Annotated in this window: 55 protein-coding genes (1 of these 55 only partly in view); 31 read left to right on the forward strand and 24 right to left on the reverse strand. The window is 68.1% G+C overall.

The window, feature by feature from the left end:
- The 3 genes in view from ACO07Z_RS13730 to ACO07Z_RS13740 are tightly spaced (at most 3 nt apart) and all read left to right on the forward strand, a layout consistent with a single transcriptional unit that may run on beyond the window.
- Positions 1-415, forward strand: the 3' portion of a protein-coding gene (locus ACO07Z_RS13730) for an adenine nucleotide alpha hydrolase (protein ID WP_421699219.1). The gene continues 392 nt to the left of window position 1, outside the view; 415 of the gene's 807 nt are visible here — the last part of the coding sequence; its start codon lies beyond the left edge, outside the window; it ends in the stop codon at positions 413-415.
- A gap of 3 nt (positions 416-418) precedes the next feature.
- Positions 419-1,078 carry a nickel pincer cofactor biosynthesis protein LarB gene (gene larB, locus ACO07Z_RS13735; RefSeq protein ID WP_421699220.1) on the forward strand — a complete coding sequence of 220 codons (660 nt, stop codon included), beginning with the start codon at positions 419-421 and terminating at the stop codon, positions 1,076-1,078.
- Complete coding sequence (locus tag ACO07Z_RS13740) at positions 1,078-2,109, forward strand: SDR family oxidoreductase (RefSeq protein WP_421699221.1); 1,032 nt, start codon at positions 1,078-1,080, stop codon at positions 2,107-2,109. The genes larB and ACO07Z_RS13740 overlap by 1 nt, the downstream gene beginning before the upstream one ends.
- 3 nt (positions 2,110-2,112) lie before the next feature.
- On the opposite strand, the gene aguA is transcribed toward ACO07Z_RS13740, so the two are convergent.
- The 5 genes from aguA to acnA all read right to left on the reverse strand — a co-directional run bounded on the left by aguA (position 2,113) and on the right by acnA (position 8,670).
- Complete coding sequence (gene aguA, locus ACO07Z_RS13745) at positions 2,113-3,204, reverse strand: agmatine deiminase (protein ID WP_421699222.1); 1,092 nt, start codon at positions 3,202-3,204, stop codon at positions 2,113-2,115.
- A gap of 4 nt (positions 3,205-3,208) precedes the next feature.
- Complete coding sequence (gene aguB / locus ACO07Z_RS13750; protein WP_421699223.1) at positions 3,209-4,099, reverse strand: N-carbamoylputrescine amidase; 891 nt, start codon at positions 4,097-4,099, stop codon at positions 3,209-3,211.
- 29 nt (positions 4,100-4,128) lie between these two features.
- Entirely contained in the window at positions 4,129-4,470 is a 342-nt protein-coding gene (locus ACO07Z_RS13755; RefSeq protein ID WP_244450180.1) for a DUF2794 domain-containing protein, read from the reverse strand.
- Positions 4,471-4,890: 420 nt separating this feature from the next.
- On the reverse strand, positions 4,891-5,709 hold the full coding sequence (locus ACO07Z_RS13760; RefSeq protein WP_421699224.1) for a DUF1223 domain-containing protein: 819 nt from the start codon (positions 5,707-5,709) through the stop codon (positions 4,891-4,893).
- Between the two features lie 276 nt (positions 5,710-5,985).
- Entirely contained in the window at positions 5,986-8,670 is a 2,685-nt protein-coding gene (acnA, locus tag ACO07Z_RS13765) for an aconitate hydratase AcnA (protein ID WP_421699225.1), read from the reverse strand.
- Positions 8,671-8,890: 220 nt separating this feature from the next.
- Here acnA and ccmA point away from each other — a divergent pair, with 220 nt between their 5' ends.
- From ccmA to tenA, 8 genes are all read left to right on the forward strand, one after another.
- Positions 8,891-9,529 (forward strand): heme ABC exporter ATP-binding protein CcmA, encoded by a 639-nt coding sequence (gene ccmA, locus ACO07Z_RS13770; RefSeq protein ID WP_421699226.1) that lies wholly within the window; start codon positions 8,891-8,893, stop codon positions 9,527-9,529.
- Positions 9,526-10,197 carry a heme exporter protein CcmB gene (ccmB, locus tag ACO07Z_RS13775; protein ID WP_421699227.1) on the forward strand — a complete coding sequence of 224 codons (672 nt, stop codon included), beginning with the start codon at positions 9,526-9,528 and terminating at the stop codon, positions 10,195-10,197. The genes ccmA and ccmB overlap by 4 nt, the downstream gene beginning before the upstream one ends.
- 375 nt (positions 10,198-10,572) lie before the next feature.
- On the forward strand, positions 10,573-11,127 hold the full coding sequence (locus ACO07Z_RS13780) for a F0F1 ATP synthase subunit delta (protein ID WP_244450185.1): 555 nt from the start codon (positions 10,573-10,575) through the stop codon (positions 11,125-11,127).
- Positions 11,127-12,659, forward strand: coding sequence for a F0F1 ATP synthase subunit alpha (atpA, locus tag ACO07Z_RS13785; protein ID WP_244450186.1), 1,533 nt, complete (start codon positions 11,127-11,129; stop codon positions 12,657-12,659). The genes ACO07Z_RS13780 and atpA overlap by 1 nt, the downstream gene beginning before the upstream one ends.
- A gap of 24 nt (positions 12,660-12,683) precedes the next feature.
- Entirely contained in the window at positions 12,684-13,565 is an 882-nt protein-coding gene (locus tag ACO07Z_RS13790) for a F0F1 ATP synthase subunit gamma (protein ID WP_421699228.1), read from the forward strand.
- Positions 13,566-13,590: 25 nt separating this feature from the next.
- Positions 13,591-15,024, forward strand: coding sequence for a F0F1 ATP synthase subunit beta (atpD, locus tag ACO07Z_RS13795; protein WP_421699229.1), 1,434 nt, complete (start codon positions 13,591-13,593; stop codon positions 15,022-15,024).
- A gap of 68 nt (positions 15,025-15,092) precedes the next feature.
- Complete coding sequence (locus tag ACO07Z_RS13800) at positions 15,093-15,509, forward strand: F0F1 ATP synthase subunit epsilon (RefSeq protein ID WP_421699230.1); 417 nt, start codon at positions 15,093-15,095, stop codon at positions 15,507-15,509.
- A 92-nt stretch (positions 15,510-15,601) separates the two neighbouring features.
- Positions 15,602-16,291 (forward strand): thiaminase II, encoded by a 690-nt coding sequence (tenA, locus tag ACO07Z_RS13805; RefSeq protein WP_421699231.1) that lies wholly within the window; start codon positions 15,602-15,604, stop codon positions 16,289-16,291.
- Between the two features lie 62 nt (positions 16,292-16,353).
- Here tenA and infA read toward each other — a convergent pair whose 3' ends face one another.
- Both infA and ACO07Z_RS13815 read right to left on the reverse strand, forming a co-directional pair.
- A complete protein-coding gene (gene infA / locus ACO07Z_RS13810; protein WP_013168254.1) occupies positions 16,354-16,635 on the reverse strand; it encodes a translation initiation factor IF-1 in 282 nt (93 codons plus the stop codon).
- Between the two features lie 153 nt (positions 16,636-16,788).
- A complete protein-coding gene (locus ACO07Z_RS13815; RefSeq protein ID WP_421699232.1) occupies positions 16,789-18,249 on the reverse strand; it encodes a DEAD/DEAH box helicase in 1,461 nt (486 codons plus the stop codon).
- A gap of 292 nt (positions 18,250-18,541) precedes the next feature.
- Between ACO07Z_RS13815 and ACO07Z_RS13820 the strand changes: the two genes are divergently transcribed.
- Both ACO07Z_RS13820 and ACO07Z_RS13825 read left to right on the forward strand, forming a co-directional pair.
- Entirely contained in the window at positions 18,542-19,270 is a 729-nt protein-coding gene (locus ACO07Z_RS13820) for a class I SAM-dependent methyltransferase (RefSeq protein ID WP_421699233.1), read from the forward strand.
- A gap of 60 nt (positions 19,271-19,330) precedes the next feature.
- Positions 19,331-20,197 carry a DUF6236 family protein gene (locus ACO07Z_RS13825; protein WP_421699234.1) on the forward strand — a complete coding sequence of 289 codons (867 nt, stop codon included), beginning with the start codon at positions 19,331-19,333 and terminating at the stop codon, positions 20,195-20,197.
- 9 nt (positions 20,198-20,206) lie between these two features.
- Here ACO07Z_RS13825 and metW read toward each other — a convergent pair whose 3' ends face one another.
- Together metW and metX are read right to left on the reverse strand one after the other, a co-directional pair.
- Positions 20,207-20,860 carry a methionine biosynthesis protein MetW gene (gene metW, locus ACO07Z_RS13830; RefSeq protein ID WP_421699235.1) on the reverse strand — a complete coding sequence of 218 codons (654 nt, stop codon included), beginning with the start codon at positions 20,858-20,860 and terminating at the stop codon, positions 20,207-20,209.
- A complete protein-coding gene (metX, locus tag ACO07Z_RS13835) occupies positions 20,860-22,047 on the reverse strand; it encodes a homoserine O-acetyltransferase MetX (protein ID WP_421699236.1) in 1,188 nt (395 codons plus the stop codon). The genes metW and metX overlap by 1 nt, the downstream gene beginning before the upstream one ends.
- A gap of 133 nt (positions 22,048-22,180) precedes the next feature.
- Between metX and ACO07Z_RS13840 the strand changes: the two genes are divergently transcribed.
- From ACO07Z_RS13840 to ACO07Z_RS13850, 3 genes are all read left to right on the forward strand, one after another.
- Complete coding sequence (locus tag ACO07Z_RS13840; protein WP_421699237.1) at positions 22,181-23,113, forward strand: chorismate mutase; 933 nt, start codon at positions 22,181-22,183, stop codon at positions 23,111-23,113.
- 71 nt (positions 23,114-23,184) lie between these two features.
- Positions 23,185-24,309, forward strand: coding sequence for a histidinol-phosphate transaminase (hisC, locus tag ACO07Z_RS13845; RefSeq protein WP_421699238.1), 1,125 nt, complete (start codon positions 23,185-23,187; stop codon positions 24,307-24,309).
- Positions 24,299-25,234 (forward strand): prephenate/arogenate dehydrogenase family protein, encoded by a 936-nt coding sequence (locus ACO07Z_RS13850; RefSeq protein WP_421699239.1) that lies wholly within the window; start codon positions 24,299-24,301, stop codon positions 25,232-25,234. The genes hisC and ACO07Z_RS13850 overlap by 11 nt, the downstream gene beginning before the upstream one ends.
- Positions 25,235-25,254: 20 nt before the next feature.
- On the opposite strand, the gene ACO07Z_RS13855 is transcribed toward ACO07Z_RS13850, so the two are convergent.
- The 3 genes from ACO07Z_RS13855 to ACO07Z_RS13865 all read right to left on the reverse strand — a co-directional run bounded on the left by ACO07Z_RS13855 (position 25,255) and on the right by ACO07Z_RS13865 (position 27,979).
- The gene (locus tag ACO07Z_RS13855) at positions 25,255-25,629 is read right to left on the reverse strand and encodes a VOC family protein (protein ID WP_421699240.1); all 375 of its coding nucleotides are present in this window, start codon (positions 25,627-25,629) and stop codon (positions 25,255-25,257) included.
- Between the two features lie 55 nt (positions 25,630-25,684).
- A complete protein-coding gene (locus ACO07Z_RS13860; protein WP_421699241.1) occupies positions 25,685-26,392 on the reverse strand; it encodes a helix-turn-helix transcriptional regulator in 708 nt (235 codons plus the stop codon).
- Positions 26,393-26,488: 96 nt separating this feature from the next.
- Positions 26,489-27,979 carry a CoA-acylating methylmalonate-semialdehyde dehydrogenase gene (locus ACO07Z_RS13865; protein WP_421699242.1) on the reverse strand — a complete coding sequence of 497 codons (1,491 nt, stop codon included), beginning with the start codon at positions 27,977-27,979 and terminating at the stop codon, positions 26,489-26,491.
- A 116-nt stretch (positions 27,980-28,095) separates the two neighbouring features.
- Between ACO07Z_RS13865 and ACO07Z_RS13870 the strand changes: the two genes are divergently transcribed.
- A complete protein-coding gene (locus ACO07Z_RS13870; protein WP_421699243.1) occupies positions 28,096-29,025 on the forward strand; it encodes a LysR family transcriptional regulator in 930 nt (309 codons plus the stop codon).
- 15 nt (positions 29,026-29,040) lie between these two features.
- Here the strand turns inward: ACO07Z_RS13870 and ACO07Z_RS13875 are convergent, their stop codons facing one another.
- Positions 29,041-29,472, reverse strand: a complete 432-nt coding sequence (locus ACO07Z_RS13875) for a MerR family transcriptional regulator (RefSeq protein ID WP_421700817.1) — start codon at positions 29,470-29,472, stop codon at positions 29,041-29,043.
- Between the two features lie 83 nt (positions 29,473-29,555).
- Here ACO07Z_RS13875 and ACO07Z_RS13880 point away from each other — a divergent pair, with 83 nt between their 5' ends.
- Entirely contained in the window at positions 29,556-31,808 is a 2,253-nt protein-coding gene (locus ACO07Z_RS13880) for a heavy metal translocating P-type ATPase (protein ID WP_421699244.1), read from the forward strand.
- A 104-nt stretch (positions 31,809-31,912) separates the two neighbouring features.
- On the opposite strand, the gene argH is transcribed toward ACO07Z_RS13880, so the two are convergent.
- Positions 31,913-33,298, reverse strand: coding sequence for an argininosuccinate lyase (gene argH / locus ACO07Z_RS13885; protein WP_421699245.1), 1,386 nt, complete (start codon positions 33,296-33,298; stop codon positions 31,913-31,915).
- 26 nt (positions 33,299-33,324) lie between these two features.
- On the opposite strand from argH, the gene tlpA reads away from it, so the two are divergent.
- Together tlpA and ACO07Z_RS13895 are read left to right on the forward strand one after the other, a co-directional pair.
- Positions 33,325-34,113: a thiol:disulfide interchange protein TlpA gene (tlpA, locus tag ACO07Z_RS13890; protein ID WP_421699246.1), complete on the forward strand. Its 789-nt coding sequence runs from the start codon at positions 33,325-33,327 to the stop codon at positions 34,111-34,113.
- Positions 34,114-34,185: 72 nt separating this feature from the next.
- Positions 34,186-35,148, forward strand: a complete 963-nt coding sequence (locus ACO07Z_RS13895) for a DMT family transporter (RefSeq protein WP_421699247.1) — start codon at positions 34,186-34,188, stop codon at positions 35,146-35,148.
- Between the two features lie 110 nt (positions 35,149-35,258).
- On the opposite strand, the gene ACO07Z_RS13900 is transcribed toward ACO07Z_RS13895, so the two are convergent.
- From ACO07Z_RS13900 to ACO07Z_RS13945, 10 genes are all read right to left on the reverse strand, one after another.
- Positions 35,259-36,140, reverse strand: a complete 882-nt coding sequence (locus tag ACO07Z_RS13900) for a 3-hydroxybutyryl-CoA dehydrogenase (protein WP_421699248.1) — start codon at positions 36,138-36,140, stop codon at positions 35,259-35,261.
- Between the two features lie 46 nt (positions 36,141-36,186).
- On the reverse strand, positions 36,187-37,131 hold the full coding sequence (locus ACO07Z_RS13905) for an electron transfer flavoprotein subunit alpha/FixB family protein (protein WP_421699249.1): 945 nt from the start codon (positions 37,129-37,131) through the stop codon (positions 36,187-36,189).
- Between the two features lie 2 nt (positions 37,132-37,133).
- Entirely contained in the window at positions 37,134-37,883 is a 750-nt protein-coding gene (locus tag ACO07Z_RS13910; protein WP_421699250.1) for an electron transfer flavoprotein subunit beta/FixA family protein, read from the reverse strand.
- A 206-nt stretch (positions 37,884-38,089) separates the two neighbouring features.
- Entirely contained in the window at positions 38,090-38,809 is a 720-nt protein-coding gene (locus tag ACO07Z_RS13915) for a rhomboid family intramembrane serine protease (RefSeq protein WP_421700818.1), read from the reverse strand.
- A gap of 87 nt (positions 38,810-38,896) precedes the next feature.
- On the reverse strand, positions 38,897-39,586 hold the full coding sequence (locus tag ACO07Z_RS13920; protein WP_421699251.1) for a glutathione S-transferase family protein: 690 nt from the start codon (positions 39,584-39,586) through the stop codon (positions 38,897-38,899).
- Positions 39,559-40,164 (reverse strand): cob(I)yrinic acid a,c-diamide adenosyltransferase, encoded by a 606-nt coding sequence (locus ACO07Z_RS13925; protein ID WP_421699252.1) that lies wholly within the window; start codon positions 40,162-40,164, stop codon positions 39,559-39,561. Before ACO07Z_RS13925 ends, ACO07Z_RS13920 begins: the two co-directional genes overlap by 28 nt.
- Positions 40,165-40,174: 10 nt before the next feature.
- A complete protein-coding gene (locus ACO07Z_RS13930) occupies positions 40,175-40,378 on the reverse strand; it encodes a twin transmembrane helix small protein (protein WP_244450214.1) in 204 nt (67 codons plus the stop codon).
- Positions 40,379-40,412: 34 nt separating this feature from the next.
- Entirely contained in the window at positions 40,413-40,889 is a 477-nt protein-coding gene (locus tag ACO07Z_RS13935) for a TspO/MBR family protein (protein ID WP_421699253.1), read from the reverse strand.
- Between the two features lie 231 nt (positions 40,890-41,120).
- On the reverse strand, positions 41,121-41,579 hold the full coding sequence (locus ACO07Z_RS13940; protein WP_421699254.1) for a host attachment protein: 459 nt from the start codon (positions 41,577-41,579) through the stop codon (positions 41,121-41,123).
- Between the two features lie 336 nt (positions 41,580-41,915).
- A complete protein-coding gene (locus ACO07Z_RS13945) occupies positions 41,916-42,749 on the reverse strand; it encodes a YihY/virulence factor BrkB family protein (protein WP_244450217.1) in 834 nt (277 codons plus the stop codon).
- Between the two features lie 302 nt (positions 42,750-43,051).
- Between ACO07Z_RS13945 and ACO07Z_RS13950 the strand changes: the two genes are divergently transcribed.
- The 11 genes from ACO07Z_RS13950 (at position 43,052) to ACO07Z_RS14000 (ending at position 55,493) form a co-directional block, all read left to right on the forward strand.
- Positions 43,052-44,293 carry a glutamate-5-semialdehyde dehydrogenase gene (locus tag ACO07Z_RS13950; RefSeq protein WP_421700819.1) on the forward strand — a complete coding sequence of 414 codons (1,242 nt, stop codon included), beginning with the start codon at positions 43,052-43,054 and terminating at the stop codon, positions 44,291-44,293.
- Entirely contained in the window at positions 44,290-44,901 is a 612-nt protein-coding gene (locus tag ACO07Z_RS13955; protein WP_421699255.1) for a nicotinate-nucleotide adenylyltransferase, read from the forward strand. The genes ACO07Z_RS13950 and ACO07Z_RS13955 overlap by 4 nt, the downstream gene beginning before the upstream one ends.
- Before the next feature lie 101 nt (positions 44,902-45,002).
- Positions 45,003-46,478: an MFS transporter gene (locus tag ACO07Z_RS13960; protein ID WP_421699256.1), complete on the forward strand. Its 1,476-nt coding sequence runs from the start codon at positions 45,003-45,005 to the stop codon at positions 46,476-46,478.
- Positions 46,479-46,631: 153 nt separating this feature from the next.
- A complete protein-coding gene (locus ACO07Z_RS13965) occupies positions 46,632-47,282 on the forward strand; it encodes a hypothetical protein (RefSeq protein ID WP_421699257.1) in 651 nt (216 codons plus the stop codon).
- 284 nt (positions 47,283-47,566) lie between these two features.
- A complete protein-coding gene (nhaA, locus tag ACO07Z_RS13970; RefSeq protein ID WP_421699258.1) occupies positions 47,567-48,940 on the forward strand; it encodes a Na+/H+ antiporter NhaA in 1,374 nt (457 codons plus the stop codon).
- A 134-nt stretch (positions 48,941-49,074) separates the two neighbouring features.
- Positions 49,075-51,066, forward strand: coding sequence for a hypothetical protein (locus ACO07Z_RS13975; RefSeq protein ID WP_421699259.1), 1,992 nt, complete (start codon positions 49,075-49,077; stop codon positions 51,064-51,066).
- A gap of 100 nt (positions 51,067-51,166) precedes the next feature.
- Positions 51,167-51,580, forward strand: a complete 414-nt coding sequence (gene rsfS / locus ACO07Z_RS13980) for a ribosome silencing factor (protein WP_421699260.1) — start codon at positions 51,167-51,169, stop codon at positions 51,578-51,580.
- A 7-nt stretch (positions 51,581-51,587) separates the two neighbouring features.
- Complete coding sequence (rlmH, locus tag ACO07Z_RS13985) at positions 51,588-52,070, forward strand: 23S rRNA (pseudouridine(1915)-N(3))-methyltransferase RlmH (RefSeq protein ID WP_421699261.1); 483 nt, start codon at positions 51,588-51,590, stop codon at positions 52,068-52,070.
- A 108-nt stretch (positions 52,071-52,178) separates the two neighbouring features.
- Positions 52,179-53,555 (forward strand): murein hydrolase activator EnvC family protein, encoded by a 1,377-nt coding sequence (locus ACO07Z_RS13990; RefSeq protein WP_421699262.1) that lies wholly within the window; start codon positions 52,179-52,181, stop codon positions 53,553-53,555.
- Complete coding sequence (locus ACO07Z_RS13995) at positions 53,552-54,901, forward strand: S41 family peptidase (protein ID WP_421699263.1); 1,350 nt, start codon at positions 53,552-53,554, stop codon at positions 54,899-54,901. Before ACO07Z_RS13990 ends, ACO07Z_RS13995 begins: the two co-directional genes overlap by 4 nt.
- Positions 54,902-55,091: 190 nt before the next feature.
- Positions 55,092-55,493 carry a hypothetical protein gene (locus ACO07Z_RS14000; protein ID WP_421699264.1) on the forward strand — a complete coding sequence of 134 codons (402 nt, stop codon included), beginning with the start codon at positions 55,092-55,094 and terminating at the stop codon, positions 55,491-55,493.
- Positions 55,494-55,572 lie beyond the last annotated feature (79 nt).

A 55,572-nucleotide genomic window follows, 5' to 3' on the forward strand; every position in this document is an offset into this window, starting at 1 on the left:
CCTGATCGCCGCCGCCGAGCGGCGCGTGGTGCATCCCTTCATCGAGGCGGCAATGACGAAGGCGGATGTCCGGGCGCTGGCCCGCGTGCTCGGCCTCGGGGCGGTGGCGGAACTGCCGGCGCAGCCCTGCCTCGCCAGCCGGGTCGAGACCGGGATCGCTATTGATGCGGGCGACCTCGCCTTTGTCGAGCTGGCGGAGCGCCGGCTCGCCGCGCTCACCGGTGGCGGCACGCTGCGCTGCCGGATCATCCATCAGGGCGTCGCCGTGGAACTGGGCGAGGGAGCGACGGGCCGGGAGCGCGCTGTCGACGCGCTGATGACGGAGCTTTGCGCCGGGGCCGGCCGGGCCTATGCCGGAAGCCGGCCCTATCGCCGCGGTGCCATGTTCGTCGGCGCGCCGGCCATGGAAGCCTGAGCCATGGATTTCACCTTTGACTGGGGCCGCGCCGCGCGCACGGGTCTTCCCGAGGCGGTGCTGTGCAGCGCCAAGTCGCCGGCACAAATCGCGGAAATCCTCGCCGCCGCCCGGGCGCGCGGCGCGCGGCTGCTGTTGACGCGGCTGGAGCCGGCGGCCTTCGCCGCGCTGGACGAGTTGGCCCGCGCGGGGCTGGATTACGACCCGCTGTCCCGCACCGCCGTGCTGGGCGGGGAGGTCGCGCTGTCCGGGCCGGGCGTCGCCGTGGTGGCGGCCGGCACGTCGGACCTCCCCGTTGCGCGTGAGGCGGTGCGCACCCTCGCCTTCAACGGGCACGGCTCAAGCCTCGTCGCCGATGTCGGCGTCGCCGGGCTGTGGCGGCTGATGGAGCGGATCGAGGAGATCCGTGCCTGCCGGGTGGTGATTGCGGTGGCGGGGATGGAGGGGGCGCTGTTCTCCGTGCTCGGCGGGCTGGTGGCGGCGCCTGTCATCGCGGTGCCGACCTCCGTCGGTTATGGCGTTGCCGAGGGCGGCAAGGCGGCGCTGACCTCGGCACTGGCAAGCTGTGCGCCCGGCGTGGTGGCGGTGAACATCGACAACGGTTTCGGCGCGGCCTGCGCCGCGGTGAAGATGCTCGGCGCCGCTGCAAGGGGGGAGGGCTGATGGCGCGGGTGCTCGTCACCGGCGGATCCGGCTTCATCGCCGCCCATGTCATCCTCGCTTTGCTGCGCGAGGGGCACGAGGTGCGGGCGACGCTGCGCGGCATGGGGCGAGAGGCCGAGGCCCGCGCGCAGCTTGCCGTGGGCGGGGTGACGCCGGATGCGCCGCTCAGCTTCCACGCCGCCGATCTGCTTGCCGATGACGGTTGGTCCGCCGCGATGAAAGGCTGCGATTATGCGCTGCACGTGGCCTCCCCCGTGCCGGCGGGGATGGCGGCAGGAGATGGAGCGGCACTGATCCGTGTGGCCCGCGAGGGCACGCTGCGGGTCCTGAGCGCGGCACGGGCGGCCGGGGTGCGGCGTGTGGTGGTCACCTCCTCCTTCGCGGCGGTGGGCTATGGCCGCGCGCCGCGCGCCGATTTCTATGACGAGCGCGACTGGACCGACCCGGATGGCGTTGGGGTCGATGCCTATACGCGATCCAAGACGCTGGCCGAACGGGCGGCATGGGATTTCATCGCCGGCGACGGCGCGGGCATGGAGCTTGCGACCGTCAATCCCGTAGTGGTGCTTGGTCCGGCGCTGGGGCCGGATATGTCGGCCTCGCTCGATCTCGTCTGCGCGTTGCTCGACGGGGCGGTGCCCGCCTTGCCGCGCATCTTTCTCGGGCTGGTCGATGTGCGCGATGTCGCCGACCTGCATGTGAAGGCGATGACCGCGCCGGACGCGGCGGGCGAGCGCTTTCTGGCGACGACGGGCGCGGCAGTGTCGCTCGCCGGTATCGCGCGCACGCTGCGCGACGGGCTCGGCCCGGCGGCACGGCGGGTGCCGCGCTTTGAGCTGCCCGATCTCGCCGTGCGCCTCGCCGCGCTGGTGCTGCCGACGGCGCGGCTCGCCGTCCCCCGGCTCGGCATCCGCCGCAGCGCCACCTCCGCCAAGGCGCGGGAGACGCTCGGCTGGTCGCCGCGCCCGGCGGAAGAGGCGATCCTCGCCACGGCCGAGAGCCTGATCCGGCTGGGGCTGGTGAAGCCGTAAGCGTCAGCCCGGCGCGCCCAGCGGCTGCTGCTGGGTGATGCAGTGGATATTGCCGCCGCCAAGAATGATCTCATGCGTCGGCACCCCCACCACTTCGCGCTCGGGGAACAGCCGGGCGAGGATGGCGTGTGCTTCCTCGTCACGCGCGGGGTCGAGGAGCGGCATCAGCACGAAGCCGTTGCCGAGATAGAAATTGGCGTAGGAGGCGCCCAGCCGTTCGCCGGGCCGGCGCGACATGGTGCCGGGCTCGGTGCCGAGGTCGAGCGCTTCCTCGCCCGTGCGGAACAGCGGGCCGGGCAGCGGCAGGGTGACGATCTCCAGCGCCCGACCGCGCGCATCGGTCATCGTCGACAGGCGCTCGCGCGCATCCTTGGAGATGGCGTATTGCGGGTCGAGCGGGTCGTCGCAGCCGGTCAGCGCCACCACGCCGGGGCGCACGAAGCAGGCGAGGTTGTCGATATGGCCCGAGGTCTCGTCATCGACGAGGCCGGCGCCGAGCCAGAGCACGTTGGAGACGCCGAGATAATCCTTGAGATGCTGCTCGATCTCCTCGCGCGTGAGGTCCGGATTGCGGTTCGGGTTGAGCAGGCATTCCTCTGTCGTGAGCACCGTGCCTTCGCCGTCGACATGGATCGAGCCGCCTTCGAGAATGAGCGGGGCGGCGTAGCGCGGCGCGCGCTCGATCTCCAGCATCTTGGCGGCGATCAGTTCGTCCTGGTCGCAGGGCGTATAGAGCCCGCCCCAGGCGTTGAAACCCCAATCCACCCCGCGCAGCCGGCCGCGCGCATCGGTAAGGAAAGTGGCCCCGCTGTCGCGGCACCAGGAATCGTCCGAGGTCGCTTCCACCACCCGCACCGAAGACGGCAGGGCGGCGCGGGCGTGGCGCCACTGGCGCGGGCTCGCCAGCATCGTGACCGGTTCGAAACGGGCGATGGCGCTGGCGACCGCGACGAAGGCGGCCTGCGCCGGCTCGGCATCGGCGCGCCAATTGTCCGGCCGCTCCGGCCAGATCATCCAAGTGCCGGCATGCGGCTCCCATTCCGCCGGCATGCGGAAGCCGTCGGCGGCGGGAAGCGTGGTGAGGGTCTCGCTCATGCTCTCACCCGATCGCCCGCGTCGGCGCCCGCCCGTCGAGGGTGAGCACCGGGGCGTAAAGCTCCGGCCGGCGGTCGCGGAACACGCCCCAGCTGTGGCGCTGACGGGCGATGCCGTCGAGGTCGAAGGTGGCGGTGAGCACGGTCTCTTCCTCCCGCCCGGCTTCCGCGACCTTCTCGCCGGTCGGCCCGGCGATGAAGGAGGAGCCGTAGAAGGTGATGGAGGTTCCGTTGCGGCCCTCTTCGCGGCCGATACGGTTGGAGGCGATGACCGGCATCAGATTGGCGCCGGCATGGCCCTGCATCACGCGCTGCCAGTGGCCGGCCGAATCGAGGCTCGCATCATGCGGCTCGGAGCCGATGGCGGTGGGGTAAAGCAGCACTTCGGCGCCGAGGAGGGCCATGGTGCGCGCGCATTCCGGGAACCATTGGTCCCAGCAGATGCCGACGCCGATGCGGCCGACCGCGGTGTTCCAGACCCGGAAGCCGGTGTCGCCGGGCGAGAAATAGAACTTCTCGGTGTAGCCCGGCCCGTCGGGGATATGGCTTTTGCGGTAGAGGCCGAGCACCTCGCCATCGGCGTCGACCATAGCGACGCTATTGAAGGCCGCCGGCCCGGCACGCTCGAAGAAGGAGACCGGCAGCACGACGCCCAGCTCCTTCGCCAGACGGGCGAAATGCGCCACCAGCCGATTGCCCTCGAAGGGCCTGGCGAGGTCGAGGAATTCGTGCAGCTGGTCCTGGCAGAAATAGGGGGTCTCGAACAGCTCCTGCAGCAGGATGAGCTTCGCGCCCCGCGCGGCGGCCTCGCGCACCAGGGCTTCGGCGCGGGCAATATTGCCGTCGATATCCCAGTCGCAGCGCATTTGGGTGGCGGCGACAGTCAGGCTGCGCATTTAGATCTCCGAATCGATGTGAAGGCCGGTCAGTTGACGGCGCGCAGCGGCTTTTCCAGCACCGCGATGACGCGCGCAAGCTCATGCCCGCGCTTGAGGATGAGGCCGGTTTGCGACACCACCGTGTAGGCGCCCTGTTTGCGGGCGAGGCGCGGGTCTTTCTCGATGCGGTAGATCGGCACCTCGGTGGCGCGGCGGAAAATGGAGAACACCGCCTTGTCGCGGGTGAAATCGATGGCGTAGTCGCGCCATTCGCCCAGGGCGACCATGCGGCCATAGAGATCGAGGATGCGGTCGAGTTCGCGCCGGTCGAAGGTGACGCGGTCAACGCGCGCACCGGCCGGCAAGGCTATGGGCTCGATGTCCGCCACGCGGCGCCTCCGGCCTGTGCGGCCCGGCGTGAGCGGGCCTGTGGGCTGAACCGTGTCATGTCGCCGTCATGATCCACCGCCCGGCGCGCGGCTTCAAGCCCCTGTACGCATACCGGCGGTGCGGCGCGGGCGATGAGAGGGGCGGGAACGAAAAAAGGGCCGGCGACATGGCCGGCCCTGAAGAGCAATTCGGGGATTGAACCTAGGTAGCGTCAGGCCGGCCCACAAACACCGCGGGGGGCTGGGGGGCTGGGAAACCGATGCGCTCGCGAACCGGCCCAACGCTATGATGCGAAGATGGAGGGGCCTCGGGGCATCGCAACGGCCGAATTCGGGCGGCGATGTGTTTTCAGTTAACGAGGCCGTGATTCGGATGTCCGAATATCATCGGACACACGCGTATCATCGGATGTCCACACGTCAGTCGAGCGGCTGAAGTGCCGCCCCGACGACGGTGCCGGGCTCGGTGGACGAGCCCGTCTGGACGAACACCGCCACCGCGTCGATACCCTCGCCGGGGGCACGGTGGACCGGAACCTCGAAACGGGCGGGCATCCCTTCCCAGCTGCCGAGCCGCACCCAGCCGCGCACCACATTGTGGTAGACGACGCGGGCGCCCTCATTCTCACCCCGGCCGATCTCGACCTCCATGCGGCTCGCCACCGGGCAGAGCCACACCTCGGCCTTGGCCGCACCGGGCAGGGCGCCGATCTGAACCGTGACGTTGCCCGCGACGGATTCGACCGACACCGGCACGACGGGGGCGGGGCTGGCGGCGAGCACGCGCTCCAACGCCGCCCGGTCCGAGCCGATGGTCATGGCGCGTCCGTTCACCACCGCCTGGGGAGTGAACATCTTGCCGTCGCCGCGCATATGCGCATAGGCCTTCTGGCGCAGCGAATGCCCATGCTTGGCGAGCGTGTCCTTCCAGCCGAGATAGTCCCAGTAATCCACCGCCAGGGTGAGGGCGAGCACGTCGGAGCGGGCGGCGAGTTCGCCCATCAGCTTGTCGGCCGGCGGGCAGGAGGAGCAGCCCTGGCTGGTGAACAGCTCGATCATCGCCTTGGGCGCGGTGATCGGCTTCACCGGCTCGACCTTGACGGGCATGTCCTCGGCATGGGCGCCGGCAGGCGCGAAAAGCAGGCTCATCAGGGCGAGGGTGACGCCCGAAAATAGCGCACGGGTGAAGAGAGAGGCGCGGACGGGCGGGCCGAAAGCGGAAGCGGCGGTCAGGGACATGTCGGGCGCTTGTCCTTGGGCGCGGGGACTCAGGGCACGCAGCGGGCAGCCCGCCTAAAGGCCGCCCTCGCAGGGTTCGACGCGGGCCCGTGCCGGGATCGCCAGCGGGCCTGCGTCCAAGGCAATAGGACGACGCGGGGCGCGCCACCAGTCACATTCGGGTGTCGCCGTTGACGCCGGCGTGACGCGGCGAGGTGTGGCGGGCGGAGAATCCGGACATGAAAAGGCCGGCGCAGGAGGTATCCCGTGCCGGCCCGTTGTCAAGACGCCGTCGGTTCAGGCGGCGAGATTGCGCAGCACGAAGGGCAGGATGCCGCCATTGCGGAAGTAGTCCAGCTCGTCCAGCGTATCGATGCGGCAGGTGAGCGGGACGTTCTTGATCGTGCCGTCGGCGAACAGGATTTCGGCGATCAGCGTCTGGCGCGGCTTGAGGTCGCCCTCAATGCCCTTCAGTGTGACGATCTCGTCGCCCTTGATACCGAGCGACTGCCAGGATTCGTCGTTCTGGAACACCAGCGGCACCACGCCCATGCCGACGAGGTTCGAGCGGTGGATGCGCTCGAAGCTCTGGGCGATGACGGCGCGGACGCCGAGCAGCGCCGTGCCCTTGGCCGCCCAGTCGCGCGAGGAGCCGGTGCCATATTCCTTGCCGGCGAAGACCACGGTGGGCACGCCTTCCTGCTTATAGAGCATGGCTGCGTCGTAGATCGGCATCTCGGTGCCATCCGGCCAGTGGCGGGTGAACCCGCCTTCCTTGCCGGCCAGCATCTGGTTCTTGATGCGGATATTGGCGAAGGTGCCGCGCATCATCACATGATGGTTGCCGCGCCGCGTGCCGTACTGGTTGAAGTCGGCCGGGCGGACCTGATGGTCGCGCAGATAGGCGCCGGCCGGGCTCGCTTCCTTGATCGAACCGGCCGGGGAAATGTGGTCGGTGGTGATGGAATCGAGGAACAGCCCGATCACCCGCGCCTTGATGATGTCGGTGACCGGCTCCGGCTCCATCCGCATGCCCTCGAAATAGGGCGGGTTCTGCACATAGGTGGAGCGGTCGTCCCAGGCATAGGTCTCGCCGGCGGGAATGGCGATCTTCTGCCAGTTCTCGTCGCCCTTGAAGACGTCCGAGTACTTTTCCTGGAACATCTTCTTGGTGACGTTCTCGCGGATGAAGGTCGCGATTTCCTGGTTCGAGGGCCAGATGTCCTTGAGATAGACCGGCTGGCCGTCCGAACCCGTGCCGAGGGGCTCGGTGGCGAGGTCGATCTGCAGCGAGCCGGCAATGGCGTAGGCGACGACGAGCGGCGGGGAGGCGAGGTAGTTCGCCTTCACGTCCGGGTTCACGCGGCCTTCGAAATTGCGGTTACCGGAAATGACGGCGCCGGCGATCAGGTCGTTCTTGTTGATCGCCTCGGAGATCGCCTCCGGCAGCGGGCCGGAATTGCCGATGCAGGTGGTGCAGCCGAAGCCGACCAGATTGAAGCCGAGCGCGTCGAGGTCGTCCTGCAGGCCGGCGGAGGCGAGATAGCCTTCCACGACCTGCGAGCCGGGCGCGAGCGAGGTCTTGACCCAGGGCTTGGACTTCAGGCCCTTCGCCACCGCGTTGCGGGCGAGCAGGCCGGCGGCGATCAGCACGCTGGGGTTCGAGGTGTTGGTGCAGGAGGTGATGGCGGCGATGGTCACGTCACCATGGCCGAGATCATAGTCGGTGCCTTCCACCGGCACGCGCTTGGCCGTCTCGCCCGCCTTCTTGAACTCGCCTTCCAGCGCCGCGAGGAAGCCCTGCTTGGTGCCGGAGAGCAGCACCCGGTCCTGCGGGCGCTTCGGGCCGGCGAGCGACGGCAGCACGGTGGAGATGTCGAGTTCCAGCACATCGGTGAAGACCGGATCGGCCGTGCCGGCCGTGCGCCACATGCCCTGCGCCTTGGAATAGGCCTCGACCAGCGCGATGCGCTCGTCGGTGCGCCCGGTCTCGTCGAGATAGGCGATGGTTTCCGAATCGACGGGGAAGAAGCCGCAGGTCGCGCCATATTCCGGCGCCATATTGCCGATGGTGGCGCGGTCGGCGAGGGAGAGGTGGTCGAGGCCCGGGCCGAAGAATTCGACGAACTTGCCGACCACGCCTTTCTTGCGCAGCATCTGGGTGACGGTGAGCACGAGATCGGTGGCGGTGATGCCCTCTTTCATCTCGCCGGTGAGCTTGAAGCCGATCACCTCGGGAATCAGCATGGAGACCGGCTGGCCAAGCATGGCCGCCTCCGCCTCGATGCCACCCACGCCCCAGCCCAGCACGCCGAGGCCGTTGACCATGGTGGTGTGGCTGTCGGTGCCGACGCAGGTGTCGGGATAGGCGACGGTGACGCCGTCCTCATCCTTCGTCCACACGGTCTGAGCGAGATATTCGAGGTTCACCTGGTGGCAGATGCCGGTGCCGGGCGGCACCACGCGGAAATTGTCGAAGGCCGATTGGCCCCATTTCAGGAAGCGGTAGCGCTCCTGGTTCTGCTTGTATTCCTCTTCGACATTCTTGCCGAAGGCGGCGTTGTTGCCGAAGAAATTGACGATCACCGAATGGTCGATGACAAGGTCGACCGGCACCAGCGGGTTGATGCGCTTGGGGTCACCGCCCAGATGCACCATGGCGTCGCGCATGGCGGCGAGGTCGACCACGGCGGGAACGCCGGTGAAGTCCTGCATCAGCACGCGGGCGGGGCGATAGGCGATCTCGTTCTCGACCTTGCCGCGATTGACCAGCCAGTCCTTGATGAAGACGATGTCCTTCTTCGAGACGGAGCGCCCGTCCTCGAAGCGCAGCAGGTTCTCCAGCAGCACCTTCATCGAGAAGGGCAGGGCCGAGACGCCGTCGAGGCCGTTCTTCTCCGCCTCCGGCAGGCTGTAATAGACGTAGGTCTTGGAACCGACGGTGAGAGTTTTCCGGCATTTGAAGCTGTCGAGCGACGTCACGGCTGGCAGATCCCCGCTAACAAAGTGACAGGATGCGCCGGGCCTTGGAAGGAAGTGGGCTCGCGGGCTATAGCTCAGCTCGCGCGGGCTTTGGCAGGGCGCCGGGCGCATCGTTCAGTTTTCTATATAGAGCCATTTCAAACTTCGATCCTAGAGGGCATGACGCGATGCATTGGAAATTTGTGCGGCGCGTCGGCAGCTTCCGGGCGCGGGACCTCTGATGCGGCTGGTGGTCGCCGATCTCGCCTGCCGACGCGGCGTGCGCCTGCTGTTTCAGGGGCTCGGCTTCACCCTTGAGGCGGGACGGGCGCTCATCGTCACCGGGCCGAACGGGACCGGCAAATCCTCGCTTCTGCGCCTTCTCGCCGGGCTGGCGCGGCCGGAGGCGGGCACGCTGCGCCTCGATGGCGCCCCGGAGCCGGAGGATTTCGCCGAGGAGACGCATTATCTCGGCCATCTCGACGCGCATAAGCCCTCGCTTTCCGCGCAGGAGAATCTCGCCTTCTGGCGCGCCATGCTCGGCCGTCCCGCGCTTTCCGTCGGCGAGGCGCTGGAGGCGGTCGGGCTCGGCGGTCTGGAGCTTCTGCCGGTGGCGGTGCTCTCGGCCGGGCAGAAGCGACGCCTGGCGCTGGCACGTCTGCTCGTGGCGCAGCGCCCGCTCTGGCTGCTCGACGAGCCGACGACGGCGCTGGACGTGTCCGCGCAGGCGCGCTTCGGTGAGCTGGCGCGGGCGCATGTGGCGGCGGGCGGGCTGATCGTCGCCGCCACCCATGCGCCGCTCGATTTCGGACCTAGCGACGCGCTCGATCTCGGGGCCTGGCGGCCGGCGCGGGCTCTCATTCAGGAGGAAGGGCTGTGAGCCGGGCGTTCCTGGCGCTGCTCGCCCGTGACCTGCGGCTTGCCTTCCGTGCTGGCGGCGGGGCGGGGCTCGGCGTCGTATTCTTCCTGGCCGTCGTCGTGGTGACGCCCTTCGCCATCGGGCCGGATCTTGCGCTTCTCGCCCGCATCGGCCCGGCGATTCTGTGGATCGGTGCGCTGCTCGCCTCGCTGATCGGGCTCGACCGCCTGTTCGCGGCGGATGCGGAAGATGGTGCGCTCGATGTGCTCGCCATGGCCCCGCTGCCGCTGGAACTGGTGGCGGCGGCCAAGGGGCTGGCGCACTGGATCGCCACCGGCCTGCCGCTGGTGGTGGCAGCGCCGGTGCTGGCGCTGCTGCTCAACCTCGCCCCCGCCTCGATCGGGGCGCTGACGCTCACCCTGCTGGTCGGCACGCCCGCGATCACCTTTCTCGGCCTGATCGGAGCCGCCTTCGCCGCCGTGTTCCGGCGCGGCGGGCTGCTGGTGGCGGTGCTGGTGATGCCGCTGACCATTCCCGTGCTGATCTTCGCCGTTGCCGCGACCGCCACGGCGCTGGGCGGCACCGTGCCGTTCGGCACGCCGTTCCGCATACTGCTTGGCCTGTCGCTGGCGGCGCTGGTGCTCGGGCCGGTGGCGGCGGCGGCGGCGCTGCGGGTGGCGCGCGACTGATCCCGCGTCGCCTGCTGGCGGCTCGGCAGCGGGCTCTGGTATGCCAGAGACCGCGACATCCTCGCGCAGGGGTGGAAAAGCCGGCGTGCCAAGGACCGGGCGGCGCGGTGCAACAATGCGCCGCAGGGCCCGCAAAGCCTTGTGGCATCATGAGATGGTGCGCCGGCGGGGAATCTCCGGCCGCTGCGTCAGGTGCCCCGGTTTTTCCCTCACGCGCTCGTGTTGCAGCATGCGGAGAGCCGTGTTAGGGAACCGCCGACTTCGCTGTCGGGTAAGGGAAACCCCTACGCCGCCTTGAGTTCACATCCTTCCAGTCCGGAAGAAGCGTCCCCTCCCGGGCGGCGCGCGCTCCGGACGAGCCCCGAGAGAGGCAACGTGGCCGAGACCTACGTATCCGGAGTGGCAGGACGCTACGCGACGGCGCTCTTTGAGCTGGCCCGCGACGCCCATGCCGTCGATGCGGTGAAGGCGGACCTGGACCGTTTCAGCGCGATGATCGCCGAGAGCGCCGACCTGAAGCGCCTCGTGCGTAGCCCGGTCTTCGCCTCCGAAGAGCAGGAGAAGGCGGTCGCCGCCCTGCTCGCCAAGGCGGGCATCACCGGCCTCGCCGCCAACTTCTTCAAGACCGTGGCGGCCAACCGTCGCCTGTTCACGGTCGAGACCATCATTCGCGACTTCGGCCTGCTCGTCGCCGCCTATAAGGGCGAGGTGACGGCGGAAGTCACCGTGGCGCAGCCGCTGTCGGAAGCCCACGCCGCTACGCTGAAGCAGTCGCTCGACACGCTGACCGGCAAGGACGTCAAGCTCGCCATCGAGGTGGATCCCTCGCTCCTGGGCGGCCTGAAGGTCAAGGTCGGCTCGAAGCTCGTCGACGCTTCCCTCAAGACCAAGCTCAATTCGATCCGCACTGCGATGAAAGAGGTTCGCTGATGGATATCCGCGCCGCTGAAATTTCCGCGATCCTCAAGGAGCAGATCAAGAATTTCGGCCAGGAAGCCGAAGTCTCCGAGGTCGGTCAGGTCCTCTCCGTCGGTGACGGCATCGCCCGTATCTACGGTCTCGACAACGTCCAGGCGGGCGAGATGGTCGAGTTCGAGAACGGCACGCGCGGCATGGCGCTGAACCTCGAAATCGACAATGTCGGCGTCGTCATCTTCGGTTCCGACCGTGAGATCATGGAAGGCCAGACGGTCAAGCGCACCGGCGCCATCGTCGACGTTCCGGTCGGCAAGGGCCTGCTCGGCCGCGTCGTCGACGCCCTCGGCAACCCGATCGACGGCAAGGGCCCGATCGAATACACCGAGCGTCGCCGCGTCGACGTGAAGGCCCCCGGCATCATTCCGCGCAAGTCCGTGCACGAGCCGATGCAGACCGGCCTCAAGGCCATCGACGCGCTGATCCCGATCGGCCGTGGCCAGCGCGAGCTGATCATCGGCGACCGCCAGACCGGCAAGACCGCCGTGGCGCTCGACGCGATCCTGAACCAGAAGCCGCTGAACGCCGGCGATGCGCCGGAGAGCCAGAAGCTGTACTGCGTCTATGTCGCGGTCGGCCAGAAGCGCTCCACCGTCGCCCAGTTCGTGAAGGTGCTGGAAGAGCAGGGCGCGCTGGAATACTCCATCGTCGTCGCCGCCACCGCGTCCGACGCCGCGCCGATGCAGTTCCTGGCGCCGTTCGCCGGCACCGCCATGGGCGAGTTCTTCCGCGACAACAGCATGCACGCCCTCATCATCCATGATGACCTGTCCAAGCAGGCCGTGGCGTACCGCCAGATGTCGCTGCTGCTGCGCCGCCCGCCGGGCCGCGAAGCCTATCCCGGCGACGTGTTCTATCTCCACTCGCGCCTGCTCGAGCGCGCCGCCAAGCTCAATGACGAGAACGGCGCCGGCTCGCTGACCGCCCTCCCGGTCATCGAGACCCAGGCCAACGACGTGTCGGCCTACATCCCGACCAACGTGATCTCGATCACCGACGGCCAGATCTTCCTCGAGTCCGACCTGTTCTTCCAGGGCATCCGCCCGGCGGTGAACGTCGGCCTCTCGGTGTCGCGCGTCGGCTCGTCGGCGCAGATCAAGGCGATGAAGCAGGTCGCCGGCAAGATCAAGGGCGAGCTCGCCCAGTATCGCGAGCTGGCGGCCTTCGCCCAGTTCGGCTCGGACCTCGACGCGTCGACCCAGAAGCTGCTCAACCGCGGCGCCCGCCTCACCGAGCTCCTGAAGCAGTCGCAGTTCGCGCCGCTCAAGGTCGAGGAGCAGGTCGTGGTGATCTATGCCGGCACCAACGGCTATCTCGACGCCCTGCCGGTGTCGAAGGTGCGCGAGTTCGAGCAGGGCCTCCTGCTGTTCCTCCGCTCCAAGCATGCCGACATTCTCGACACCATCCGCACCTCGAAGGAACTTTCGAAGGACACCGCCGACAAGCTCGTGAAGGCGCTCGACGCTTTCTCGAAGACTTTCGCCTGATCGGCAGAGCGGAGCATCGGGTAGATGGCCAGCCTTAAGGATCTGCGCAATCGCATCGCTTCGGTGAAGGCGACGCAGAAGATCACCAAGGCGATGCAGATGGTCGCCGCCGCCAAGCTGCGGCGCGCCCAGCAGGCGGCCGAGGCCGCGCGTCCCTATGCCCAGCGCATGGAGAGCGTGCTCGGCAACATCGCCGGCGCGATTTCCGGCGGGCCGGACGCGCCGCTGCTGCTGACCGGCACCGGCAAGGACGAGACGCATCTGCTCATCGTGCTGACCGCCGAGCGCGGCCTGTGCGGCGCCTTCAACTCCTCGATCGTCCGTCTCGCCCGCGAGCGCGCTCTGTCGCTGATGGCGCAGGGCAAGACGGTCAAGATCTTCTGTGTCGGCCGCAAGGGCCATGACGCGCTGCGCCGCCAGTTCGAGAAGCAGATCGTCGAGGTCGTCGAGCTGCGCGCCAACAAGGGCGCCACCTTCGCCGACGCGCAGAAGATCGCCGAGAAGATCGGCGCCATGTTCGCTGCCGGCGAGTTTGACGTGGCGACGCAGTTCTTCAGCCGCTTCCAGTCGGTGATCTCGCAGGTCCCGACCGCGCAGCAGCTCATCCCGGCGACCTTCGCCGCCCCCGCCGAAGCGCCCAAGGGCAGCGAGGCGGTCTATGAATACGAGCCGGGCGAGGCTGAAATCCTCGCCGACCTGCTGCCCCGCAACCTCGCGGTCCAGGTCTTCAAGGCACTGCTCGAAAACGGCGCGTCCGAACAGGGCGCCCGCATGAGCGCGATGGACAACGCCACCCGCAACGCGGGTGACATGATCAAGAAGCAGACTTTGACCTACAACCGCACCCGTCAGGCGATGATCACGAAGGAACTTATCGAGATCATCTCCGGCGCCGAGGCGCTGTGAGGCAGGACCCGGAAGGACGACGAACATGGCTAATGTCGGACGCATCACGCAGGTCATCGGCGCCGTCGTGGACGTGCAGTTCGAGGATCATCTCCCGGAGATCCTGAACGCGCTGGAGACGACCAATCAGGGCAACCGCCTCGTGCTTGAGGTCGCCCAGCATCTCGGCGAGAACACCGTGCGCACCATCGCCATGGACTCGACCGAAGGTCTGGTCCGCGGCACCGAGGTGAAGGACACCGGCGGCCCGATTTCCGTGCCGGTCGGTGAGGCGTGCCTCGGCCGCATCATGAACGTCATCGGCGAGGCGGTCGATGAACTCGGTCCGATCGTCGGCGAGAGCAAGCGCGGCATCCACCAGCCGGCGCCCTCCTATGCCGACCAGTCGACCGAGGCCGAGATCCTCGTCACCGGCATCAAGGTCGTCGACCTGTTGGCGCCCTACTCCAAGGGCGGCAAGGTCGGCCTGTTCGGCGGCGCCGGCGTCGGCAAGACCGTGCTCATCATGGAGCTCATCAACAACATCGCCAAGGCGCACGGTGGTTACTCCGTGTTCGCCGGCGTGGGCGAGCGTACCCGCGAGGGCAACGACCTCTACCACGAGATGATCGAGTCCAAGGTGAACGTGGACCCGCACGAGCATAACGGCTCCTCGGCCGGCTCGAAGTGCGCGCTGGTGTACGGCCAGATGAACGAGCCCCCGGGCGCCCGCGCCCGCGTCGCGCTCACCGGCCTCACCGTCGCCGAGCATTTCCGCGACCAGGGCCAGGACGTGCTGTTCTTCGTCGACAACATCTTCCGCTTCACCCAGGCGGGTTCGGAAGTGTCGGCGCTGCTCGGCCGCATCCCGTCGGCGGTGGGCTATCAGCCGACGCTGGCCACCGACATGGGCGCGCTGCAGGAGCGCATCACCACCACCACCAAGGGTTCGATCACCTCGGTGCAGGCCATTTATGTGCCCGCCGACGATCTGACCGACCCGGCGCCGGCCGCCTCCTTCGCCCATCTCGACGCGACCACGGTTCTGTCGCGCTCGATCGCGGAAAAGGGCATCTACCCGGCGGTGGATCCGCTCGACTCCACCTCGCGCATTCTCTCGCCGCTGATCATCGGCGAGGAGCACTACAATGTGGCGCGTCAGGTGCAGCAGACGCTGCAGCGCTACAAGTCGCTGCAGGACATCATCGCGATCCTGGGCATGGACGAGCTCTCGGAAGAGGACAAGCTCACCGTCGCCCGCGCCCGCAAGATCGAGCGCTTCCTGTCGCAGCCCTTCCACGTCGCCGAAGTCTTCACCGGCTCGCCCGGCAAGCTCGTCGACCTCGCCGACACCATCAAGGGCTTCAAGGGCCTGGTGGAAGGCAAGTATGATCACCTCCCGGAGCAGGCCTTCTACATGGTCGGCACCATCGAAGAGGCGATCGAGAAGGGCAAGAAGATGGCTGCCGAGGCCGCGTGATCCCAGCGCCCCGGCCGTGACGGCACGGGGCGTCGATCATTGACGCTGACGCATCCCCTGGAGGATCCATGGCCACCTTCCCGTTTGAACTCGTCTCGCCCGAGCGCCTCGTCTATTCTGGCGCGGTGACCGAGGTGATCGTCCCCGGCGCCGAGGGCGAGTTCGGCATCCTTGCCGGCCATGCGCCCTTCGTGTCGACGCTGAAGCCTGGCGTGCTGACGATCAAGGGCGATGGCCCGGCGAAAAAGCTGTTCGTGCGCGGCGGCTTCGCCGAAGCCAACCCGGCCGGCCTCACCGTGCTCGCCGAGACCGCCATCCCGCTCGCTGAGCTGAAGGCGGAAAACCTCGCGCAGATGATCCGCGACGCGCAGGAAGATGTCGAGGACGCCCGCGACGAGACCATCCGGGCCAGCCGCCAGCAGTTTCTTGAACAGCTGAAGTCTGCGGCGGCGGCGATCGAGGCGGACGCCCGCACGTCGCACTGAACCATCCGGCCTGGTTTTGCCGCCGGGAAATCGGACCAGTATGATCCGGGCCGCTGTCACCAGCGGCCCTTTTCATGTCAGGAGGAAACGCCATGAGCGACGGCTCGACCCTCAGCGCCCATTCCTTCAGCGCGCATGCCTGGGGCCGCAACCTGCCGACCTATGAGGCGATCCGTACCATGCCGTTCAACGCGGCGCTGGCGGACGGCACGCTGTCGGCGGAGCGTTTCCGCCACTACATGCTGCAGGACGCGCATTATCTCATCGCCTTTGGCCGGGCGCTGGCCATCGCGGCGGCGAAGGCGGAGGATCCGGACGAATTGGTGCAGTTCGCGGAAGCCGCGAAGGTCGCCGTGGTGGTGGAGCGGTCGCTGCACACCGATTTCTTTGAAAAATTCGGCATTGAAGCCGACGAATTCGCGCGCACGCCGATGTCGCCGGTGTGCCACCACTATTCCAGCTTCCTGATCGCCACCGCCTATGCCGAGCCCTATCCGGTCGCACTGGCGGCGCTGCTGCCCTGCTTCTGGATCTATGCCGAAGTCGGTCGCGACATTCTTGGCCGCGCGGTCCGGCCGAACCCCTATGATGCCTGGATCGACACCTATGCCGGGGAGGAGTTCCACGAGGCGGTGCGGGCGGTGATCGCCACCACCGATCGTGCAGCCCATGGCGCGTCGCCGGCCGTGCTCGCGCGCATGCACGCAGCCTATAAGCGGGCCACGGAACTTGAATGGATGTTCTGGGATTCGGCCTGGCGCCTCGCCGACTGGCCGGTCTGACCGGCGGGGCGAAGGGCGCGAGGCGAGGGCAGGCGGGGCGGCCGGGCGAAACGCCCGGCGCCTCAGCGGCGACGGCCCGGAGGCGGACGGCGCTGGCCGCTGCCGATCGGCGGGGTCGGTCCACCGGTCTTGTGACGGAAATTGATGCGTCCGCGTTCGAGGTCATAAGGCGACATCTCGACGACGACACGATCGCCGACGATGGTGCGGATGCGGTTCTTCTTCATCTTGCCCGCCGCATAGGCGAGTATCTCGTGTTCATTGTCGAGCACGACGCGGAAATTGCCGTCGGGCAGAACTTCCGTCACGGTGCCGTCGAACTCGAGCAGTTCCTCTTTCGCCATTAATGGCTCTCCTCGTACAGGCTGCTGCCGGCCTTGCCGCTAGGCCAATACCCTGCCGGCCGGCATTTGTCTTGTCCTGATAATGCTGCGCGGCAGCAAACACCAGAGGACCCCGCGCTCCTTTCGGTGCGCGGGGTGTTCGCACCTTGGCGATCAGGGCGCGGCGTTGTAGGCCTTGCGGCGCGGCGGGCGGCGCCCCTCGCGCGGCGGACCCTCGCGGCGCACGCCGTCGGTGCGGCCTTCGTGGCGCGGGCCGTCGGTGCGGCCTTCGTGGCGCGGGCCGTCATGGTGCGGCCGGTCATGGCGCGGACCGTCCTTGCGGGCCTCGCCCTCGGGACGGGGACCACGGTTGAACGGGCGGGCGCCGCGCGGCGCGTCGCTGCGCGGGCCACGCGGCCCGCGTTCCTCGCGCGCCGGGCGCGGACCATCGGAGCGGAAGCCTTCAAGGCGCGGAGCGCCTTCGCGGCGGCTCTCGCCACGGCGGTCGACCGAGGGGATGGTGATCTTGATCAGCCGCTCGATGTCGCGCAGGAAGGCACGCTCCTCACCATCGCACAGCGAAATGGCGATGCCCTCGCGGCCGGCGCGCGCGGTGCGGCCGATGCGGTGGACATAGCTTTCCGGCACGTTGGGCAGGTCGTAATTGATCACATGGCTGACGCCCGGCACGTCGATGCCGCGCGCGGCGATGTCGGTGGCGACCAGCACCTTGACGACACCCTGGCGGAAGGCGGCGAGTGCCCGCTCGCGCTGCGGCTGCGACTTGTTGCCATGGATCGCCTCAGCGGCAATGCCGGCCCCGGCGAGGCCCTTCACCACACGGTCGGCACCATGCTTCGTGCGCGAGAACACCAGCGCGCGATCGAGATCGGGCTCGGACAGCACTTCGACCAGCAGGTTCGGCTTGCCGGCGCGGTCGGTGAAGAACACCTTCTGCTCAATGCGGTCGGCGGTCTTGGCGACCGGGGTCACCGCGACGCGCACCGGATCGGTCAGCAGCGAATCCGCCAGCTTCTCGATCTCGCGCGGCATGGTGGCGGAGAAGAACAGGTTGCGGCGCTTGGCCGGCAGCCGGGCGCAGATGGCGCGGATGGCATGGATGAAGCCCATGTCCAGCATCTGGTCAGCCTCGTCGAGGACGAGCACCTCGACCATGTCGAGCCGAACCGCGTTGTTCTCCAGCAGGTCGACGAGGCGGCCGGGGGTCGCCACCAGCACGTCGACGCCATTGGCGAGCGCGCGGGCCTGACGGCCGATCGGCACGCCGCCAATGGCGAGCGCGGTGGAGGGGCGCACATGCTTGCCATAGAGGCGGAAGCTCTCAAGGATCTGGCCGGAGAGTTCGCGGGTCGGGCTGAGCACCAGCGCGCGGGCGGAGCGGCGCTCGGGACGGAAGCGGTGGGTGACGAGGTGCTGCAGGATCGGCAGCGCGAAGGCGGCGGTCTTGCCGGTGCCGGTCTGAGCGATGCCGATGAGATCACGGCCCGCGAGAACCTGCGGCACGGCCTGAATCTGGATCGGGGTGGGGGTGGTGTGGCTGGCTTCCGCGAGGGCCTTCAGGATCGGCTCGGCAAGGCCGAGTTCGTTGAAAGTGGTCAAGTAGCGTTCTTTCATGGGCGATTGCGTCCGCGCGCATGAGCAGCGCGAACCGCGAATCACGGGGTGTTGAGACACCCCGCGTGGCCTGGGACGTCGGCGATTTCCGATGATGAGGGGCCGAAGACTGCCGCGGCTCAGAAGTGGAGGCGGAAAAGCGGCCAGGAAAACCTGACCGGATCCGGCTCCCAGCCGAAGCGGACATCGAGCGACGCGGCCCCGATGCGGACGAAGCGACCGCATGCCTCGCCTATGTGGCGCAAAAGGGTGGTGATTTCAAGGCGTCATCGCTCAGGCTATAAGCTTCGGCATGTATCCTGACGTGGTCGGCCTTCGCAGCTTCTATGCCCAGCCCATCGGCGTGGTGACGCGCCGCCTTGTCGGCCGGGCCATTCGTGCCCGCGCCGGCAACATGCGTGGCCTTTCCGTTCTCGGCATGGGCTACGCCACGCCCTATCTCGGCATGTTTCGCGAGGAATGCGAGCGGGCCCTCGCGTTCATGCCGGGCGCGCAGGGAGTGACGCGCTGGCCCTCCGCGGCCCCGACCCTCGCCGCGCTGGTGGACGAGACCGAGCTGCCGCTGCGCGCGGGCATGATCGACCGGGTCATTGCGGTGCATCTTCTGGAGATGACGCCCGATGCCGGCGAGGTTCTGCGCGAGGTGTGGCGGGTGCTGGCGCCGGGCGGGCGGTTGATCTGCGTGGTGCCGAGCCGGCGCGGCGTGTGGGCGCGCACCGAGAACAACCCGTTCGGCCATGGGCGGCCGTTCTCGCGCACCCAGATCACGGATCTGTTGCGCGGCGCGCTGTTCACGCCCGTGGGCTGGGACGAGGCGCTCTACATGCCGCCGGTGCCGCGCAACTGGTTCCTGCGTTCGGCCGTGGCCTGGGAGCGCGTCGGCGCCACGCTGGCGCTACCCTTTGCCGGGGTACACGTCGTCGAGGCGACGAAGCAGGTCTACAAGCCCGTCCCCACCAAGCGCCGCGCCCGCCTCGCCGTGTTCGAGCCGGTGATGGCGCCGCAGCCGATGGGGGGGTGAAGGGGTACGGGCTTCGAGCCTGAATGGTATCGTGTGCAAAATCAGTTCTAGGAGTGTCGGATGGGCGAGGCAAAGCGGCGCAAGGCAATCGATCCTAGGTACGGGAAGTCATGGCGTGGACTGGTTGTGTCACCCCCTATCGAATCTTCCGGCAATCGACTTCTGATGAAATCGGGCGCTCTCGATCCGCAGGAACTTCGCTCAAATCTCCTTTTCTGGGATCGACTGGATTTTCCTGAGCAGAACATTATTCATATCGGATTGGATAATGACGCTCAATTTCTGGAAGAAGCGGGGGTGCTACAGAGATCAAAATTGCTCTTTTCAGGGAGTGGCGACATGGCAGAGATATATAGGAATCTTCATGTCGAAGCCTTTCGTCGGCTTGATCAAGAAAAGCCAGGTCGATGGAGTCTAGCCACCGGAGAACGCTCTATTTCATTCGGAGATCATGCGCTTCAGCAGGGTAGGGGCGCGCTTGTTCGATTGTATGGCGCGATCCCGGTTCCTGACAAAGATGTTCCTCTTGCAGATATTCTGGAATTCCGACTGCGTCGCAGCGACGAGTTGCTCGCACTCCGAACCCATCTGGAGTCCGTTTATCAGCGTGTTATAAGCGCAGGAGATGGTGAACTGGCTTGGAATACGGAGGTCGAAGCGCTGCAGCGAGCCATCCAAGATCATATCAAAACTTCAAAAGAGACTGGCTTTCGTCTCCGCCTAGCGGATTTAAGCGCCAGTTTGAATTTACTGCCGATTGGGGCCGGCGCAATTGCAGCTTATTCCACTGGGCTGCCTATGGTGCCCTCGCTGGTGGCCGGTGCTGCACTAGGCATCAGTCTGGACGTTGGCGTCGCCCTCAAGCGGCATCGGGCGTCTTCAACCCCTTTCCAATATGTCACCTCTTATCATGAAGAGGTTTTTTGAGCGCCCCGCTCACCCCTTCCGCGACAGAAGAAACACCGCCTGTTCGCCGAGCAGGTTCCACACCGCCCAGGGCAGGTTGAAGCGCACGGGGTGGCCATAGCCGTTGAGCGCGGCGGCGCGGTCGATGCGGGCGCCCACTTCTTCCACCAGCGCGACAAAATCGCGGATGGTGCAGAAATGGATGTTGGGCGTGTCGTACCAGCTGTAGGGCAGATTTTCCGTGCTCGGCATCCGCCCGTTCAGCAACAGGTCGAACCGCATCCGCCAGAAGCCGAAATTGGGGAAGGAGACGATGGCGTGGGTCCCGACGCGCAGCATCTGCTCCAGCACCCATTTCGGGCGGCGCGTCGCCTGGATGGTCTGCGAGAGGATGACATAGTCGAAGGAATTGTCGGGGTAGTCGGCGAGGTCGACATCGGCGTCGCCCTGGATGATGGGAAGCCCGCGCGCCACGCCGGCATTCACCCCCTCGCGCGAGAGTTCGATGCCGCGCGCGTCGCAGCCGCGCGTTGTGGCGAGCAGTTCCAGCAACTCGCCGTCACCCGAGCCGACATCGAGCACGCGCGAACCCGGGCGCACCATGTCGGCGATGAGCAGCAGGTCGACGCGCTTGCCGGAGGCCGCCCGCGCGGCTTCGCTCATGGTGCGGTCGCGCGCGGCCATCAGGACACTCCCACGGCGCGCGCGGCGGAATCGATGAAGCCGCGCGTGATGGCGAAGAATTCCGGCTCGTCGAGCAGGAAGGAATCGTGGCCCTTGTCGCTCTCGATCTCGGCGAAAGAGACCTGGGCGCCCGCCGCATTGAGCGCGTGGACGATGGCCCGCGAATCCGCCGTGGTGAACAGCCAGTCCGAGGTGAAGGAGACGAGGCAGAAGCGGGTCGTCGTGCCCCGGAAGGCATTGGCCAGCACGCCACCATACTCCCCGGCGAGGTCGAAATAATCCATGGCGCGGGTGACATAGAGATAGGAATTGGCGTCGAAGCGGTCGACGAAGGCCTCGCCCTGGTAGCGCAGATAGCTCTCCACCTGGAAGTCGGCGTCGAACGAGAAGGTGTGCCCGTCGCGGTCCTGCAGTCGCCGGCCGAATTTCCGGTGCAGAGAGGAATCCGACATATAGGTGATGTGCGCGGCCATGCGCGCGACCGCGAGGCCCCGGCGCGGGCTGGTGCCCTCGGTGAGATAGCGTCCGCCGCGCCATTCCGGATCGGCCATGACAGCCTGGCGGCCGACCTCGTGGAAGGCGATGTTCTGCGCGGAGTGGCGCGCGGCGGTGGCGATGGGCATGGCGGCGAAAACGCGCTCAGGATAGCTCGCCGCCCATTGCAGCACCTGCATGCCGCCCATGGAACCGCCCACCACGGCGAGAAGCTTCTCGATGCCGAGATGATCGATGAGCATGGTCTGCGCCCGCACCATGTCGCGGATCGTCACCACGGGGAGGTCAAGCCCGTAGGGCTGGCCGGTGGCAGGATTGGTGGAGGAGGGGCCGGTGGTGCCGAGACAGCCGCCGAGCACATTCGAGGCGATGACGAAGAAACGCTCGGTGTCGATCGGCTTGCCCGGCCCGACCAGCGTCTCCCACCAGCCGGGCTTGCCGGTGACGGGGTGGACATTGGCTGCGTGCTGGTCGCCGGACAGCGCGTGGCACAGCAGGATGGCGTTGGAGCGCGCCGCGTTCAGCGTGCCATAGGTCTGGTAGGCGATCTGGAACGGCGTCAGGACGCCGCCGGCATCGAGGGCAAGCGGCTTGTCGGCGCCGAAGCGCACCACAGCGGAATGCGGATGGTCCGCTTCGCCGCGGGCGGCTTCATAGGCCGGAAGATCGCGCAGGGCCGTGGTGTCAGACATGGGAACCGTCATACCGGACGAAGAGTTCGTTATACCGGACGATGCGATGATCCCACAGCCGGCACTTGTCAATAGAGCGCTGCGTCAGATTTTGCTTTGCGCGGCGCCCGCGTGAGGTTTACGACAAGCCGCCATGGACATGAAGGCCCACACACAGGACGCGCCGCAAAGGGCGGCTTCTCCGGCTTCCGCCGCCTCCGCGCCGGACCTCGGCAGCCTGCGCGCGGAGATCGACCGCATCGACGCGCAGATGCACGCGCTTTTGATCGAGCGCAGCCAGATCATCGACCGGCTGGTGGCGGTGAAGCGCGCTCAGGGAACGGAAAGCGGTTCGGCCTTCCGCCCGGCGCGCGAGGCCTCCATGATGCGCCGACTGGTGGACCGCCACCGCGGGATTCTGCCGCTCGACACGGTCGAGGGCATCTGGCGGGTCATCATTTCCACCTTTACCTATGTGCAGGCGCCTTACGCGGTGCATGCCGATCTCGCCTCTGGCGAGGCGGCGATGCGCGACGCTTCGCGCTTCCATTTCGGCTTTACCGTTCCGTTCATCGGCCATATGGGCGCCTCCGGCGTGGTGGCGGCCGTGGCGCGCTCGCGCGGCGATCTCGGTCTGGTGCCGGCCTTCGCCTCGCCCTCCGCCGGCGCGTGGTGGACGGCGCTGGAAGGCCCCCACACGCCGAAGATCATCGCCCGCCTTCCCTTTGTCGAGCGCGCCGACCATCCTGCCGGCCTGCCGGTATTCTGCATCGCTCATCCGGTGACGGATGGCGCGGTGACGGAGGTGGAGGCGTGGAGCCTGCACGTCTCCGGCTGGAACGCCCAGGCGGCGCGGGCGCTGGCGCCGCTGGCGGATGTGATCGCCGTGCCCGATCGCGGGCTCGACGGCGCGGCGCTGCTCGCCTCCATTCCGGTCGGCGGGGCGGTCAGCCTCGACACGGTGCTGGCGGCGCTGCGCGAGAGCGGTGCGTCTGTGCGCGCGGCGGCGCTCGTCGGCAGCCATGCCAGCCGCTATACCCATGCGCCGGCGCTGCACGCGCCCGGCACTCCCGCGCCGAAGGCCTGACCCCGGCGCCTTTCCTCCTCTTCTCGTCGCGACCTTCTTCTTCCCTCGACCGCCTCCCTCGGAGCCCCGTCATGTCGACCGCCCCCCACCCCAACCGTCCCGTCCCGCGCGCCGGCGTTCTGGCGATCGAGGCCTATGTGCCGGGCAAGTCGCAGGGCGGCCCGGGGGTGAAGGTGCATAAGCTCTCGGCCAATGAAAACCCGCTCGGGCCGAGCCCGAAGGCCATTGCCGCCTTCCAGTCAGCCAACGCGCTGGAGCTTTATCCCGACGGCTCGTCGACCAAGCTGCGCGAGGCCATCGCCGCGCAATATGGGCTCGATCCCACGCGCATCGTTTGCGGCACCGGCTCGGACGAGCTGTTGATGCTGACCGCCGCCGCCTTTGCCGGGCCGGGCGACGAGGTGCTGTATTCCCAGCACGGCTTCCTCGTCTACCGCATCGCCGCGCTGGCCGCGGGGGCGACGCCGGTCGTGGCGCCGGAAAAGGACTATCGCAGCGATGTCGACGCGCTGCTGGCGGCCGTGACCGAGAAGACCCGCGTGGTCTTTCTCGCCAACCCGAACAACCCGACCGGCACCTATCTACCCTTCGACGAGGTGAGGCGGCTGCAGCGCGGCCTGCCGCCGCATGTGCTGCTGGCGCTGGATGCCGCCTATGCCGAATATGTCCGCCGCAACGACTATGAGGCGGGCATCGAGCTGGTGGCGACCTGCTCGAACGTCGTCATGCTGCGTACCTTCTCCAAGATTTATGGGCTTGCGGCGCTGCGGGTCGGCTGGCTGTACGGACCGGCCGAGGTGGCGGACGCGATCAACCGCATTCGCGGGGCGTTCAACGTCTCCGCCCCCGGTCTCGCCGCCGCCGTCGCGGCCATCGAGGACACGGCCCATGTCGAGACCGCGGTGGCGCATAATGAGACCTGGCTGCCTTGGCTGGCGCAGGAACTCACCACGCTCGGGCTGATCGTGACGCCGAGCGTCACCAACTTTCTGCTGGTGCATTTCCCGCAGACCCCCGGACGCACGGCGAAGGAGGCGGACGCCTTCCTCAGCCAGCGTGGGCTGATCCTGCGGCGGGTGGATTCCTACGGCCTGCCGGACGCGCTGCGCGTGACCATCGGCACCGAGGAGGCCAATCGGCTTCTGGTGGAGACGCTGAAGGCGTTCATGGGCGGGGAGGCGGGCCATGGTGCTTGACCCGCCGCTGGCGCATCCGCTCGTCGGCCGGCTCACCGTCATCGGCATCGGGCTGATCGGTTCGTCCATCCTGCGCGCGGTCAAGGCGCGCGGGCTCGCCGGTACACTGGTGGCCTATGATGGAGCGGAGGCGGTACGTGATCGCGTTCTCGATATGGGCATCGCCGATCTCGTCGCCGCCACGCCGTCGCAGGCGGTGGCGGGGTCCGACATCATCATCCTGTGCGTGCCGGTCGGCGCCATGGGCGCGGTGGCGGAGGCGATCGCCCCGCATCTGAAGCCGGGCGCCATCATCTCCGATGTCGGCTCGGTGAAGGGGGCGGTGGTGAGCGCACTGCGCGCGCATCTGCCGGCCAGTGTCCACATCGTGCCCGGCCATCCCGTGGCCGGTACGGAATATTCCGGTCCGGATGCGGGCTTCGCCACGCTGTTCAAGAATCGCTGGTCGATCCTCACCCCGCCCGAGGGCACCAACCCCGCCGCAGTGGCGGCGCTGTCCGACCTGTGGACGGCCATGGGCGCCAATGTCGAGACGATGACGCCGGAGCACCATGACCTGGTGCTGGCCATCACCTCGCATGTGCCGCATCTCATCGCCTACAACATCGTCGGCACGGCGGCGGACCTTGAGGCGGTGACGCAGTCCGAGGTGATCAAATACTCGGCCGGCGGCTTCCGCGACTTCACCCGCATCGCCGCCTCCGACCCGACCATGTGGCGCGACGTGTTCCTCAACAACCGCGAGGCGGTGATCGAGGTGCTCGGCCGCTTCACCGAGGATCTGATCGCGCTGCAGCGGGCGATACGCTGGGCGGAGGGCGACAAGCTGTTCGAGCTGTTCACCCGCACCCGTGCCATCCGCCGCTCGATCATCGAGATCGGCCAGGAAACCGCCGCGCCGGATTTCGGCCGCTCGCACGACTGAGGCGCGAGGGCCGCCTAGGCCTATGGCGCGTCGTTGACGGCGTAGACCCGCAGCCGGTGGCCATCGGGATCGAGCGCGACGAAGCTGCGGCCGAAATCGAGATCTGTCGGCGGCAGGGCGATCGCTACCCCCTTCGTCGCCCAGTTCTCATAGGCGGCGTCGACGGCGGCGGGGTCGGCGACCTTGAAGCCGATTTCATTGCCGCCCGCGCGCAGATGCGGCCGCGGCGTCACCCCGTCGCGCTGCCACAGGCCGAGCATCATGCCCGGTGCCAGCGGCAGCAGGGCGAAGGTCGCGCTCTGCTCCACCGGCGCGCGGTCCAGCAGCGCGCCGTAGAAACGGGCGCTGGCGGGCGCGTCGTTCACATAAAGAAGAATATTGCTGGCGTCGGTCATGTCGTCCCCCGAAGATTCGAGGGGTAAGCATAGGCGGCGCTACTGCCAGTTTATGTCAGCAGGGTTCGGGCCTTTCGGCAGCGGCTGCCTGCTTCGCCAGCTTCCATTGCCGGATGAGTTCCGCCCGTCGCACGGGGTAGCGCAGGTCCCGGATGTCCGCCCGCGTGATACGGTCGGTGCGGAAACTGCGGAAGGCGCCGCGCAGTTCGCACCAGCCGATGAGCAGCCGCACCTGGTCGAAAAAGGCCAGCGCGAAGGGCCAGACGATGCGCTCGCTCGCTGTGCCGGCCGCGTCGAGATAGGCGAGGGAGAGCTTGCGCTCAGTGCGGATCGCCTTGCGCAACAGCGCCGAGTCGATGGAATCGACGGGAATGGGAGCGCCGGGGGCCACGAACAGCGCCGAGGCTTCCATCTCGGCGCGCAGTTCTGCCGGCAGCACGGCGCCGATGCGCGCGAGCGCCGACAGCGCCGCCTCGGCGAGCCGTCCATCCGCACGCCCCGCCACCCAGCGCGAGCCGAGCACCAGCGCTTCGATTTCCTCGGGCGGAAACATCAGCGGCGGCAGCAGGAAGCCCGGGCGCAGCACATAGCCGACCCCGGCCTCGCCCTCGATGGTCGCGCCCTGCGCCTGCAGCGTGGCGATGTCACGGTAGAGGGTGCGCAGGCTCACACCGATCTCGTCGGCGAGCACCCGGCCGCTCACGGGCTGGCGGTGGCGGCGCAGGACGTGGAGCAGATCGAACAGGCGCTCGGAACGGGACATGCGTCGAGACTAATCGCATCCGCCGCTGCCTGAAAATGGCAGCAGCGCCGCACGGGGTCTCCGTCGCGCGGCGCTGCCCTTGTGTTGGGTCGTGCGTCAGCCGCTGGTCGGCATGACGAACTGGGCGCCCTCGCGGATGCCGGTCGGCCAGCGGGCGGTGGTGGTCTTCATCTTGGTGTAGAAGCCCACTCCCTCCATGCCATAGACATTGCGGTCGCCGAACACCGAGCGCTTCCAGCCGCCGAAGGAATGGAACGCCACCGGCACAGGGATCGGCACGTTGATGCCGATCATGCCCGCCTTGGCGTCGCGGTCGAAGGCGCGGGCGCTGTCGCCGTCGCGGGTGAAGATGGCGGCGCCATTGCCATATTCGTGGTCGTTGACCAGCTTCAGCGCCTCGTCATAGCGGTCGACGCGGACGACGGAGAGCACCGGGCCGAAGATCTCTTCCTTGTAGATCTTCATGTCCGGCGTCACCTTGTCGAACAGGCAGCCGCCGATGAAATAGCCGTTCTCATAGCCCTGCAGCTTGAGGCCGCGCCCGTCCACCACCAGCTCGGCGCCGGCGGCGACGCCGTCATCGACATAGCCGGAAACCTTGGCGAGGTGTTCCTTGGTGACGAGCGGACCCATCTCGCTTTCGCGGTCGAGGCCGGGGCCGACCTTGAGGGCGCGCACCTTCGGCACCAGCTTCTCCATCAGCGCGTCGCCGACGCCGCCGACCGCCACCGCGACCGAGACCGCCATGCAGCGCTCGCCGGCCGAGCCGTAGCCGGCGCCCATCAGCGCATCGACGGTCTTGTCGAGATCGGCGTCGGGCATCACCACCAGGTGGTTCTTGGCGCCGCACAGCGCCTGCGCCCGCTTACCGTGCGCGGCAGCGGTCTTGTAGACATATTCGCCGATGGCGGTGGAGCCGACGAAGCTCACCGCCGCGACATCCGGGTGGGTGAGGAGGGCGTCGACCGCCTCCTTGTCGCCCTGCACGACGTTGAACACGCCGGCGGGCAGGCCGGCCTCGGCCAGCAGTTCCGCCAGCATCAGCGACGGGGTCGGATCCTTTTCCGAGGGCTTGAGCACGAAGGCGTTGCCGCAGGCCAGCGCCACCGGGAACATCCACATCGGCACCATGACGGGGAAGTTGAACGGGGTGATGCCGGCGACCACGCCGACGGGATGGCGGGCGGAGAACACGTCGACGCCGCGCGCCACCTGCTCGGTGAAATCGCCGCGCATCAGGTGCGGGATGCCGCAGGCGAATTCCACCACCTCGATGCCACGGGTGACTTCGCCCTTGGCGTCCTCGAAGGTCTTGCCGTGCTCGCGGGTGATGGCCTCGGCCAGCGCGTCCATGTCGCGCTCAAGCAGCGCCTTGAACTTGAACATGATGCGCGCGCGCGTCAGCGGCGGCGTGTCGGCCCAGGCGGGGAAGGCGGCAGCGGCGGCGGCCACCGCCTCGCCCACCGTGGCGACGGAGGCGAGCAGCGCTTCGCCGGTCTGCGCGCCGGTGGAGGGGTCGAAGACCGGGGATGTGCGCCCTGCCGTCGTCACCACCTTGCCGCCGATGTAATGCCCGATGACCGCCATCGCGATCTCTCCTCTGGTTTTCCTGGCTGCGGTTTTGCTTGTTGAAAGTCGTCACTTCAACGACGATGTTTTCGCATCCGTTGTGCGGCTGCGCACATTGCGATAGGCAGCATGCCATGGATTGGGACCATCTGCGTATCTTCCTCGCCGTGGCGCGTGCCGGCCAGATGCTGGCGGCGGCGCGTCAGCTCGGGCTGGACCATGCCACCGTCGGTCGCCGGCTGGGAGCGCTGGAATCGAGCCTTGGCTCCAAGCTGCTGGAGCGGCGCACAACGGGGAGCGAACTCACCCCGGCGGGGGAGCGGCTGCTGGCGCATGCGGAGCGGATCGAGACCGAAATGCTGCAGGCGCAGGCGGCCCTGGGCAATGTCGATCTCGCTCTGGCCGGCACTGTGCGGATCGGCGCCCCGGACGGCTTCGGCACCTATTTTCTCGCCCCGCGCCTCGGGCGCCTCGCGGAGGATCATCCGGGCCTGTCGATCCAGCTCGCGCCGCTCCCGCGCAGCTTCTCGCTGCCCAAGCGCGAAGTGGATATCGCGGTGACGCTGCAAAGGCCGAGCGAGGGGCGGCTGGTGGCGCGCAAGCTCACCGACTACACGCTCGGCGTCTATGCGGCGCGGAATTATCTCGCCCGCACCGGACCCATAGGGACCCTGCGCGATGTCACCGGGCGGCTGATCGTCACCTATGTCCCCGATCTGGTCTACTCGCCGGCGCTCGACTATTTCGAAGTGTTCCGCGAGGTCGAGGCGCGCCGGATGGAATGCGCCAGCGTGGTGGGGCAGATGGAGGCGGTGCGCGCCGGCGGCGGCATCGGCATCCTGCACGATTATGCCGCGCTGGCGCATCCCGAACTGGTGCGGCTGCTGCCGGAACTGAGCTTCCGCCGCTCCTACTGGCTGGTCACCCATGCGGATATCCGCGACCTCCGGCGCATTCGTACGGTGGAGGATTTCATTGCCGGTGCGGTGCGCACGGCGCGGGCGGGTTTCACCTGCGAGCCGGTCGCGGTGCCGCAGGACGGGGCGGCGCCGGCGCAGGCCTGAGCCTGCCTTTCCCAGTCAGGCATCGGCGCGCTGGTGGTGGGCGCAGGCGCCGTGATCGGCCAGTATCTCGATTACCCGGCAGGTGGCGACATGGCCATGGGCGCAGCCTTCGACCATGCGCTGGAGTTCGGCCCGCAGCGCGGTGAGGCTGGCGATACGGCGTTCCACGCTGGCAAGATGGTCGCGGGCAATGGCATCGGCGGCGGCGCAGGATTGGTCCGGCGCGTCCTGTAGATGAAGGAGCGTGCGGATCGCGTCGATCTCGAAGCCGAGTTCGCGGGCATGGCGGATGAAGGCCAGTCGCCGCAGGTCCTCTTCCCCATAGGCGCGCCTTCCCCCGTCGGTGCGCGGCGGGGCGGGGAGGAGGCCGATCTCCTCGTAATAACGGATGGTGGGCACCTTTACGCCGCTCTCGCGCGCGGCGTCGCCAATCGTGTACGGGGCCATCATTTCCCGCTTGCTCCTCTAGTCACTAGAGGAAGTAGGTTGGCTCTGCCGCCGATGCAAGGCGGGACGGAGGAGTGACGCGCATGCTGGCCGAGAAGACCCGTTACCGCATCGAGGGCATGGATTGCGCCTCCTGCGCGATGAAAATCGAAACGGCAGTGCGGCGCGTCGACGGCGTCGCGGATGTCGCGGTCTCCGTCACCGCCGGCACGATGACGGTGCAGCACAACGGCGCCGACCTGCCGCTGGTGGAGCGCCGCGTCGCGGGCCTCGGCTACGGCATTGCCCCCCTGGCGGCGGCGGCGCCTTCCGGTCACGCCCATGCGCACACGCACGGGCCCGGCTGCGATCACGGCCACGCGCATCACCATGAGCATGACCACGCCGCCCATGCCGCGCCTCCGCCCGCGGCCGGCAGCATGGCCGCCCAGCCGGCGACGAGCGGCCACGACCATGCGCATCTGGCGCTGGACGGGCCGTGGTGGAAGAGCGGCAAGGCGCGGCTCACACTTCTCTGCGGCGCGGCGCTGGCGGTGGCTTACGGTCTCGGCCATTTCTTCCCACGCCTCGACCCTTGGATCTTCATCGCCGCGCTGCTGATCGGCCTGGTGCCGATCGCCCGCCGTGCGGTCATGGCCGGGCTTTCCGGCACGCCCTTTTCCATCGAGACGCTGATGACGATCGCCGCTATCGGCGCCGTCATCATCGGTGCGTCGGAAGAGGCGGCGGCGGTGGTGTTCCTGTTTCTCGTCGGCGAGTTGCTGGAGGGCGTTGCCGCCGGCCGCGCCCGCAGTTCCATCCGCGCCCTCACCGCGCTGGTGCCGAAAACGGCGCGCCTCGTCGAAGGCGGTGCAACGCGCGAAGTGCCTGCCGAGAGCCTTCGGATCGGCGACGTGATCCTCGTCCGCCCCGGCGAGCGCCTGCCTGCGGATGGGCAGGTGATGGACGGTGCCGGCACAGTGAATGAGGCGCCGGTGACGGGGGAGAGCGCGCCGGTGGCCAAGCAGGCCGGTGACGCCGTGTTCGCCGGCACGGTGAATGGCGAGGCGGCGCTCACCATCCGCGCCACCACCGCCCCGTCCGATAACACCATCGCCCGCGTCGTGCGTCTCGTCGAGGAAGCGCAGGAGAGCAAGGCACCGACCGAGCGCTTCATCGACCGTTTCGCCCGCTGGTACACGCCGCTGGTCGTCGTCGTCGCCGCGCTGGTGGCCGTGCTGCCGCCGCTTGTCTTCGGCGCGGCCTGGGACGAATGGATTTACAAGGGCCTGGCCTTGCTGCTGATCGGCTGCCCCTGCGCGCTGGTCATTTCCACCCCCGCCGCCATCGCCGCCGGGCTGGCGGTAGGCGCGCGGCGCGGCCTGCTCATCAAGGGCGGCGCGGTGCTGGAGGCACTGCGCACCATCAATGCCGTGGCCTTCGACAAGACCGGCACGCTGACCGAGGGCAAGCCCGCCGTCACCGATCTCGTGGCCTTTACCGGGGACGAGGCCGGGCTGCTGGCCCGCGCGGCGGCGCTGGAAGCGGGCTCCACCCATCCGCTGGCGACCGCGATTCTCGCGCAAGCGGCGGCGCACGGGCTTGCCATCCCGCCCGTGCAGGCGGCGGCCGCGCTGGGCGGCGAAGGCGTGAGCGGCACGGTCGATGGTGTCGCGTTGTTCCTCGGCTCGCCCAAGGCGGCGAGCGCGCGGGCGACGCTGAGCGCCGACCAGGAGGCAACCATCGGTGCGCTTAACGCCGCTGGCAAGACGGTGGCGGTGCTGGTCGCGGACGGGCGCGCGCAGGGGCTGATCGCGCTGCGCGACGAGCCACGCGCGGATGCGCAGGCCGGGCTTGACGCGCTCAAGGCCGAGGGTATCCGCACGCTGATGCTGACCGGCGACAATGAGCGCACTGCGCAGGCGATCGGCGCCGCTCTCGACATCGAGGTGCGCGCCGGCCTGATGCCGGCCGACAAGCAGCGCATCGTCAACGAGTTGCAGCGCGAGGGGCTGAGGGTCGCCAAGGTTGGCGACGGCATCAATGACGCCCCCGCGCTCGCCGCCGCCACGGTCGGCATCGCCATGGGCGGCGGCACGGATGTGGCGCTGGAAACGGCGGACGCGGCCGTGCTGCACGGCCGGGTCGGCGATGTCGCGGGCATGATCGCTCTGTCGCGCGCGACTATGCGCAACATCCACCAGAACATCACGCTGGCGCTGGGGCTGAAAGCGGTGTTCGTCGTCACCACCCTCGCCGGCATCACCGGCCTGTGGCCGGCCATCCTCGCCGATACCGGCGCCACCGTGCTGGTGACGGCTAACGCCTTGCGATTGCTGGGTCGGCGTTCGGCATAAACATCCTTCGAGGCTCGCCTGCGGCTCGCACCTCAGGATGACGTCGTTTCGAAAGGCGCAACGTCATCCTGAAGTGCCCGGCATAGCCGGGCCGCGAAGGAGGCTCATTCCTTCGCCAGCTGTTTCAGCCAGCGCTTGGCCTGGGCGCGGACATTCTTCGGCGCGGTGCCGCCATAGGAAACGCGGCTGGCCACCGACTTCGCCACCGAGAGCACGCTGAACACTTCCGCCGTGATGCGCGGCTCCACGCTCTGCATCTCCGCCAGCGTCAGCTTGTGCAGCGGCGCGTTCTTGGCGGAGGCGAGCGCGACGATGCGGCCGGTGACGTGATGCGCCTCGCGGAAGGGCAAGCCGAGCACGCGCACCAGCCAGTCCGCGAGGTCGGTGGCGGTGGAATAGCCGGAACCTGCGGCGTCCTTCATCCGCTTCTCGTCCGGCACCATGTCGCGCACCATGCCGGCCGTGGCGGCGATCATCAGCGACAGGGTGGAAAACGCGTCGAAGGCGCCTTCCTTGTCTTCCTGCATGTCCTTGGCATAGGCCAGCGCCAGACCCTTCATCACCATCAGCAAGCCATTGAAAGCACCGGCGATTCGGCCGATCTTGGCCCGCACCAGCTCGGCCGCGTCGGGGTTGCGCTTCTGCGGCATGATCGACGAGCCGGAGGTGAAGCGGTCGGAGAGCTTCATCAGCCCCACCAGCGGCGAGGTCCAGATCACGATCTCCTCGGCGAAGCGGGAGAGGTGCATCGCCGCGATGGATGCCGCCGCCAGTGTCTCCAGCACGAAGTCGCGGTCGGAGACGGAATCCAGCGAATTCGCCGTCGGCCGGTCGAAGCCGAGGGCGGCTGCGGTGGCGAAGCGGTCGATGGGGAAGGAGGTGCCGGCCAGCGCGGCGGCGCCGAGCGGGCACTCGTTGAGCCGGGCGCGGGCGTCGCGCAGCCGGCCGCGATCACGCCCCAGCATCTCGACATAGGCGAGGAGATGGTGGCCGAAGGTCACCGGCTGGGCGGTCTGCAAATGGGTGAAGCCCGGCATGACCGTGCCGGAATGGATCAGCGCCTTCTCCACAAGTGCTTGCTGGAGATCGCGAATCTGTCCGTCGAGCGTGTCTATCGTGTCGCGCACATAGAGCCGGAAGTCCGTCGCCACCTGGTCGTTGCGCGAGCGGGCGGTGTGGAGGCGGCCGGCGGCGGGGCCGAGCAGGGTGGCGAGGCGCGATTCGACGTTCATATGGATGTCTTCCAGCGCCCGCTGGAAGGTGAAATCGCCCGCTTCGATCTCTGACAGGATCGTGTCTAGACCCGCTGCGATCTTTTCGGCATCAGCCTTGTCGATGATCCCCTTGGCCGCCAGCATCGAGGCATGCGCCTTCGAACCCGCGATATCCTGCGCGTACAGGCGCTGGTCGAAACCGATGGAGGCGTTTATCTCCTCCATGATCGCGTCGGGGCCGGTCTCGAACCGGCCGCCCCACATCTTGTTGCTCATGCTCACTTTTCTCCGCGAGGACGGCCATGACCGAACGACCTGAGGACGCAGCCGCACCGGCGGGCGGGGTTCCGCCGCGCCGCACGGGCCGCTTCGCCCTCGTGCTGGCGGCCGCGCTGGTGCTGGGCGCCATTGTCGGGCTGGCAGGCGTATACGGGATTGGGGGCGGGGCACGCAACGCCGTTGCCACCGGACCGGCCGCGCCGGCGCCGATCGCCGTGGCCGATGAGGCCGGTGAGGTGGACAGTCAGTGCAGTCTGGCCAGTGCGGCCGGCAAAAGGCTGGCCACCTTTGCCACTGGCGAACTCGCCGCCTTCGCTCCGACGGAAAAGCCGACCCGCATCCCCAATCTCGCCTTTCTCGACCCCGAGGGGAAGCCGACCCGGCTGTCCCAGGTCGGCGGCGACGGGCTGAAGCTCGTCAACATCTGGGCGACCTGGTGCGTGCCCTGCCGCAAGGAGATGCCGGCGCTCGACCAGCTGCAGGGCGAACTCGGCACCAAGGGCGCGTCGGGCCAGCCGGGCTTCGAGGTCATCACCGTGAACATCGACACCCGCGACGCGGCCAAGCCGAAGGCCTTCTTCGAAGAGACGGGGCTGAAGCATCTCGCGCTCTATACCGACCCGAAGGCGCAGGCCTTCCAGGATCTGCGCGTGGTCGGGCGCGGCTTCGGCCTGCCCACCACCATGCTGATCGATGCGCAGGGCTGCGAGCTCGGCCACATTGCCGGCCCGGCGGAATGGGCGAGCCCGGATGCGGTGGCGCTGGTGAAAGCGGCGCTGGCCGAGACGGGCAAGGCGACGCCAACGCCGTAGGCCCTGACGGAATCGGGTGGCGCGCCGCTCGAGGACGGGCTAAAAGGCCGCACCCCCTTGCAGGAGCGTGCCATGTCCGCGTCGAGCCCCGTTCACCGCACCGGGCTCGCCACGGCCGTTGCCGGGCCGCTGCCGATGGCGCCGGCGGACTGGGGCGCGCTGGCGTTGCTCTCGGTGATCTGGGGTGGCTCCTTCTTTTTCGGCAAGGTGGCGGTCGCCGAGATTCCCCCGCTGACCATGGTGCTCACCCGCGTCGCGGTCGGGGCGCTGGCGCTGTGGATCATCGCCCGCGCGCGCGGCATCCGTCTGCCCCTGAACCGGCGGCTGGCGGGCGAGTTCCTGCTGCTGGCGGTGATCGCCAATCTCATTCCCTTCGGGTTGATCGCCTGGTCGCAGCAGCATCTGCCGAGCGGGCTGTCTTCCATCCTCAACGCGGCGACGCCGCTGTTCACCGTGCTGGTGGCGCAGGCCTTCACCCATGACGAGAAATTCACCTTCGGCAAGCTGATCGGCGTCGCCCTCGGCTTCGTCGGCGTGGCTGTCATGATGGGCCCGGCGCTGCTTGGCCAGCTCGGCGGGCACCATCTGCCGGCGCAACTCGCCGCCATCGGCGCGACGGTGTCCTATGGTTTCGCGGCGGTCTATTCCCGCCGCTTCCGCCACCTGCCGCCGCTCGGCGTCGCCATGGCGCAGCTCACCACCTCGACGCTGCTGCTGCTGCCGGTGGCGGCGCTGGTCGACCGCCCCTGGCATTTGCCGTTGCCCTCGCTGCCGGTGATCGGCGCGCTGCTGGGGCTCGGCGTGCTCTCCACCGGCCTCGCCTATATCCTGTATTTCCGCATCGTCAGCCGCAACGGCGCCACCAACATCTCGCTGGTGACCTTCCTCGTGCCGGTGAGCGCGATCCTGCTCGGCGCGCTGGTGCTGGGCGAGGCGCTGGAGCCGCGCGAATTCGCCGGCTTCGCCCTGATCGCGGCGGGGTTGGCGGCGATCGACGGGCGGCCGGCGCGGTGGGTGCGGGGGAAGATGGGGTAGGGGCGGTACCCGCCTGCGTCCTTCGAGGCCCGGCTTTGCCGGGCACCTCAGGATGATGGGGGCTGAGCGGGCGGGACCGCGCTCATTCAGCGTAACGGCGTGCCCCGCCTCTACCGGGTCGGCACCGGCTTTTCGCCGCGATAGTCGTAGAAGCCGCGCTGGGTCTTGCGGCCCAGCCAGCCGGCCTCGACATATTTCACCAGCAGCGGGCAGGGCCGGTATTTGGAATCGGCCAGTCCCTCATGCAGTACCTGCATGATGGAGAGGCACGTATCCAGCCCGATGAAATCGGCCAGCTGCAGCGGGCCCATCGGGTGGTTGGCCCCGAGCCGCATGGCGGTGTCGATGGCGTCCACCGAGCCGACGCCCTCATAGAGCGTGTAGATCGCCTCGTTGATCATCGGCAGCAGGATGCGGTTGACCATGAAGGCGGGGAAATCCTCCGCCACCGCATAGGTCTTGCCCAGCCGGGTGATGAAGGCCTTGGAGAGTTCGAAGGTCTCGTCCTCGGTGGCGATGCCGCGCACCAGCTCCACCAGCTGCATCAGCGGCACCGGATTCATGAAATGAATGCCGATGAAGCGCTCCGGCCGGTCGGTGGAGGCGGCCAGCCGGGTGATGGAGATGGAGGAGGTGTTGGTGGCGAGGATCGCCTCCGGCTTCAGGAACGGGCAGATGGAGGAGAAGATGCGGCGCTTGATCTCTTCCTTCTCCACCGCCGCCTCGATGACGAGGTCGACCTCGGCGAGGTCGGGGGCCTGGTCGGTGCCGTGGATGCGGTTCAGCGCCGCCTTCTTCTCGTCCTCGCCATAAAGCCCCTTGGCCACCTGGCGCGACATGTTGCCATTGATGGTGGCGAGGCCGGACTTGATGCGGTCGGCCTCAAGGTCGTTCAGCACGACATCATAGCCGGCGAGCGCGCACACATGCGCGATGCCGTTGCCCATCTGGCCGGCGCCGATAATGCCGATACGCTTGATCTCGAAAGCCATTGCTGCGTCCGTTCTGCCCCTGCGGAGGCGGCAGTATAGTGTCCCGTCAGGCTTTTGCCTTAGCTATTTCGGCCTTGAGCTGCGGCACGATCTCGAACAGATCGCCCACCAGCCCGTAATCCGCGACCTGGAAGATCGGCGCGTCCTCGTCCTTGTTGACGGCGACGATGACCTTGGAATCCTTCATGCCGGCGAGATGCTGGATGGCGCCCGATATGCCGAGCGCGACATAGAGATCGGGCGCCACCACCTTGCCGGTCTGGCCGACCTGCCAGTCATTGGGGGCGTAGCCGGCATCGACCGCCGCGCGCGAGGCGCCGACCGCCGCGCCGAGTTCATCCGCCAGCGGCTCGACAATGGCGTGGAACTGCTCGGCCGAGCCGAGCGCGCGGCCGCCGGAGACGATGATGCGCGCGGCGGACAGGTCCGGGCGGGCGCTGGCGGCGATTTCCTCACCGAGGAAGCTGGAGCCGGCGACGGCTTCGGCGGGCCCGAGGGTGCGGATCGGCGCGGCATTGCCCTCGCCGGCCGCAGTGAAGGATGCGGTGCGGATGGTGAGCACCTTCACCGCATCGGTGGCGCGCACGCGCTGGATGGCGTTGCCGGCATAGATCGGCCGGTCGAACGTGTCGGGCGAGACGACGGCGATCACGTCGGAGACCTGCATCACGTCGATCAGCGCGGCGATGCGCGGCATCACGCTCTTGCCGAGGGCGGTGGAGGGGGCGACCAGCGCGCCATAGTCCTTGGCGAGGCTGACACCCAGCGCCGCCACCGGCTCGGCCAGGCGGTGGGCATAGGCGGCATCGTCCGCCAGCAGCACCTCGGCGACACCGGCGAGTTTCGCGGCGGCCTCGGCGGCGGGGCGGGCATTGGCGCCGGCCACCAGCACATGCACCGGGGCCCCGAGCGCCAGCGCGGCGGTGAGCGCGCGCGCGGTGACGGGGTTCAGGCTGGCATCGTCATGTTCGGCAAAGAGCAGGGTGGCCATGGTCAGAGTACTCCGGCCTGCTTGAGATGGCCGACCAACTCGGCCGCGGAGGCCACCTTGATGCCGCCGGTGCGGCCGGCGGGCTCGGTGGTGGCGAGGATTTCCAGCCGGGGGGCGAGGTCGACGCCAAGGTCGGCGGCGGTCTTTTCCTCGATCGGCTTTTTCTTCGCCTTCATGATGTTGGGCAGCGAGGCGTAGCGCGGCTCGTTGAGGCGCAGATCGGTGGTCAGCACCGCCGGCAGAGCGAGGCGCAGCGTCTGCAGCCCGCCGTCGATCTCGCGGGTGACATCGACCGTGCCGTCGCCGAGCACGACCTTGGAGGCGAAGGTCGCCTGCGGCCAGCCGAGCAGGGCGGCGAGCATCTGGCCGGTCTGGTTGCAGTCGTCGTCGATCGCCTGCTTGCCGAGGATGACGAGGGACGGGCCCTCGGCCGCGACGATGGCCTTCAGCAGCTTGGCGACGGTGAGCGGCTCGATGCCGGCCTCTTCGGTCTTCACCCAGATGCCGCGATCCGCGCCCATGGCCAGCGCGGTGCGGATGGTCTCGTCGGTCTTCACCGGGCCGATGGAGACGGCGACCACCTCGGTCGCCTTGCCCGCCTCCTTGAGGCGCAGCGCCTCCTCGACGGCGATCTCGTCGAACGGGTTCATCGACATCTTGATATTGGTCAGTTCGACGCCGGAACCGTCGGCCTTGACGCGGATCTTGACGTTGTAGTCGACCACCCGCTTCACGGGCACGAGGATCTTCATCACCTGTCTCCCCCGGCAGGGCAGCGACCCCGCCTCTGGCAGCCATCGGCGCCGGCGGCACCGCCTGCCAGTGCCGCGCGGAAAGCCGGAAGAGGGGGCTTGGGGCGGGGATCTGGGGGGAGCGGGAGCAGCCGGCGAAAAGCGCCGGCAAACTAGGATTCGGCCCCCGCACTGTCAACGCCGCGCGCGGCGTGCGCGCGCCGCGATTACACCGGCGGGCGCCCGTCCGGTGTGCCGTCGCGCGTCATCACCCAGAGCGGCACGCCTGGCCGGCGCAGGAAGACGATGAGCACCGCCCCGGCGACGAGCCCGGCAATATGCGCCCACCACGCGGTTTCCTCGTCGCCGGACTGGAACAGGCTCCACAGCTGGAAGGCGATCCACGCGCCGAGCGGCCAGATGGCGGGCACACGCAGCGGCACGCGCAGGAACATCAGCACCCAGATCCGCACATTGGGGTGCAGCATGAGATAGGCGCCGACCAGCCCGGATATCCCCGCCGAGGCGCCGACCAGCGGCGAGGCCGAATCAGGCACGGCGAGCGAGTGGGCGAGGCCGCCGGCCACCCCGCACAGCACATAGAACAGCAGGAAGCGGGCATGGCCGAGCGCGTCCTCGACATTGTCGCCGAACACCCAGAGGAAGGCCATGTTGCCGGCGAGATGCAGCCAGCCGCCATGCAGGAACATGTAGGTGACGAGGGTGAGTTCGGCCGGCAGGCGGACATATTCCTCCGGCAGCACCGCCGCATGCGTCACCACGGCGGGAATGGCGCCGAAGCCGAAGGCGGAGGGAATGTCGAGTTCGGCCCGGTAGCCGTGCTGCACCAGCACGAAGACCAGCACGTTCACCGCGATCAGCGCCCAGGTGACATAGGCGTGGGTGATGCCTTCCAGCGGGTTGTCGTCGTTGAACGGGATGAGCATGGCGCGGCACAGCGAATCGCGAAAGCGGCGCGGGCGCGACGCAGCACCACATTGCCGCGTCGCGGGCGAAAACGCCATCGGGCGCTCTCAGCCGGCGGAAAGGCCGAGCTGACGCAGCGAGGGGCGGGCGATCATGCGCGCCCACCACTGCGCAAGGCCGCGATGGGCGGCGAGCAGGGCCGCGCCTTCCGGCGCCTGGTGGAAATAGGAGGCCATCGGCGCGAGATGGAGATCGGCAAGGCTCAGCCGGGGGCCGGCAAGAAATGGCCCGTCCTCCATGAGCGCCGCAAGGGCGGCGAGACAGACATCCGCCTCGGCGAGCGCGGCGGCGACGCGGGCCTCATCGCCTGCCTCGCCCCGCACGGGCCTTTCCACCCGCTCGACATAGACCCCCCAGACCATTGGCCGATAAGCATAGGAATCGGCGAGGCTGATGATCTGGTTGGCGCGGGCCCGCGCCTTCACGCCTTCGGGCAGGAGGGCAGGGCCGTCGAAGGCCTCGTCGACATAGCGGGTGATGGCGCCGGTCTCGAAGAGACGGAAGCCGTCATGCTCGAAGGCGGGAATTCGGCCGAAAGGGTGGCGCGCGCGGTAGGCGGGCGGCACGCCTTCCGGCGCGAACGGATCGACCGGCACGAGGTCGTGGTCGACGCCCTTCTCACTCAGCGTCAGGCGGACGATGCGGACATAGACGCTGTCCGCCGTGCCGAAGACGCGCGGCCGCGCGTCGGTCGCGTCCGCCGGGCCGGTCACTCCCGCCCCGCTGCCGGCACCCACAGCACGTCACCGGCTTCACCTTCGCCGGCGGCGCGGGCATTGGCGAGGCGGCTCATGACGAAGAGCAGGTCGGACAGCCGGTTGAGATATTTCACCGCCTCCGGCCCGACGAATTCGCCCAGCGTCGCGGAAAGCTCCACCGCCATGCGCTCGGCGCGCCGGCACACGGTGCGGGCGACATGCAGATGCGCGGCCGCCGGCGTGCCGGCCGGCAGCACGAAGGAGCGCAGCGGCTTGAGGTTGGCATTGAGCGTGTCGATGTCGCGCTCCAGCTTGTCGACCTGCGCGGCGATAATGCGCAGCGGCGTGTAGCCGAGGTCTTCGCCCGTCTCGGGTGTGGCGAGATCGGCGCCGAGATCGAACAGGTCGTTCTGGATGCGGGCCAGCACCGCGTCGATGTCGGCCAGCGCCGGGTCCGCGCCGGTGTGCAGCCGGGCGACGCCGATCACCGCATTGGTCTCGTCCACCGTGCCATAGGCGGCGACGCGCAGATCATATTTCGGCCGCCGCTCGCCGGTGCCGAGCGCGGTGCTGCCATCGTCGCCGGTGCGGGTGTAGATGCGGTTGAGAACGACCATGAAAACCCTCTCAGCCCTGATGCATCAGGAAGATGGTGATGAGCACGAAGCAGAGCGCCACCGCCTGCAGCAGCACACGCCACTGCATGAGCTTCTGCGAGCGCTGCGGCGAGCCGCCGCGCGCCATATTGGCGAGGCCGAGCAGCAGCACCACGGCCACCGCGCCGAGGGCGATGGGCAGGACGATGAATTTGGCGATGGTGACGAGGTCCATCGAAAGTCTCCGCTAGCGCCCGCCTGCGGGGCGCTCAGTTCAGGGCCACGATGGCCGCGTTCAGCGTGGTGGCATAGGACACCCAGGCGATATAGGGAACCAGCAGCGCGGCGGCGATGCGGTCGATCCGCAGGCAGGCCCAGATGGTCGCAGCGATGGCGAGCCACAGCGCCACCACCACGATGAGCGCCGCACCCGGCGCTTCCAGCCCGAAGAAGATGGGCGACCACGCGGCGTTGAGCGCCAGTTGCGCGAGCCACAGGCCGATGGCGCGGCGCCGCGCCGGGGAGGGCGCGTGCAACTGCCACAGCCGCCACAGCGCCACCGCCATCAGCACATAGAGCGTCGTCCAGGCGATGGGGAAGGCCCAGTCCGGCGGGGTCCAGGAGGGCTTCACCAGACCGGCATACCAGGTGGGGATTTTCGGCGTGGTGGCGAGCGAGCCGAGCGCGCCGACGCCGAGGCACAAGCCGACGGCGAGGACGAGGCGGAAGAAGGAGAGGGTTTTCATCGCGGTTCCTGCAAGGCTCGGGCACGCCGCCGCCGGCGCGTGCGGGGGCAATACGGATGAGGCGGCCGCCGGGTTCACTTGCAGCCGTTGCGGTGAATCCACCTTCACCGCAACGATGAGCTCGGCACGCAAAACCCCGCCGCCGGGGGCCGGCGACGGGGCGAGGGTAAACCGGTTCGCCGCCGGGGCGAAATCGCCCGCGGGGCGAGGCGATCCGAGGCCGGGCCGGCCTCAGGCGGCCAGATGCTTCTCGATCTCGTAAACCGGCAGCTTGACCATGTCGCGGTCGACCTCGGCGGCGATGATGTCGCTCACCGCCTTGGTCAGATGCGGGCGCAGCGCGCCGAGCGCGCGCGGGGCGGCGACGATGATGAGCGATTTCACCTCGCCCGCCGTCACCGCCGCATCGAGCCGGCCGGCGATCTCCCGCATGAAGGCGCGCTCGCCCTCTTCCTGCCAGTCGGTGGGCTCCACCGAGGAGCGGGCCGAGCCGACCGACTGGTGCACCCGGCCGGGCTGGTCGGTGCCCTGTTCGCGGGTCGGCGGGTTTTCCTGCTCATGCACTTCATGGGTGCGCAGATTGGGGAAGGTGGCGTCGCCCTTGTTGCACAGGATCAGCGCCTTGCGCCCGTCGCAGACGACGACCCACGCGCCTTGCTCGATTTTGATCTTGTCGTAGCTGGTGCTCATTCGAGCCTCCTTCCCTTCGCAACTCACCGTGCCATTGGGCACCCGGGCGGCGCCGGGAGCCTTGACCTTGGTCAAGCGGCGGGAGGGCGGGGAGGTTCCGCCGCTCCTGTCAGAGCACGCGCCGATCAGCTTGCATCGCAAGCTGATCGGATAACGCGTTCTCTATCTTAGAGTTACAGGGCGATTTACCGATCAGATTGATTCAACCTGATCGGATCGCACTCTAGAGCACGTTCCGATCTGATTGCATCGCAATCAGATCGGTAAAACGTCCTCTATCAATACTTTAGAGACTGATTCACCGATCAGATTGATTCAACCTGATCGGATCAGGCTCTAGAGCCGGCCTTCGCGGGCGCGGCGAATGGCGGCGTTGAGTTCGCCGCCATACACGAAGATCGAGGCGGTGGTGTAGAGGAAGACCAGCGCGATCATCACCGAGGCGAGGCCGGCATAGGTGGTGACGTAATTGCCGGCGAATTCGGCGAGATAGCGCCCGAACGCGGCGCCGGCGGCGAGCCAGAGCGCCAGCGTCACCAAGATACCCGGCAGCACCTGCGACAGGGTACGCCGCCCCGCCGGCAGCCACATATGTGCCACCACAAGCGCGACGATCAGGATCACCGAGGTGGCGGCGTAACGCAGGAAGGTGATGACCCAGCCGAAGGGCTCCAGCGCCGGCACATAGCGCACCGCTGCCAGCCACAGCACCGGGCCGAGCACCACGAGGAAGGACAGCGCCAGCAGCCCGGCGGCGCCGACCACGACATAGCCGATGGATTCGAGGCGCAGCCAGTACCAGGCGCGGGCCTCGCGCATGCCATAGGCGCGGTTGAGCCCGATGCGCAGGCTCTCAATGCCGTTCGAGGAGAAGTAGATCGCCAGCACCACACCGATGGTCAGCACATCGGTGCGGACCTGGGTGAGCACGTTGCGGATCTCGCGGCCGATCGGATCCGCCACCTGCGAGGGCCAGGCCTCCAGCATCAGCTGCACCGTCTCCTCGGCGAGGTTCTTGAAATCGAAGAACGCCGCCAGCGCGGTGACGAAGATGAGGAACGGGAACAGCGACATCAACGCCGACAGCGCGATGTGGCTGGCGATCGCCCAGCCATCATCCTCGACGAAGCGCCAGAAGGCGTCCCAGGCAATGTCGAAGGCGCGAAACAAGAGTGGCGGTCTCCTCGCGGATGCGCCTCAACGGGCGGGCATTGTGCCGTGACATCGGATGCCCGCGCGCAAATGGCAAGCCTCGCGGGCGTGATATGGTAAAGAGCGGTGCCGATGGCCATTTGCGTTTGGCGCCCCGCCGCCGCTTCGTGGTAGAGAGGGCGCCCGCTTTTAGCGCCCTCTGAACTCGAACGGGTGACATCATGACCGCCTCCTCCGCCCTGCGCCCCGCCACCGTCTCCGCGTCCGTTGCCGGCGCGCCGGCGCCGCGCGGGCCGGAGGGCGAGGATGTGGCGGCTGTCATGGCCGGGATCGGCGCCCGCGCCCGCGCCGCCGCCCGCACGCTGGCGTTGGCCCCGGCGGCGGTGAAGGAGGCGGGGCTGCGCGCCGCCGCGCAGGCGATCCGCGACCGGGCGCCCGCCATTCTCGCCGCCAATGAAGCGGACCTCGCGGCCGCCCGCGCCGCCGGCATGAGCACGGCGCTGCAGGACCGGCTGGTGCTGAACGAGGCCCGGCTGGAGGCTATCGCCCGCGCGGTGGAGGAGATCGCCGCGCTGCCCGACCCGGTGGGGCAGGTGACCGAGAGCTGGGAGCGGCCGAACGGCCTGCGTCTGGAGCGCGTGCGCACCCCGCTCGGCGTCATCGGCGTGATCTATGAGAGCCGGCCCAATGTGACGGCGGATGCCGGCAGCCTGTGCCTCAAGGCCGGCAATGCGGTGATCCTGCGCGGCGGCTCGGACAGCTTCCATTCCTCCCGCGCCATCCATGAAGCGCTGGTGGAAGGGCTCACCAGTGCCGGCCTGCCGGCGGACGCCATCCAGCTGGTGCCGACCCGCGACCGCGCGGCGGTGGGCGAAATGCTGGCCGGGCTCGGCGGCAACCTCGACGTGATCGTGCCGCGCGGCGGCAAGAGCCTCGTCGCCCGGGTGCAGGCGGAGGCGCGCGTGCCGGTGTTCGCCCATCTTGAAGGGCTGGTGCACGTCTATGTCGACAAGGCCGCCGATCTCGAAAAATCGCTCGCCATCGTGAAGAACGCCAAGCTGCGCCGCACCAGCGTGTGCGGGGCGGCGGAGACGCTGCTGGTCGACCGTGCGGATGCCTCCCGCCTGCTCGCCCCGCTCGTCACCATGCTGCTCGATGAGGGCTGCGCGGTGCGCGGCGACGCCGCCGCCCGGGCGGTGGACCCGCGCGTGACCGAGGCCAGCGACGAGGACTGGCGCACGGAGTATCTCGACGCCGTTATTTCGGTGAAGCTGGTCGACGGGGTGGAAGAGGCGATCGACCATATCGAGACCTATGGCTCGCACCACACCGACGCCATTCTCACCGAAGACGCCGCCACCGCCGAGCGCTTCCTCGGCGAGGTCGATTCCGCCATCGTGGTGCACAACGCCTCCACCCAGTTCGCCGATGGCGGCGAGTTCGGCTTCGGCGGCGAGATCGGCATCGCCACGGGCCGGATGCATGCGCGCGGGCCGGTGGGCGCCGAGCAGCTGACCTCGTTCAAATACCGCGTGCGCGGCACCGGCCAGATCCGGCCGTGAAGGAGGGCCCGGCGCCCTTCGCCCGCATTCCCCCGCTGGCGCCGGGGCTGCGCGTCGGGCTCTATGGCGGCAGCTTCAACCCCGCGCATGAGGCGCACCGCGCCGCCAGCCTGCTGGCGCTGAAGCGGCTGCGGCTCGACCGCGTGTGGTGGCTAGTGACGCCCGGCAACCCTTTGAAGGACAACCGCGCGCTGCCCCCGCTCAGTGCCCGGCTGGAAAGGGCGCGGGCGGTGGCCGACCATCCCGCGCTGGTGCCGACCGGACTGGAGGCCGGGCTCGGCACACGCTACAGCTTCGACACGGTGGCGACGCTGGTGCGGCGCTTTCCCGGCGTGCGTTTCGTCTGGCTGATGGGGGCGGACAATCTCGCCGCCTTCCACCGCTGGCAGCACTGGCGGGAGATCGCGGCGCTGGTGCCCATCGCCATCATTGATCGGCCCGGCTGCACCTTCCCCGCCATGGCGAGCCCGGCAGCGCAGGCGCTGGCGCGCTGGCGCGTGCCGGAGAGCGAGGCCGCCGCGCTGCCGCTGCTGCGCCCGCCGGCCTGGGTGTTCCTGCACGGGCTGAAATCGCCGCTGTCCTCGACCCAGCTGCGCGCGCAAGCGTAGGCGCGCGGGGACGATGCTCTGGCGAGGGGCGGCGGGGCGTGGCAGACTGGTGCTCCGTTCCTCCCCCCTATCATTCCCCCAGCCATGCCTCGCGGTGCCTGATGGTGTTCTCCCTGAACCGGCTTCTGCAGGAGCCGGCGCCGCTTGCCGCACTGGAGCGCCAGAGCTGGCATCCCTGGCTCGTCGTCGGCCTCGTCTCCATCGGCGCCTTTGTCGGCCAGCTCGATGCCACCATTGTGCAGCTGGCGCTCCCCGCGCTGGGGCGGGCCTTCGACGTGTCGCTGCAGCAGGTGAGCTGGGTGGCGCTGTCCTATCTCCTCGCCTTCGCTTCCTTCCTGCCGATCTTCGGCCGGCTGTGCGAGATCCATGGTCGCAAGACGCTCTATATTGCCGGCTATGCACTTTTCATCGCCGCCAGCGCGCTGTGTGCGCTCGCCGAGAGTTTCGGCCAGCTCGTCGCTTTCCGCTTCCTGCAGGGCATGGGCGGGGCGCTGCTCGGCGCCAACAGCATCGCCATTCTGGTGCAGGCGGTACCGGAGGCGGCGCGCGGCCGGGCGCTCGGCTATTTCGCGGCGGCGCAGGCGGTGGGGATGAGCGCCGGTCCGGCGCTGGGCGGCTTCATCGTCGAGGCGCTCGGCTGGCGCTGGATCTTCGGCCTCACCGTGCCCTTCGGCGTGCTGGCGATTCTCGCCGGCTGGCTCGCTCTGCCGCGTGGGGCGGCGGGTGGCGACAAGCCGGCCTTCGACTGGGGCGGGGCGCTGCTGATCGGCCCGGCGCTGATCCTCGTTGTGGCGACGCTCAACCATGTCTCCAGTTGGGGGCTCGCCTCGCCGCTGACGCTGGCGAGCCTCCTCATCGCCGCGCTGCTGCTGTGGGCCCTGCGCCGGCGCGAAGCGCGCACCGCCGCGCCGCTGATCGACCCGCGCCTGTTCACCGCGAGCGCCTTCCGCTGGGGCGCGCTGGCGGTGGTTCTCGGCTATGGGCTGCTCTATGGCGTGTTCTTTCTCATGTCCTTCGGTCTTGCCCATGGCTATGGCGAAAGCGCCGGCGCGGCCGGGCTGCGGCTGGCGCTGGTGCCGGTGGCGCTGGGGCTCACCGCGCCGTTCAGCCATGATGCGAGCCGCCTGCTCGGCCCGCGCCGCATCGGCCCCGCCGGCATGGGGCTGGTGCTGGCCGGGCTGGCGATCCTGGTGGGGAGCTTCGGCCTCTCGCCCTATCACCATGTGCTGGACACGGTGTCCTTCGTGCTCATCGGCATCGGTCTCGGCCTGTTCGTGGCGCCCAACAGCCACGCCACCCTCGCCGCCGCGCCGGCCGGCCTCGCCGGGGCGGCGGGGTCGTTGCTCAATTTGATGCGGGTGCTCGGCACCAGCCTCGGCGTCGCCGCCGGGGCGAGCATGCTGGCCTGGCGGCTCGGGGTGGAAACGGGAAGCGGCGCCGGCGCCGCCGATATGGCGGCGCTCGCCGCCGACGGCTCCGGCCTGCTGGCGGCGGTGCGCACCAGCCTGCCGCTGCTGGCGTTGATGGCGCTGCTTGCGGCTTTCGCGGCGCGGAAGGCGGCGGGGGGATGGCGTTAGGGACGCCGCGCTGGAAGTTGAACGTCTTAACGTTGATGCGTCTAGCCATGCCGGCCGCTAATTCGATACAAAGAGCCATGCGGGCTTCTAGGTTGGATTATACATATTAATAACTGAGATCTATCAAGATATAAATCATGATGAGATTATAAAATGACAAATCGCATGATAATCGGTGATAGAAATCGCGTCGTTGATAAAAATAAAAGTGAAATATTAAGATTCAATTATAATGATAAAGCATTTGTTCATGTCGTGAATTTATTGACAGGGCTGTACGGTTTTGTTGGATTGCTTGAGTTATACAAGCCTGATGAAAAAGGTGCTCGTCCTTGGGCAATGACAGATGTTGCAATGTTCGATGCGAAGGCGTGTAATTCAAGGTTAGTCTGGTCTCCGCATCATGTAATAGAGCCAATGATGTATAATTCATGGCCGCGCTTTGTCGAGTTTGAATACTTCCAGGCTGAGAAAATCGAAAATGGATCGTTGGATCTTGGTGTTCTTGATAAATATTTGTTTGGTATTGCTCAATCAATGATAACGAGTTTTTTCGAGTCTCAAAAGGAGGAGATGAGAAGAAAATACATAAAATCTGAGGTGTGGCCGCCAGTGTGGAATTTTGCACGTGTAATTCGAAATGCGATGGCTCACGATGGAAAAATTCGTATTAACGATAATACGAAAGTGTCTTGGAAGAATGTCATCTACTCAAATTGTGATAACGGAAAAATAATCGTTAATGTTGATATATGGCCCGGTGACTTTTTGTTCCTTGTTAAAGAAATGCAAGATTTATTGTAGTATACGGTTCTAGGCGGTTGCGTATTTTTGGAAAATGATGGAAAGTTTCGTGATATAAATACGTTACGATCTGGTTCAACTTGAACCAGAATATCTATTGTTAAAGGTGTATGCGCTTTCTGCGCGTCCGCTGCCATGTCGGGGCAGATACGCCCCCCTATTTCCTCCCCCGCCCCTAGCCTTCCGCATCGTCATGCCCTAGATACCCGCTCGGGTGTCGTCGGCTGCATCCCGCAGCTGGGGCAGGTATGCGCTGGTCGGGCCGCCGCGCGGGACCTGTTTGCATGGCCGGACGCCTTTATCGTCGCACCAGCGCGCGTGCGCGCCTCGCCACCGAGCGTGCTTTCCACGCTGCCGAACGTTTCCTGCATATCGAAGCCGTCAGCGGTCTGGTGCTGCTGGCCGCGGCTGCGATCGCGCTGATCTGGGCGAATTCGCCCTATGCGCAGAGCTATCACGACCTCTGGCACGCGCCGCTGAGCTTCGGCATCGGCGGGCTCACCGTGTCGCACTCGCTGCATTTCTGGGTCAATGACGCGCTCATGACCCTGTTCTTCCTCGTGGTGGGGATGGAAATCCGGCGGGAAATCCACGAAGGCGCGCTCTCGAAATTGCGCGCGGCCGTGCTGCCGATGGCGGCGGCGGTGGGCGGCGTCGCCCTTCCCGCGCTGATCTATGTCGCGTTGAACCCGGTGCCCGGCCAGATCGAGGGCTGGGCGGTGCCGACCGCGACCGACATCGCCTTCGCCGTCGGCGTGCTGGCGCTGCTTGGGCGCTCCATCCCGCCCAATCTGCGCGTGTTCCTGCTGGCGCTGGCGATCATCGACGACATCGCCGCCATCCTCATCATCGCCCTGTTCTATTCCGGCGGCATCGACCCGGCGGGGCTGCTGGTCGGGCTCGCCGGCCTCGTCCTGGTGGTGGCGCTGCAAATGGCCGGCATCGGATCAGCCTGGGCCTATGTGCTGCCGGGCGCGGTGCTGTGGATCGGCCTGTTGCAGGCGGGCGCGCACCCCACCCTCGCCGGGGTGATGCTCGGCATGCTGACCCCGGTGCTGCCGGCGCGCGGGCGCGAGCCGGCGCTGAATGCGGCGATGCGGGCGCTGGATGAAATCCGCGCCAAGGCCGCCCGTTCGCCGGACGCGGCCGCCAGTCTGCTGCCGCCGCTGCGCCGCCTCGCTCTTGCCCAGCGCGAGATGACCCCGCCGGTGACGCGGGTGCAGATGCTACTGCACCCCTATGTCGCCTATGGCGTGATGCCGATCTTCGCCCTCGCCAATGCCGGGGTGAGCCTCGACGGGGTCGATCTCGGCCGGGCGGATGCCTTCGCCGTCATGGCGGGCGTGGTGGTGGCGCTGGTGGTGGGCAAGCCGCTCGGCGTGTTCGCCGCCAGCTGGCTGGTGGTGCGTGCCGGCTGGGGCAGCCTGCCGCCGGGCGTCACCTGGGGCGGGGTGCTGCTGGTGGGGCTGCTGGCCGGCATCGGCTTCACCATGTCGATCTTCATCGCGACGCTCGCCTTCGCCGATCCGGCGCTGCTCGGCGCCGCCAAGCTCGGCGTGCTGGTCGCCTCGCTCGCCGCTGTCGGCCTCGGCCTCAGCTGGGGGCTGGTGCAGGCGCGGCGGGCGCGCGCGGTGGCGACCGCTTCCGCCTCGGCCTGAGGCGGGGTAGGGGGCGGGCAGACGCCCGCTCCCTCATCTCCCCGGACGCCGCAGTTGCAGGTCGCCCGCCAGCGTCCTGCGGTGGCATTCAGGTGCCCCCCATGGCAGGATGAGCCGTGGCGCCGGGGGTAGGGATGACGGCTGAGTACATTGGCGGGTTGGTCGGATACTGGTTGGGGCTTTATAGCGTCTCCTTCCTGCTCACATGGGGTTCGCTGGCCTGCCTGCGCGGAAACATGCCGCGCTATCTCGATGTAGTGGTCGCCAGCGTCGCCGTGCTGCTGACGCGCGCCCTGGTCTATGACAACGGCTTTGTCGAAGGAGTGGTGCTTTACGCCCCGCCGGCGATCGCGTGCCTGATCGTCTTCGGCATCTACGCGCGCCGCCGCGCCGTGCGGGAGGCACGGGCCGCTGCGGCGGCGGCGCCCGAGCCGACCGATCAGCTCTTCCTGCCGCTGCCCGAGTTTGCGGTCGCGCGGCCCGCTCCGCCGGCCCCCCCTGCCGCGCCACCCCCGCCACCGCCGGCGCCGCCGAAGAAGGGCTGGAACCCCATCGCCAATCATTGGCGCGGCGCCTATTCGCTGGGCGTGGCCTATTGGGTCGTCGGCACGCTCGCGACGATCGCGATGGTCGCCGTCATCGTCGCGGTCTTCGTCGTGCTGGCGTTCGTCGACTACCGGCCGGTGCTCATCTTCTGTGCCACCGCCCTCATGTGGCTTTTGGTTTTGGCGCTGACCGTCTGGAGCTATATCGGCGTCTGGCGCTCCGCTAACCGCCGCGTCCAGGAGCGGCGGGTGATCGGCCGACGGCCGTTCTGGGCCGGCATCGCCAAGCTCACCCTCGTTCTCAGCACCTTCCTCTCGGTCGTCGGCCTCGGCGACACGGTGTTTCCGCAACTCAAGGAAACCTACCAGATGGCGTTCGCAGGCGATCCGAGGATTCCGGATTACGGCCTGCGGATCATGCGCGACGGCACGGAGATCGAGATCACCGGCGGCATCAAATATGGCCTGACCGACGATCTGCTGACCCTGATGAAGGCATCTCCCCGCGTCGCCACCCTCCACGTCAACAGTGTGGGCGGCCGGGTCGGCGAGGCCTTGCGGCTGAACAAGGTGGTCCGGGATGCCGGGCTGACGACGTATGTCTCCGGCATGTGCGCGTCGGCCTGCACCCTCGCCTTCGCCGGAGGGGTCGAGCGCTGGATCGCGCCGAATGCGAAGCTGGGCTTCCATGCGGCGGCGGTGCCGGGCTTCTCCAGCGTCGAGAGCGGGGCTGCCAACGGGATCCAGAGTGCGGTTCTGGTCCGCTCCGGCTTTGACAAGGCCTTTGTCGACAAGGCGGTGGCCACTCCCAACAGCGACCTGTGGACGCCCTCTCTCAAGGAGCTGCAGGACGCCAATGTGGTGACGGACGTGGCCGACGGTTCGCAATTCGCGGCGTCGGGTTTCGGGAGGCAAGCCGGCAAGGAGGCGTTCGCGGGCTTCATGGTCGAGGAAAGCGAGGTTCTCGCCTGGCAGAAGCGCGCCCAGCCGGAGGCGTTCGACGATGCCGTGGACGATTATTACAAGGATTATCTCGACGGCGTGACCGATGACGATTTGACGGAAACGCTGGACTATTGGGAATACCGCGCGATCATCCGCAACGTAAAGGCGTCCGGTGACGATGACGCCGTCATCGATCTCGGCCGGCTGTTCGTGGAAGAACTCAAGCTTCTGCGCGCGGACGACGCCCAGCGATGCGCCCGCTTCGGCTTCAAGGGCGGCGCGGTGTTCCGCACGCAGTACGACTTCGATTCCGGCATTCTCGACCGCTACCGCGACATCGGCTTGCGCGTCGTCGCCGAGCGCGATCCGCGCCCGGCGCCCGACGAGGAAGCGGTGGTGCCGCTGCTCGCGCGTGTCGTTGACCGGATGCGCGCCACCCGCACGCCGGCGGAACAGGTCGTCTTGCTCGGCGAAGGCGAGCCCAAGCGGGCGGAAGCGGCGGAGTATTGCGCCGCCGTGATCGGATTCTATGAAGCGATTCTCAAGGCGCCCCACGCCGAGGCGGCCACTCTGCTGCGGGCGCAGATGGGCACCGAGCTGGACCTGCCGCCGCCCGTCTCTCCCGCCCCCGGTTGAAGATCGGCCGCATCCGCATTATTCTTGGGGTGCAGGCACGGTGCGGAAGGTCCGTCCGTGGCTTGCGGTAAAGACGAGAGGATCAGGACCCCTGTCCATCATGGCGCTTGCAGCGGCCGACACCAGCCCGGCGTCTGCACCTGTCTCCGACGCGCGTTTAGACGCCGAGGAGATTCTTGCCCTCGTTCTCGCCCGTCTCGATGATGACCAGGCCGAGGACGTCGTCTCCATCGAACTGCGCGGCAAGACGACCATTGCCGATTACATGGTCGTCGCTTCCGGCCGCAACCAGCGTCATGTCGGCGCCATTGCCGAGCACCTCGTCGAGGCGCTCAAGGGCCTTGGCGTCAAGGGCGTGCGCGTCGAGGGCCAGCCGGCCTGCGACTGGGTGCTGATCGATGCGAGCGACGTGATCGTCCACATCTTCCAGCCGGAAGTGCGCGGGTTCTACAATATCGAGAAGATGTGGTCGGCCGCCATTCCCGGCGGGCCGTCGACGCTGACGCGCGGCTGAGCGCGTCTTGCGGCTCATTATTCTCGCGGTCGGCCGGCTGAAGGCCGGGCCCGAAAGGGAGTTGTGCGCCCGCTATCTCGACCGCTCGGCCAAAAGCGGGCGGGCGCTGGGCCTCTCCGGCCCTGACGTGACCGAGATCGCGGAAAGCGCCGCGCGTCGCCCCGAGGACCGCATGGCCGAGGAGGGCGCGGCCCTTCTCGCCGCGCTGCCCGACGCCGGGGCGGTGCTGGCGCTCGACCCGCGCGGGCTGGAGATGACCAGCGAGCAGATCGCCGCCGACCTCGCCGCGTTGCGCGACCGGGGTTCGCGCAGCCTCAGTTTCGTCATTGGCGGAGCGGACGGGCTGAGCGAGGCGGTGCGCGGGCGGGCGGACCGGCTCATCGCCTTCGGTCGCGCCACCTTTCCCCACCAGCTCGTCCGCGTCATGATGGCCGAACAGATCTATCGCGCGACGACCATCCTCGCAGGCCATCCCTACCATAAGGCCTGAGCGGGCGGCGGCGCTAACCCGTTCTTAACCACGCCGGCCCCTCCTATCCCGATGCCCGCGCGCCGCTCCTCTTCACCCCCCATACCTCGCCCGCCCTTGCGCGCGGCGGTGGCGGGGGCGTGCGCGCTGGCGCTGCTGGCCGGGCCGTGGGCAAGGCCGGCCGCCGCGCAGGGCGGCGCCACGCCGAGCGCCACCGCTCAGGGTGCCACCGCTCAGGGCGCCACCGCAAAAGGCGGAGCCAAGCCCGCTGCGGCAGCGCCCGCCGCCGCGCCGGAAAAGCAGCAGGAACAGCAGCAGCGCATCGAGCGCCTCGATGCCGAGCTGAAGGATTCCTCCGCCGTGCAGAAGCGGCTCGCCGCCGAGGTGGCGGCGCTGGAGGGCGACCGGGCCAAGCTGAACGAGGCGCTGCTCGACACCGCGATCCGCGTGCGCGAGACTGAGGGCAAGCTCGACGCCAGCGAACAGCGCCTGCTGGTGCTGAGCCGCGAGGCGGACGACATCAAGGAATCGCTGGAGGCGCGCCGCGCCGTGCTGGCGGAAGTGTTGGGCGGGCTGGTGCGGCTCGGCCGCCGTCCGCCGCCGGCGCTGATGGTGCGCCCGGACGACGCGCTGGAATCGATCCGCTCCGCCATGATGCTCGGCGCCGTGCTGCCGGAACTCAAGGCGGAGACGGACCTGCTCGCCAGCGAACTCGCCGCGCAGGAGCGGGTGCGCCAGGACACCGCCCGCGAGCGCGACGCTCTCGCAGAATTGAAACGCTCCCTCGCCGATGAGCGCGCCCGCACCGCCGCGCTGATCGAGGAGAAGAAGAACTCGCTGCAGCAGGGCGAGGCGGCTCTCGCCGAGGAGAAGACCCGTGCCGCGGCGCTCGCCGCCGAAGCGGGCAATGTGCGCGAGCTGATGGAGCGCATGGAGACGGAGATTTCCGCCACCCGCAAGGCGGCGCAGGAAGCCGCGCAAAGCGAGGCGGCGCAAGGCGCGGGGGGCAGTGCGGCGGACCGGCTGGCGGCGCTGCAGAACCCCGGCCGGCTGAGCCCCGGCGTGCCGTTCGAGGACGCCAAGGGCCTGCTGCCGCTGCCGGTCGGCGGCGCGGTGCTCAAGGCCTTCGGCGCCGATGACGGCTATGGCGGGCAGGAAAAGGGAATGTCGCTGGGCACGCGGATCGAGGCCCAGGTGGCCTCCCCCAGCGATGGCTGGGTGGTCTATGCCGGGCCTTTCCGCTCATATGGACAACTGTTAATTATCAATGCCGGCAATGGTTATCATATCCTGCTCGCCGGAATGGATAAGATCACGGTGGAATTGGGTCAGTTCGTGCTGTCGGGCGAGCCGGTCGGGATCATGGGGCGCGGTCCCCAACTGGTCTCGTCGGCCGGCCTTGGAACTGCCCAACCCATTCTGTACGTCGAGTTCCGCAAGGATGGTAACTCGATCGATCCAACGCCATGGTGGGCGACGAGCGAAAGCGAGAAGGTACGCGGATGATGCGTAGGACGTCTGTATTTCTCTTCGGTGCGGCGGCCGGCGCCCTGATCGCGGTCGGTGCCACCCAGCCGCGGCTGCTGCTTGAGCCGACGGCGGCCATGGCGGCCGCTTCCGACACGTACCGCCAGCTGAACCTGTTCGGCGACGTGTTCGAGCGCGTGCGCGCCGACTATGTCGAAAAGCCCGAGGATTCGAAGCTGGTCGAGGCTGCCATCAACGGCATGCTGTCCTCGCTCGATCCCCACTCCACCTATATGGACGCGAAGGATTTTCGCGACATGCAGGTGCAGACCCGCGGCCAGTTCGGCGGGCTCGGCATCGAGGTGACGATGGAGGACGGCCTCGTCAAGGTCGTCGCCCCGATCGACGACACCCCGGCGGCCAAGGCCGGCGTGCAGGCCGGCGACCTGATCGCCAAGCTCGACGGCGAAGAGGTGAAGGGCATGACCCTGAACCAGGCGGTCGACAAGATGCGCGGCGCCGTCAACACGCCGATCAAGCTGACCATCGTCCGCAAGGGCCAGGACAAGCCGATCGAGCTGTCGATCACCCGCGACATCATCAACATCAAGTCGGTGCGCGCCCGGGTCGAGCATGACGATATCGGCTATATCCGCATCACCTCCTTCAGCGAGCAGACCGGCGAGGGCCTGAAGAAGGCGGTGGCCGACCTGACCAAGCAGATCGGCGAGGACAAGCTCAAGGGCTTCATCATCGACCTGCGCAACAATCCGGGCGGGTTGCTCGACCAGGCGATCGACGTGTCCGACACCTTCCTCGACCGTGGCGAGATCGTCTCCACCCGCGGCCGCGATCCCGAGCAGACCGAGCGCCGCAACGCCCGGCCGGGCGACCTCGCCAAGGGCAAGCCGATCATCGTGCTGGTCAATGGCGGCTCGGCCTCGGCCTCGGAAATCGTCGCCGGCGCGCTGCAGGACCACAAGCGCGCCACGGTGCTGGGCTCGCTCTCCTTCGGCAAGGGCTCGGTGCAGACGGTGATCCCGGTTTCCGGCAATGCCGCGATCAAGCTGACCACGGCGCGCTACTACACGCCGTCGGGCCGCTCGATCCAGGCCAAGGGCATCCAGCCCGACATCGAGCTGGTGCAGGACGTGCCGCAGGATGTGAAGGCGAAGGCCGAGGCGGCCGGCGTCGAGACCACGCGCGGCGAGGCCTCGCTCAAGGGCCATCTGAAGAACGGCGAGGACGAGCAGACCGGCTCCCCGGCCTATGTGCCGCCGGACCCGAAGGACGACACCCAGCTCAAGCTGGCGATCGACCTGATCGAGGGCGTGCAGAAGAACGCCGCCTATCCCGCCGACCCCAAGGCGGCCGTGCCGAACTGACCGCGCCTGACGGGACGCCGCCGGCCCCGTGCCGGTGGCGGCTTGAAACAGAGCAGGGCCCGCTTCCCCAAGCGGGCCTTTTCCTTTTGGCGGCCCTGTGCCTTAAGCCGCCCTGGCGCTTTTTTGCGCTGCCGCGACGAATGCCCGATTCTGCCCCGATCCTGCCTTGGTCGGGGGCGACAAAGGCGGCATGAACAGCGCGACTCCTCTCCACCTGCCGCCCCGCCCGCTGGACACGCTGCCCGCCGGCGACAGCCTGCCCGGCCGTGACGCCAGCCGCGACCATGCGCGGCACTATGCGGCGGTGGGCGTGTTCGGCCTCGCCGCACTCTCGGTGATCAGCGTGGCGGTGGCGGCCTATGTGCTGCGGCCCGGTGCGGGCGCCGCGCCGCAGGGCCTGCCGTTGACGCTGGAGGACAGCGGCTTCCCGACCATGGGCGTCGCCGCCGACATGCCGGCGCTGCGGCCGAGCCAGGGCGGCGATGACGGCGTGAGCATCACCGTGTTCGACGGCGCGACCGGCCGCAGCGAGGTGCTGACCGGCCCCGGGCCGCTCGCGGGCGGCGTTGGCGACACCACGTTAACCCCGTGACCATGCGGCACCGCGCGACCTCTGGTGTCGCGCTGCCGCTTGCCTATGATCCGGCCGGCGCGTGTTTCCAGCTTGTGCG

It is taken from the genome of Ancylobacter sp. (assembly GCF_965229075.1).
Lineage (GTDB): Bacteria > Pseudomonadota > Alphaproteobacteria > Rhizobiales > Xanthobacteraceae > Ancylobacter.

Bases quoted from the DNA above. Each gene is read 5' to 3' on its own strand.
- aguA (WP_421699222.1), bottom strand. From the start codon at position 3,204: ATGAGCGAGACCCTCACCACGCTTCCCGCCGCCGACGGCTTCCGCATG.
- ACO07Z_RS13870 (WP_421699243.1), top strand. From the start codon at position 28,096: ATGGATTGGGACCATCTGCGTATCTTCCTCGCCGTGGCGCGTGCCGGC.
- ACO07Z_RS13760 (WP_421699224.1), bottom strand. From the start codon at position 5,709: ATGTCCCTGACCGCCGCTTCCGCTTTCGGCCCGCCCGTCCGCGCCTCT.
- ACO07Z_RS13940 (WP_421699254.1), bottom strand. From the start codon at position 41,579: ATGAGCACCAGCTACGACAAGATCAAAATCGAGCAAGGCGCGTGGGTC.
- infA (WP_013168254.1), bottom strand. From the start codon at position 16,635: ATGGCGAAAGAGGAACTGCTCGAGTTCGACGGCACCGTGACGGAAGTT.
- ACO07Z_RS13975 (WP_421699259.1), top strand. From the start codon at position 49,075: ATGACGGCTGAGTACATTGGCGGGTTGGTCGGATACTGGTTGGGGCTT.
- hisC (WP_421699238.1), top strand. From the start codon at position 23,185: ATGTCGACCGCCCCCCACCCCAACCGTCCCGTCCCGCGCGCCGGCGTT.
- ACO07Z_RS13865 (WP_421699242.1), bottom strand. From the start codon at position 27,979: ATGGCGGTCATCGGGCATTACATCGGCGGCAAGGTGGTGACGACGGCA.
- ACO07Z_RS13960 (WP_421699256.1), top strand. From the start codon at position 45,003: ATGGTGTTCTCCCTGAACCGGCTTCTGCAGGAGCCGGCGCCGCTTGCC.
- ACO07Z_RS13855 (WP_421699240.1), bottom strand. From the start codon at position 25,629: ATGACCGACGCCAGCAATATTCTTCTTTATGTGAACGACGCGCCCGCC.
- ACO07Z_RS13840 (WP_421699237.1), top strand. From the start codon at position 22,181: ATGGACATGAAGGCCCACACACAGGACGCGCCGCAAAGGGCGGCTTCT.
- ACO07Z_RS14000 (WP_421699264.1), top strand. From the start codon at position 55,092: ATGAACAGCGCGACTCCTCTCCACCTGCCGCCCCGCCCGCTGGACACG.
- ACO07Z_RS13935 (WP_421699253.1), bottom strand. From the start codon at position 40,889: ATGAAAACCCTCTCCTTCTTCCGCCTCGTCCTCGCCGTCGGCTTGTGC.
- atpD (WP_421699229.1), top strand. From the start codon at position 13,591: ATGGCTAATGTCGGACGCATCACGCAGGTCATCGGCGCCGTCGTGGAC.
- ACO07Z_RS13900 (WP_421699248.1), bottom strand. From the start codon at position 36,140: ATGGCTTTCGAGATCAAGCGTATCGGCATTATCGGCGCCGGCCAGATG.
- ACO07Z_RS13930 (WP_244450214.1), bottom strand. From the start codon at position 40,378: ATGGACCTCGTCACCATCGCCAAATTCATCGTCCTGCCCATCGCCCTC.
- ACO07Z_RS13790 (WP_421699228.1), top strand. From the start codon at position 12,684: ATGGCCAGCCTTAAGGATCTGCGCAATCGCATCGCTTCGGTGAAGGCG.
- ACO07Z_RS13905 (WP_421699249.1), bottom strand. From the start codon at position 37,131: ATGGCCACCCTGCTCTTTGCCGAACATGACGATGCCAGCCTGAACCCC.
- tlpA (WP_421699246.1), top strand. From the start codon at position 33,325: ATGACCGAACGACCTGAGGACGCAGCCGCACCGGCGGGCGGGGTTCCG.
- ACO07Z_RS13815 (WP_421699232.1), bottom strand. From the start codon at position 18,249: ATGAAAGAACGCTACTTGACCACTTTCAACGAACTCGGCCTTGCCGAG.
- ACO07Z_RS13895 (WP_421699247.1), top strand. From the start codon at position 34,186: ATGTCCGCGTCGAGCCCCGTTCACCGCACCGGGCTCGCCACGGCCGTT.
- rsfS (WP_421699260.1), top strand. From the start codon at position 51,167: ATGGCGCTTGCAGCGGCCGACACCAGCCCGGCGTCTGCACCTGTCTCC.
- ACO07Z_RS13915 (WP_421700818.1), bottom strand. From the start codon at position 38,809: ATGCTCATCCCGTTCAACGACGACAACCCGCTGGAAGGCATCACCCAC.
- metW (WP_421699235.1), bottom strand. From the start codon at position 20,860: ATGGCCGCGCGCGACCGCACCATGAGCGAAGCCGCGCGGGCGGCCTCC.
- metX (WP_421699236.1), bottom strand. From the start codon at position 22,047: ATGTCTGACACCACGGCCCTGCGCGATCTTCCGGCCTATGAAGCCGCC.
- ACO07Z_RS13820 (WP_421699233.1), top strand. From the start codon at position 18,542: ATGTATCCTGACGTGGTCGGCCTTCGCAGCTTCTATGCCCAGCCCATC.
- larB (WP_421699220.1), top strand. From the start codon at position 419: ATGGATTTCACCTTTGACTGGGGCCGCGCCGCGCGCACGGGTCTTCCC.
- ACO07Z_RS13850 (WP_421699239.1), top strand. From the start codon at position 24,299: ATGGTGCTTGACCCGCCGCTGGCGCATCCGCTCGTCGGCCGGCTCACC.
- ccmA (WP_421699226.1), top strand. From the start codon at position 8,891: ATGCGGCTGGTGGTCGCCGATCTCGCCTGCCGACGCGGCGTGCGCCTG.
- ACO07Z_RS13880 (WP_421699244.1), top strand. From the start codon at position 29,556: ATGCTGGCCGAGAAGACCCGTTACCGCATCGAGGGCATGGATTGCGCC.
- nhaA (WP_421699258.1), top strand. From the start codon at position 47,567: ATGGCCGGACGCCTTTATCGTCGCACCAGCGCGCGTGCGCGCCTCGCC.
- atpA (WP_244450186.1), top strand. From the start codon at position 11,127: ATGGATATCCGCGCCGCTGAAATTTCCGCGATCCTCAAGGAGCAGATC.
- ACO07Z_RS13875 (WP_421700817.1), bottom strand. From the start codon at position 29,472: ATGGCCCCGTACACGATTGGCGACGCCGCGCGCGAGAGCGGCGTAAAG.
- aguB (WP_421699223.1), bottom strand. From the start codon at position 4,099: ATGCGCAGCCTGACTGTCGCCGCCACCCAAATGCGCTGCGACTGGGAT.
- argH (WP_421699245.1), bottom strand. From the start codon at position 33,298: ATGAGCAACAAGATGTGGGGCGGCCGGTTCGAGACCGGCCCCGACGCG.
- tenA (WP_421699231.1), top strand. From the start codon at position 15,602: ATGAGCGACGGCTCGACCCTCAGCGCCCATTCCTTCAGCGCGCATGCC.
- ACO07Z_RS13800 (WP_421699230.1), top strand. From the start codon at position 15,093: ATGGCCACCTTCCCGTTTGAACTCGTCTCGCCCGAGCGCCTCGTCTAT.
- ACO07Z_RS13910 (WP_421699250.1), bottom strand. From the start codon at position 37,883: ATGAAGATCCTCGTGCCCGTGAAGCGGGTGGTCGACTACAACGTCAAG.
- ACO07Z_RS13995 (WP_421699263.1), top strand. From the start codon at position 53,552: ATGATGCGTAGGACGTCTGTATTTCTCTTCGGTGCGGCGGCCGGCGCC.
- ACO07Z_RS13860 (WP_421699241.1), bottom strand. From the start codon at position 26,392: ATGTCCCGTTCCGAGCGCCTGTTCGATCTGCTCCACGTCCTGCGCCGC.
- ACO07Z_RS13925 (WP_421699252.1), bottom strand. From the start codon at position 40,164: ATGGTCGTTCTCAACCGCATCTACACCCGCACCGGCGACGATGGCAGC.
- ACO07Z_RS13950 (WP_421700819.1), top strand. From the start codon at position 43,052: ATGGCCGGGATCGGCGCCCGCGCCCGCGCCGCCGCCCGCACGCTGGCG.
- ACO07Z_RS13825 (WP_421699234.1), top strand. From the start codon at position 19,331: ATGGGCGAGGCAAAGCGGCGCAAGGCAATCGATCCTAGGTACGGGAAG.
- ACO07Z_RS13740 (WP_421699221.1), top strand. From the start codon at position 1,078: ATGGCGCGGGTGCTCGTCACCGGCGGATCCGGCTTCATCGCCGCCCAT.
- ACO07Z_RS13965 (WP_421699257.1), top strand. From the start codon at position 46,632: ATGACAAATCGCATGATAATCGGTGATAGAAATCGCGTCGTTGATAAA.